At 60.2% G+C, this 51,456-nt stretch carries 55 protein-coding genes; 32 read left to right on the top strand and 23 right to left on the bottom strand.

The window, feature by feature from the left end; translation table 11 throughout:
- The first annotated feature begins 130 nt into the window (after positions 1–130).
- The gene (locus tag FY528_RS15955) at positions 131–1,090 is read left to right on the top strand and encodes a site-specific integrase (protein ID WP_149072022.1); all 960 of its coding nucleotides are present in this window, start codon (positions 131–133) and stop codon (positions 1,088–1,090) included.
- 480 nt (positions 1,091–1,570) lie between these two features.
- Complete coding sequence (locus tag FY528_RS21300) at positions 1,571–1,732, top strand: hypothetical protein (RefSeq protein WP_187632154.1); 162 nt, start codon at positions 1,571–1,573, stop codon at positions 1,730–1,732.
- A 118-nt stretch (positions 1,733–1,850) separates the two neighbouring features.
- Here the strand turns inward: FY528_RS21300 and FY528_RS15950 are convergent, their stop codons facing one another.
- The 9 genes from FY528_RS15950 to FY528_RS15910 form a co-directional block, all read right to left on the bottom strand.
- Positions 1,851–2,789, bottom strand: coding sequence for a hypothetical protein (locus FY528_RS15950; RefSeq protein WP_149072021.1), 939 nt, complete (start codon positions 2,787–2,789; stop codon positions 1,851–1,853).
- 13 nt (positions 2,790–2,802) lie between these two features.
- Positions 2,803–4,440, bottom strand: a complete 1,638-nt coding sequence (locus tag FY528_RS15945; RefSeq protein ID WP_149072020.1) for an AAA family ATPase — start codon at positions 4,438–4,440, stop codon at positions 2,803–2,805.
- Positions 4,430–6,118, bottom strand: coding sequence for a restriction endonuclease subunit S (locus FY528_RS15940; RefSeq protein ID WP_149072019.1), 1,689 nt, complete (start codon positions 6,116–6,118; stop codon positions 4,430–4,432). Before FY528_RS15940 ends, FY528_RS15945 begins: the two co-directional genes overlap by 11 nt.
- Positions 6,105–7,490, bottom strand: a complete 1,386-nt coding sequence (locus tag FY528_RS15935; RefSeq protein ID WP_187632153.1) for a class I SAM-dependent DNA methyltransferase — start codon at positions 7,488–7,490, stop codon at positions 6,105–6,107. Before FY528_RS15935 ends, FY528_RS15940 begins: the two co-directional genes overlap by 14 nt.
- A 506-nt stretch (positions 7,491–7,996) precedes the next feature.
- Entirely contained in the window at positions 7,997–9,364 is a 1,368-nt protein-coding gene (locus FY528_RS15930; RefSeq protein ID WP_149072017.1) for a Fic/DOC family protein, read from the bottom strand.
- Positions 9,364–9,636: an antitoxin VbhA family protein gene (locus FY528_RS15925; protein WP_149072016.1), complete on the bottom strand. Its 273-nt coding sequence runs from the start codon at positions 9,634–9,636 to the stop codon at positions 9,364–9,366. Before FY528_RS15925 ends, FY528_RS15930 begins: the two co-directional genes overlap by 1 nt.
- An 80-nt stretch (positions 9,637–9,716) precedes the next feature.
- Entirely contained in the window at positions 9,717–11,972 is a 2,256-nt protein-coding gene (locus FY528_RS15920) for a TraM recognition domain-containing protein (protein WP_149072015.1), read from the bottom strand.
- A 26-nt stretch (positions 11,973–11,998) separates the two neighbouring features.
- The gene (locus FY528_RS15915) at positions 11,999–13,033 is read right to left on the bottom strand and encodes a DUF5712 family protein (RefSeq protein WP_149072014.1); all 1,035 of its coding nucleotides are present in this window, start codon (positions 13,031–13,033) and stop codon (positions 11,999–12,001) included.
- A gap of 7 nt (positions 13,034–13,040) precedes the next feature.
- On the bottom strand, positions 13,041–13,598 hold the full coding sequence (locus FY528_RS15910) for a BfmA/BtgA family mobilization protein (protein ID WP_149072013.1): 558 nt from the start codon (positions 13,596–13,598) through the stop codon (positions 13,041–13,043).
- Positions 13,599–14,465: 867 nt separating this feature from the next.
- Between FY528_RS15910 and FY528_RS15905 the strand changes: the two genes are divergently transcribed.
- From FY528_RS15905 to FY528_RS15895, 3 genes are all read left to right on the top strand, one after another.
- A complete protein-coding gene (locus FY528_RS15905) occupies positions 14,466–15,233 on the top strand; it encodes a ParA family protein (protein ID WP_187632152.1) in 768 nt (255 codons plus the stop codon).
- Positions 15,233–15,718, top strand: a complete 486-nt coding sequence (locus tag FY528_RS15900; protein WP_149072011.1) for a hypothetical protein — start codon at positions 15,233–15,235, stop codon at positions 15,716–15,718. The genes FY528_RS15905 and FY528_RS15900 overlap by 1 nt, the downstream gene beginning before the upstream one ends.
- A 902-nt stretch (positions 15,719–16,620) precedes the next feature.
- Positions 16,621–17,571, top strand: a complete 951-nt coding sequence (locus FY528_RS15895) for a replication initiation protein (protein ID WP_149072010.1) — start codon at positions 16,621–16,623, stop codon at positions 17,569–17,571.
- A gap of 6 nt (positions 17,572–17,577) precedes the next feature.
- On the opposite strand, the gene FY528_RS15890 is transcribed toward FY528_RS15895, so the two are convergent.
- The 8 genes from FY528_RS15890 to FY528_RS15855 form a co-directional block, all read right to left on the bottom strand.
- The gene (locus FY528_RS15890; RefSeq protein ID WP_129919105.1) at positions 17,578–17,874 is read right to left on the bottom strand and encodes a hypothetical protein; all 297 of its coding nucleotides are present in this window, start codon (positions 17,872–17,874) and stop codon (positions 17,578–17,580) included.
- Between the two features lie 131 nt (positions 17,875–18,005).
- Complete coding sequence (locus FY528_RS15885) at positions 18,006–18,284, bottom strand: hypothetical protein (protein WP_149072009.1); 279 nt, start codon at positions 18,282–18,284, stop codon at positions 18,006–18,008.
- Between the two features lie 77 nt (positions 18,285–18,361).
- Complete coding sequence (locus FY528_RS15880) at positions 18,362–18,964, bottom strand: hypothetical protein (protein ID WP_149072008.1); 603 nt, start codon at positions 18,962–18,964, stop codon at positions 18,362–18,364.
- Between the two features lie 192 nt (positions 18,965–19,156).
- Positions 19,157–19,681: a hypothetical protein gene (locus FY528_RS15875; RefSeq protein ID WP_149072007.1), complete on the bottom strand. Its 525-nt coding sequence runs from the start codon at positions 19,679–19,681 to the stop codon at positions 19,157–19,159.
- 89 nt (positions 19,682–19,770) lie between these two features.
- A complete protein-coding gene (locus FY528_RS15870; RefSeq protein WP_149072006.1) occupies positions 19,771–20,169 on the bottom strand; it encodes a hypothetical protein in 399 nt (132 codons plus the stop codon).
- A gap of 44 nt (positions 20,170–20,213) precedes the next feature.
- Positions 20,214–20,525 carry a hypothetical protein gene (locus tag FY528_RS15865; RefSeq protein ID WP_149072005.1) on the bottom strand — a complete coding sequence of 104 codons (312 nt, stop codon included), beginning with the start codon at positions 20,523–20,525 and terminating at the stop codon, positions 20,214–20,216.
- A gap of 35 nt (positions 20,526–20,560) precedes the next feature.
- On the bottom strand, positions 20,561–20,851 hold the full coding sequence (locus FY528_RS15860) for a hypothetical protein (protein ID WP_129919116.1): 291 nt from the start codon (positions 20,849–20,851) through the stop codon (positions 20,561–20,563).
- A gap of 79 nt (positions 20,852–20,930) precedes the next feature.
- Complete coding sequence (locus tag FY528_RS15855) at positions 20,931–21,935, bottom strand: ArdC family protein (protein ID WP_187632151.1); 1,005 nt, start codon at positions 21,933–21,935, stop codon at positions 20,931–20,933.
- A gap of 393 nt (positions 21,936–22,328) precedes the next feature.
- Between FY528_RS15855 and FY528_RS15850 the strand changes: the two genes are divergently transcribed.
- The 20 genes from FY528_RS15850 (at position 22,329) to FY528_RS15755 (ending at position 43,924) form a co-directional block, all read left to right on the top strand.
- The gene (locus FY528_RS15850; RefSeq protein WP_149072003.1) at positions 22,329–23,192 is read left to right on the top strand and encodes a transporter; all 864 of its coding nucleotides are present in this window, start codon (positions 22,329–22,331) and stop codon (positions 23,190–23,192) included.
- 302 nt (positions 23,193–23,494) lie between these two features.
- Entirely contained in the window at positions 23,495–23,878 is a 384-nt protein-coding gene (locus tag FY528_RS15845; RefSeq protein WP_149072002.1) for a hypothetical protein, read from the top strand.
- A gap of 60 nt (positions 23,879–23,938) precedes the next feature.
- A complete protein-coding gene (locus tag FY528_RS15840) occupies positions 23,939–24,262 on the top strand; it encodes a DUF6660 family protein (protein ID WP_129919119.1) in 324 nt (107 codons plus the stop codon).
- Positions 24,263–24,423: 161 nt separating this feature from the next.
- Positions 24,424–28,905 (top strand): CusA/CzcA family heavy metal efflux RND transporter, encoded by a 4,482-nt coding sequence (locus FY528_RS15835; RefSeq protein WP_149072001.1) that lies wholly within the window; start codon positions 24,424–24,426, stop codon positions 28,903–28,905.
- 32 nt (positions 28,906–28,937) lie between these two features.
- Complete coding sequence (locus FY528_RS15830) at positions 28,938–30,146, top strand: efflux RND transporter periplasmic adaptor subunit (protein ID WP_149072000.1); 1,209 nt, start codon at positions 28,938–28,940, stop codon at positions 30,144–30,146.
- A gap of 45 nt (positions 30,147–30,191) precedes the next feature.
- Positions 30,192–30,797: a hypothetical protein gene (locus FY528_RS15825; protein WP_129919122.1), complete on the top strand. Its 606-nt coding sequence runs from the start codon at positions 30,192–30,194 to the stop codon at positions 30,795–30,797.
- Positions 30,798–30,847: 50 nt separating this feature from the next.
- Positions 30,848–33,109 carry a heavy metal translocating P-type ATPase gene (locus FY528_RS15820; protein ID WP_149071999.1) on the top strand — a complete coding sequence of 754 codons (2,262 nt, stop codon included), beginning with the start codon at positions 30,848–30,850 and terminating at the stop codon, positions 33,107–33,109.
- Positions 33,106–34,002 carry a cation diffusion facilitator family transporter gene (locus FY528_RS15815; protein WP_149071998.1) on the top strand — a complete coding sequence of 299 codons (897 nt, stop codon included), beginning with the start codon at positions 33,106–33,108 and terminating at the stop codon, positions 34,000–34,002. The genes FY528_RS15820 and FY528_RS15815 overlap by 4 nt, the downstream gene beginning before the upstream one ends.
- Before the next feature lie 45 nt (positions 34,003–34,047).
- On the top strand, positions 34,048–34,899 hold the full coding sequence (locus tag FY528_RS15810; protein WP_149071997.1) for a cation efflux transmembrane domain-containing protein: 852 nt from the start codon (positions 34,048–34,050) through the stop codon (positions 34,897–34,899).
- 36 nt (positions 34,900–34,935) lie between these two features.
- Positions 34,936–36,348 carry a dihydrolipoyl dehydrogenase gene (gene lpdA, locus FY528_RS15805; RefSeq protein ID WP_149071996.1) on the top strand — a complete coding sequence of 471 codons (1,413 nt, stop codon included), beginning with the start codon at positions 34,936–34,938 and terminating at the stop codon, positions 36,346–36,348.
- Positions 36,349–36,357: 9 nt separating this feature from the next.
- Complete coding sequence (locus tag FY528_RS15800; RefSeq protein WP_262384022.1) at positions 36,358–37,182, top strand: ZIP family metal transporter; 825 nt, start codon at positions 36,358–36,360, stop codon at positions 37,180–37,182.
- 23 nt (positions 37,183–37,205) lie between these two features.
- A complete protein-coding gene (locus FY528_RS15795) occupies positions 37,206–37,475 on the top strand; it encodes a hypothetical protein (RefSeq protein ID WP_149071995.1) in 270 nt (89 codons plus the stop codon).
- Positions 37,476–37,553: 78 nt separating this feature from the next.
- Entirely contained in the window at positions 37,554–38,222 is a 669-nt protein-coding gene (locus FY528_RS15790; protein ID WP_129919128.1) for a DUF305 domain-containing protein, read from the top strand.
- 4 nt (positions 38,223–38,226) lie between these two features.
- A complete protein-coding gene (locus tag FY528_RS15785) occupies positions 38,227–38,955 on the top strand; it encodes an SDR family NAD(P)-dependent oxidoreductase (RefSeq protein ID WP_129919129.1) in 729 nt (242 codons plus the stop codon).
- Between the two features lie 52 nt (positions 38,956–39,007).
- Positions 39,008–40,207, top strand: a complete 1,200-nt coding sequence (locus FY528_RS15780) for a family 1 glycosylhydrolase (protein WP_149071994.1) — start codon at positions 39,008–39,010, stop codon at positions 40,205–40,207.
- Between the two features lie 47 nt (positions 40,208–40,254).
- Complete coding sequence (locus FY528_RS15775; RefSeq protein ID WP_129919131.1) at positions 40,255–40,953, top strand: DUF1345 domain-containing protein; 699 nt, start codon at positions 40,255–40,257, stop codon at positions 40,951–40,953.
- A 63-nt stretch (positions 40,954–41,016) separates the two neighbouring features.
- Positions 41,017–41,952: a bestrophin family protein gene (locus FY528_RS15770; protein WP_149071993.1), complete on the top strand. Its 936-nt coding sequence runs from the start codon at positions 41,017–41,019 to the stop codon at positions 41,950–41,952.
- Between the two features lie 175 nt (positions 41,953–42,127).
- Positions 42,128–42,394: a hypothetical protein gene (locus FY528_RS15765; protein WP_149071992.1), complete on the top strand. Its 267-nt coding sequence runs from the start codon at positions 42,128–42,130 to the stop codon at positions 42,392–42,394.
- Positions 42,395–42,487: 93 nt separating this feature from the next.
- The gene (locus FY528_RS15760) at positions 42,488–43,174 is read left to right on the top strand and encodes a DUF305 domain-containing protein (RefSeq protein WP_149071991.1); all 687 of its coding nucleotides are present in this window, start codon (positions 42,488–42,490) and stop codon (positions 43,172–43,174) included.
- 486 nt (positions 43,175–43,660) lie between these two features.
- On the top strand, positions 43,661–43,924 hold the full coding sequence (locus FY528_RS15755; RefSeq protein WP_149071990.1) for a hypothetical protein: 264 nt from the start codon (positions 43,661–43,663) through the stop codon (positions 43,922–43,924).
- 104 nt (positions 43,925–44,028) lie between these two features.
- Here the strand turns inward: FY528_RS15755 and FY528_RS15750 are convergent, their stop codons facing one another.
- Positions 44,029–44,475 (bottom strand): hypothetical protein, encoded by a 447-nt coding sequence (locus FY528_RS15750; protein ID WP_149071989.1) that lies wholly within the window; start codon positions 44,473–44,475, stop codon positions 44,029–44,031.
- A gap of 142 nt (positions 44,476–44,617) precedes the next feature.
- Between FY528_RS15750 and FY528_RS15745 the strand changes: the two genes are divergently transcribed.
- On the top strand, positions 44,618–45,571 hold the full coding sequence (locus FY528_RS15745; protein ID WP_149071988.1) for a murein L,D-transpeptidase catalytic domain family protein: 954 nt from the start codon (positions 44,618–44,620) through the stop codon (positions 45,569–45,571).
- On the opposite strand, the gene FY528_RS21835 is transcribed toward FY528_RS15745, so the two are convergent.
- Positions 45,466–45,801 (bottom strand): lipid A-modifier LpxR family protein, encoded by a 336-nt coding sequence (locus FY528_RS21835; protein ID WP_187632150.1) that lies wholly within the window; start codon positions 45,799–45,801, stop codon positions 45,466–45,468. The genes FY528_RS15745 and FY528_RS21835 overlap by 106 nt on opposite strands.
- Before the next feature lie 159 nt (positions 45,802–45,960).
- Between FY528_RS21835 and FY528_RS15735 the strand changes: the two genes are divergently transcribed.
- From FY528_RS15735 to arsB, 5 genes are all read left to right on the top strand, one after another.
- Positions 45,961–46,311 carry an ArsR/SmtB family transcription factor gene (locus FY528_RS15735; RefSeq protein WP_149071987.1) on the top strand — a complete coding sequence of 117 codons (351 nt, stop codon included), beginning with the start codon at positions 45,961–45,963 and terminating at the stop codon, positions 46,309–46,311.
- A 40-nt stretch (positions 46,312–46,351) separates the two neighbouring features.
- Complete coding sequence (locus FY528_RS15730) at positions 46,352–46,810, top strand: DUF6428 family protein (RefSeq protein WP_149071986.1); 459 nt, start codon at positions 46,352–46,354, stop codon at positions 46,808–46,810.
- Positions 46,811–46,888: 78 nt separating this feature from the next.
- Positions 46,889–47,662, top strand: coding sequence for a metallophosphoesterase family protein (locus FY528_RS15725; protein ID WP_149071985.1), 774 nt, complete (start codon positions 46,889–46,891; stop codon positions 47,660–47,662).
- A gap of 12 nt (positions 47,663–47,674) precedes the next feature.
- Complete coding sequence (locus FY528_RS15720) at positions 47,675–48,169, top strand: GNAT family N-acetyltransferase (protein ID WP_149071984.1); 495 nt, start codon at positions 47,675–47,677, stop codon at positions 48,167–48,169.
- Positions 48,170–48,182: 13 nt separating this feature from the next.
- Complete coding sequence (arsB, locus tag FY528_RS15715; RefSeq protein ID WP_149071983.1) at positions 48,183–49,289, top strand: ACR3 family arsenite efflux transporter; 1,107 nt, start codon at positions 48,183–48,185, stop codon at positions 49,287–49,289.
- Positions 49,290–49,410: 121 nt separating this feature from the next.
- Here arsB and FY528_RS15710 read toward each other — a convergent pair whose 3' ends face one another.
- From FY528_RS15710 to FY528_RS15695, 4 genes are read right to left on the bottom strand one after another with little or no spacing between them, the layout of a single operon-like run.
- A complete protein-coding gene (locus tag FY528_RS15710; RefSeq protein ID WP_149071982.1) occupies positions 49,411–49,623 on the bottom strand; it encodes a hypothetical protein in 213 nt (70 codons plus the stop codon).
- 38 nt (positions 49,624–49,661) lie between these two features.
- On the bottom strand, positions 49,662–49,910 hold the full coding sequence (locus FY528_RS15705) for a GDCCVxC domain-containing (seleno)protein (RefSeq protein ID WP_149071981.1): 249 nt from the start codon (positions 49,908–49,910) through the stop codon (positions 49,662–49,664).
- Positions 49,907–50,554: a mercuric transport protein MerTP gene (merTP, locus tag FY528_RS15700; protein WP_149071980.1), complete on the bottom strand. Its 648-nt coding sequence runs from the start codon at positions 50,552–50,554 to the stop codon at positions 49,907–49,909. Before merTP ends, FY528_RS15705 begins: the two co-directional genes overlap by 4 nt.
- Positions 50,551–50,925 carry an ArsR/SmtB family transcription factor gene (locus FY528_RS15695; RefSeq protein ID WP_149071979.1) on the bottom strand — a complete coding sequence of 125 codons (375 nt, stop codon included), beginning with the start codon at positions 50,923–50,925 and terminating at the stop codon, positions 50,551–50,553. Before FY528_RS15695 ends, merTP begins: the two co-directional genes overlap by 4 nt.
- 189 nt (positions 50,926–51,114) lie before the next feature.
- Here FY528_RS15695 and FY528_RS15690 point away from each other — a divergent pair, with 189 nt between their 5' ends.
- Positions 51,115–51,447, top strand: a complete 333-nt coding sequence (locus FY528_RS15690) for a YnfA family protein (RefSeq protein ID WP_149071978.1) — start codon at positions 51,115–51,117, stop codon at positions 51,445–51,447.
- Positions 51,448–51,456 lie beyond the last annotated feature (9 nt).

Here is a 51,456-nt window from a genome sequence, read left to right as displayed (position 1 = left end):
TGATTGCCGTGTGCAATAAGCTCCTCAAACAAGCCTTTGCCATTGTCAAATCCGGTGTGCCCTATCAAGCAGATTTTTCTTCTTCTCTGGCCTGCAAGGCTTGACTTTTAACACAGTTCATATACGCCACATGGAAAAGCCCGACGCGGTCACCCTGCATGCCGTCGGTCACGGCCTCGCCCACCACACCGGCGCGGCCGCCCGCTACGTCGAGGCCGGCCTGTCCGGGGCAGCCAATACGGCGCGCGCGTACGCCGCCGACTTGAAGCGATTCGGGGCCTGGTGCGCCGGCCATGGCTTCGAGGCCTTGCCCGCCTCGGTGGATGCGCTCGTGGGCTTCGTCACTAGTCTAGCCGAAGCCGGCAAGAAAGTGGCCACCATTGAGCGGCACTACGCCGCCATCAGCAAGGCCCACGCCGTGCGCGGCGTCGCTTCACCCACGGACGACAAGCAGTTCAAGATTTTTATGGACGGCGTGCGGCGCGTGCACGGCGTGCGCCAGAAGCAGGCCCCGGCGTTTTCGCTGGCCCAGCTCAAGCGGCTGGTGCGGGGCCTGGATACCAAAACCGTCGCCGGCCTGCGCGACCGGGCACTGTTGCTGCTGGGCTTCACGGGGGCGTTTCGCCGCTCCGAGCTCACGGCCCTTAACGTACAGGACCTGCGCTTTACCGACGACTGCCTCATCGTCTCGCTGGGCAAGAGCAAAACCAACCAGTTGGGTGACTACGAGGAAAAGGCCATCTTTTACTCTCCGGAGCCGGCCGTGTGCCCTATCCGCTCCCTGCGGGCCTGGCTGGAGCAACTGGAACGCATTGAAGGGCCGGTGTTCGTCATGCTGCGCAAAGGGAGCCGGATTACGGCGAATCGGCTTTCCGACCAAACCGTGAACCTGCTGGTGCAGCGTTACCTGGGGCCAAAGTATTCCGCACATTCCTTGCGGGCCTCCTTTGTGACCGTGGCCAAGCTTAACGGGGCCGATGACAGCGAAATCATGAATCAGACTAAGCACAAGACGAGTGAAATGATTCGCCGTTACACCCGTCTTGATAATGTGCAGCAGCACAATGCGGCTCAGAAGTTGGGGTTGTGAGTCTTTCTAAATACCTGCCTATAAGATGTCACGAAGAGTTTGTAACGTTTGCTAAACGAACACCCTCTTTACGTAAATGCGCAGTTGACGTCCTGCGAATGCTCGTTTACAAGATGTAAAATGGCATTGAACAACATTGGCAGCATTAGTATGTGCTCCTACTTTGCTGGCTACTCGTATTTAGTTACTGATAAAATGATAGTTCGAGTCCGTCTCTGTTACCTAAATGGTCGTTTCCTGAATATAAAACACCTTTTACTTTATGCGTAGGACAGTTTATAGGACAAATACTGTCGTACTCATAAGGCGACCACTTAAAACCCCTTCTGCAATTTGTAGAGGTTTTTTGTTTGTTATAGATAAAGCAACATAAAGTCCACTCCTAAAAGCTTATCTTTCGTGTTATCGACGGCTCGCTGGCTTTCGCCACGACCATTCCACTAGCTCATGCCTGATGTATAGGATGACAACACCGTGACGGTGAAGGCCATCTTCAAAAACGAACTGTTTGACCGCAACGGCCTGACGCTTCACGCTACTGGTGGGGCTGGCGGGTCGTTCACCGTGGCCCGGAAGGATATTCACTCCATCTGGGAGGTAAGGGAATTCTACGGAGTAGTGCCGGTGCGGCTGCTCTCATAATTGAATGAGCTTTATCTCTTGCTGTATAGACAGCTTCGCTCCTACAGCAAACTGGATTTCAAAGCAAGCTTTTCTGACAATATGTTGTTCTGCACTAAGATATCCTTGTAAGTGTTAATTATTTTGATAGAGTGTTTTTAGGAAAAACTCTCTCAAGCCAATTTTCTTCATCTTTATAATATCTAATACAGTCAATAGCTACTGCAGAAAATTCATGATTAGCATCTAAGAATTCTGTTATAAATTCCTGTTTTAACCGCCGTACTTCATCTATGTCTTTATCAACGAATAGTGCCTTTTTCATTTTATCATATATGAAGTCCTTGCAGTATTTCCACTTCTTTTTTCTAAACTCAATCAAATCGTGCTCATCTAGGTGATAGACAGCAATAGAAGTTAAGACACGACACTTTATCCATTTCCTTTCCTCGGTGGAATCATCATAAATAGTATACGCATTCCCGAACTGGTCAAAGGAAATAAATTCTGCATCACCCAGTTTGCACGGGTCGAGCAGGCAATTAATTTCATTTTCTATACCATCTGCATTTATTGCTACTGAACTGCCTTTTTTCAAAGGAAAAAAGTCGGATTTGCCTTTAGCTCTATTCTTCAAGTTAGCTAAAGCAATACTTGTGTCATGTCTAGATTGATTTCTAAAGCATGAACATACTCTGAAATTTTTTGACTCAAAAGCCAAAAACCACCAACCTCTAGTGCTTTCTTCTTCTAATTGTTCAAACTCATTTTCTGATAGATATTCTTGAAATTGAGTTTTAAAAGATTTGTTGGCGTCCTTTCCCTTAGGGCGAAAGTGGTCAATATCGATATCGTCAGTAATTCGAGATTCCGAATACCAACATTTTCTAAATAAAGTACTGCCTAATGGCAATATAGCCCGTACAAAATCCGGCCTTTTCCACAATGGATTGGTTAGATTTTTAAAGAATATCCTTCGTTCTTCCTGTGTTTTTATCTGGAGGTCAGCAAGAGTATTGTTTGCCTTACTCTGCCATCCAGCAGGTATGACAAGTCTGTTAAGGTCTACGTATCTCATGTAAATAGTTAGACTATATTTCTTCGCCTTTAAATAGGTTATTTAATATGTCCAATGCTAATTTATTTTGCTCTTCAATCTCTTCCTGATTTTTTGGAAGCCCGAGCCCTCTTTCACGCTTAACTTTGGTTAAGGTCATTTCAAACTTTTGAAATAACGGGTCTTTATAGACACTATTATAGCCTATCTTATCCAAGATATGCTTTAGCTCAGTAAGCCTAGCTTTGTCAGTATTATTAAGTGGTTCTCCAAAATACTCTTTGCTGCGGAGGGTGCGTTCCTCATCTATTTCTTCCTGGGTTGGAATATCCAAAGTTGTAGGCAAGTGGAATATTTCTGTTAATATTCCTCCTACGCCCATACCTCTAGGGTGCCTCGTTGGAATCAGCGAAACCGTTCTGCCTTCCTCATCAGCTTTGAAAATACGTACTTCTTCCTTACATAAGCTGCCTATGGTGAATGGGTCGTGAGACGTCATAATCACTTGGCTAGTACTATGTTTAAGCGCAACCTTGGAAATAAATTCCATGTACTGCCACCTCCAAAGCGGATTAAGATGGGTATCCGGTTCGTCTAATAAATAGAGACTTTCATCATACTGTGTAAAGCGCATTAGGCCTAAAACTGTCAGTAGCTGCTGCTCTCCCTCGCTCAGGTCTTTAAATGTGATGTTTCCCGCATAATTCTTTCTGATTCTAATCCGTACCTCTCTGTACAAATCAGACGCATTTATACTCTCGAGTATATTAAAGAACTTGATGTTATCCCATTTCTTGGTGCTGACTAACTCTTTGATTTTTTCAATATCTGAAATGTATAAAATCATTCTATCCTCACGGGTTTCACGCCACAGGTCTACTCTGTGAGGCCTTGAGTCTCTTAGAGGAGCAGTAGAAATTTTATACAAATCATTTAGGAAGCTCTTTACTATCCCTTTACTGCCCCAGAATTTAGGGTCGCCGCCTTTAGTTCTTCTCCAGCTAGGCCTTTTTAGTATAAAGAGAATTGTTTCGAGATTCTCGATATTTAAATTTGATTTTAAAAAATCGTAAATATCTTGTTCTAAATTGAACGCGTAAAAAGAGAGCAGGACGAAATGACTGTGATGCAGTTGGACATAAAAAAACCTTCTATCTCCTAGCTCTCGGTCATCGTCACTGTTCACCAATGACAGGGCAAACTCTTTACTGGGTTTGTGCAATATCTCCTCAAGCCTATTGCTGTTGCCCAAGCCGGAATAGTAAGTAAAAACATGCTTAGGCAGATACTTGTCTTTATCGCCTCTCAGTGTGCTCAAAGGCAACGTACCTCTTGCATTCGGATTGGAGAAAATTTTATCTGCTATATCATCAGAATCATCGGAAATAAAACCTGCTGGTTCTATTTCCCAAGCTGAGTATCTTTGGGATGTACTATCATTCAAATGGCCTTTAATTACTATATTCTTGCCCTTTATTTCATAGTAAATACAGAAATCGAATTCCGGCTCTAAATTATAATCAATATTTTTGAAAATGATGACGATTGCTTCAATGAAATTTGATTTTCCGGTTGCATTTTGGCCTATAATGACCGTTTTCTCCTCAGTGAAAGTAGAATCAAAGTTGTTTAAGTTTTTGTATCCGCTGATATGAATGCGCTTAATTTTCATTTTCAATCAATTTTAAGGTAATTACTGATTCATCATCAGACCTACTTATTTTTATTTCAGTCTTTTTACCTTCAATTTCTCTGAAGAAATTTTCGTAGCCATCCGTTTCCCAATGCTCATAATATTCCGATTGCTGCCAAGCTTCTTCAACGGTCAGCGCCCCATCTGGGGATTCCCGAAGTAAATCTATGATGGAGCGTTTATCCTTCATGATTAATTTAAATGATTTGTTTCGAGCTCGTATTTTAATGTTATTCTTTTTGGCAGTTGCTTCCAATCCTATTTTATCTTCAGCCAGTGATTCTAGAACTTTATTAAATCCCTCACCACCATTATCGAATTCGGTCTTTTTATTTGAAAAGTCAAAGGCCTGATTTAATAACGAGCGGTTTAGTTGTTCAACATCATGTATAGCAGCGCTATGACTTAATGCTGTATTATCAGCAAGGGTAATTATACCCTCGATAAGTCTAATAATAGCGACTTGTTCTTCCATAGATGGGACAGGGACTAGAAAGTCACCAAGCTTTTCGGCATTGATGTTAGCCTGACTTGCGCTACCGACCATGATTGATTGGTTGTAGTCCTTCGCAAATGGCGAATTGAGGCAATAAGAAAGAAAATATGGATTGATGGCCGAAATAGGCTGAATCCGAATAATATACCCCGCAAAAATTGCCTCTATATCGGCGTCGAAGACAGCCGTTTTTCCGACAAGTTCGGGGCTGTTCGTCCTGTTGAAAAGGATGTCTCCTTTTTGCAGCCGGAACTTTTCGATGTCTTCAGTATCAGACGAATACTTGAGCTTCTCAAATGTTACTCGTCCGTCTTTGATGTTGCCCATGCCAAGCACAGGTGTTGTCCCTTGAGTATAGGACTTGCTCGACGTGCCGTACTGAATTCTTGACGCCAAGTCCTTGATTCTGGCGAACCACCAAGTAGATGGAATGTGCCAGCTCGGGTGCTGGTCACTGGTGCGCTGCAGTTCGGTTTCTGGCAATCCAAGTGTTTGACCAGAAGGCTTGGCTGCCTTGTGCTTGGCCCGCCAGTTAGCGGTGAGGCTTCCGGACAAGGCTGCGGCGATGACCGACTGCTTGAAAGCTTCTATCGAACTAGCAACGTTGGTCTCATCATAGGCAAACGCTACGTTAGCCACATTCAGAGCGTCTTTTGTTAGCGAATGCTGCTGCTTTAAAAGCAAAGCGCCCTGCGCTAGTTTTTGGTCAAGTGCTTGTACAATTTCAGCCTGCTTTTCGAGCGTTGTATAAGGCACCTCCAAATCAAAAAACAAATCTGCATCTACGTGAGGGATGCCAGAGCCGGAAGTATTCTGATTAATGAACTCGAACTTGCTCTTTAAGAAGTAATACAGGTAGTCTTGCGTTACGCCCACAAGCTTTAGGCACATTAGAGTAGAGCCAATAGCGCCTTCACGGCCCCTAAAGACTAGGCCACTCCTGGAGCCATCCCACACCACAAGCAGGTCCTGGTCGGTCGCTGTAGGGGCTAGGTCCTTATGTGTGTACTGCGTTGCTTCGCCAGTTTCCAGCGAACTGATGTCTAGATAAGGGACGGACCCTGCAAATGGCTTCTTGCTGAGCGTGGCAGGCTTGCTGCCTTTTTGCACGACGACAAGTTCGCGCAGCGGTATGGGATAGAACAGGCTAGGAGTTTTCATCTAGGATGTTCTTCAGGTGGTAGAGTCCCTCCAGCTGCTGCTGAAAGTTTACAATAAGCTTATCGACGTAGAAGGAGGGCGCTTCCAAGGAAGACTGGGTGTTCATTTTCACGAAAGATATGTCGTAGTCCCGTTCCTTCACCTCGGCCAGCGTGTGTTTTGTGAAACGCTCACTCTCCTTGCGTTCAGAAAGTCCATCCGGGTCTTGTCCGTAGGCCTCTACAAAATCGGCGAAGTGCTTCTGGTATTCAAGAGGGCGTGATGTTTTGCGCACCTCCTCCACGCTGGTCCTTGCGTCATACACCCAAACATTTTTGGTCTTTTTGCCTTTCTGTAAGAAGACGACGCACGCCTTCACACCCGTCGCGTACGGGTTGAACGTTCCCCGAGGCAGTTTTAAGATGGTATGGACATTACACAGCCCTTTGCCTATGTAATGTTTCCATAGTTCCCGAGCCTTTGCATCAGTTAGAATGCTGTCAGGCAATACCATTGCCGCGCGTCCTTGCTTTTTCAGGACTTCGTGAATGTGCTGAACGAAGTTGATTTGTATGTTACTCGTAGCTACAATGAAGTCCCGTTGTTTAGGTACGCCAATGCTTCCCCTAGTACCGAAAGGGGGATTTGTTATGATGCAATCGAAGGCCTCTGTGGCAACGTGGTCGGTGTATATGGAATCTCCTAGGATTAGGTTGGCCTCGATTCCGTGTAGGAACATGTTCATAAGGCCCAGTCGGTACGGTCGTACAACCAACTCCTGTCCATGGTATGCATCCTTCTGCACGTAGCGCCGCTCACCCGCGGTTAGCTTTTTCTTCTGGTTCTGGAACCACTCTGCAGCTACCGTTAGAAACCCTGATGTCCCACAGGCAACATCAGCTACCTTGAATTTTTTGGTGGCTAGTACATCAGGTTTGATGACATCCACAATTGCTTGGATGAGTGGGCGCGGCGTGAAAAACTGACCTGCACCCTTCTTCCCTTCATTCGCCGTTCTTTCCAGCAAACCCTCAAAAGCCTCACCTTGTACGTCCTTACCTAACTTCGTCCAACCTATTTCCTCTATCCCTTCAACAATCTTTTTAAGATTAGTTGCATTCTTGATTTTGGATATGGGTTCTTGAAATATTTGACCTAATAGGCCTGGTTCTTTACGTAGAGTATCCAGCGCTCTGTTATAATAATCAGTCAAGGCATCACCATCCAAAGCCAGCATATCACGCCAACGGCAATGAACCGGCACTTTAATGGACCCTTCGTCGGCCATTTTTAGAAAAAGCAAATACGTCAATTGCTCTACATAATCGGCGTAGTCCATGCCATCATGACGGAGTATATGGCAGAAATTCCAGAGCTTATTAGTAATATCCACAGGTGCTGTCAGTTACTTTCCGGCAGGGCACTACCTGCTTTTTGCTAGATTATGCTTGCCTTTCGGCCGGAGGCCAAAGGTAGGGTTTGCTACTGTACTTAGCTTAGGTGTTTGTCAGCCATCTGGCATCGCTTATCACAGCCCGCTTGTTTTTGGATAGTAAGGATTGCCGGGTCGGCTTAAGCTGGGCAGCACTCCTATATAGTCGATGCGGGCGCGGCAGGCGGCACTGATGTACTGGTTGCTGCGCACGGCGTGGGTTGGCGGAGCGTTAAGGACTTTTCCAAAGCCAGCTGCTTGATTTCGTCACGCTCCGCGCTGCTGGTCACGGCCTGTTCAAACGCCTGACGCTACCAACGGCTGAGCAAGGCTGGCGAACCTTTAATGGGTGAAGCATTTGAGAAACTACTGTTTTCTGAATGGTAATTCCACTTTTGTATAAGACCTGAAAACACGTCTTTTCAGGCTTTTTCCTACGTATGTTTTTCGAACCTTGTCTTTGAGGCCTATCGCTCTATGCTTTTAACATCGCGGCCATATGCTTCTACTTTAGCGGTGCTGCGTTCGTATTCTTTAGGGGCCTTCTCCATTATACCCACCGCGCTTTTCAATTCTTCTAGGTGTCGGCTACCTTTCAGCGCTGGAATCTTATCGGCGGCAGCAATTGACTTGCCCACGTTCTCTCGGTTCAGTCCACCAATGAAAGGCGTGCGGGCCACATGCCGGGCCACCTCCTGCAAACGGGCCGCGTCCAGCCCCTTCCCGTGTTCACGCAGGTCCTGGGCCACTTGGTTAGCTGCATGTTTAAAAACGAACTGCGCCTCGTCGTGAGTTTTAGCCAGTATGGGCACCTTCGCGGCCGCTTCCTTTACCTCCGCTATGGCCTGCACCTGCTCGGCCGCTGCGCGAAACCGCTTGGCGTCGTTGCGGTCCTGTGAGGCATCTGACCCTTGCAGCGCGGGATGCTTGCTAATTCTATCTGCCGCCTGCTGAAACTGCGCCAAATGAACCTGTATAGCTGCCGGATTCAGGTTAGTCACTTCAACCCCCTTCCCTACCGCGACACCCTTCTCGTAATTACCGGCCCCGGGCATGTTGGCCACAATGTCCATCACCCGGTAGCCCGTAACTACCAGCTCGCGCCGGGCATCCATAGCCTTCATCTCCGGGGATAAGGCTGCCAGTGGCCGCGCCTGGCTGGGGTCGCGCAGTTTCTCCGCTTCAATGCCCGGCGCCGGGCTAATCACCTGGTCAAACATGGCTTTCAGCGCCTGCAGGTTCTTTTCTACTTCCTGGGGCGCGTGCGGGCGGACCATAGCCAGGTCACGGGCCCGGTTCAACGTGGCGGGGTCGATGCGGGCAAAGTCAACCTGGTAGCCGGCTTCCTTGCCCAGCTGCACAAACGTGGCCTGCAGCGTACGCCCGTTCCCGTCCCGAAAGGCGTGGGTGTGGTTATACTGGTCGAGGTAGTAGGCGGCACGTTCGGCAAACTTCTCTTCCGACAGTCCCTTCAGGTAATTCTCCTTACCCAGCTGCTCACCGATGGCGTTCAGGCGCGGCTCAATTTCCTTGAAGGGCGCGTAGGTCATCGTTTCCTTGAAGCCCGTGACGTAGGTGGGCTTGTGCCCCTGAAACTCCCGGTCGGCCCGGGTTTCGCCGGCCCACTGGTAGACGCCCTCAAACAGCTTCTGGTGCACCTGCTTGAGGTGGGCGTGGTCGTAGCGCCCACCGGGGATGCCGCCCTGCACATTGAGCCGCTGCAGGCGCAGCAGGGAAGAGTCGGTTTCGGCCTGGGCCAGCTGCTGGGGGTCAGTTATGCCCAGTCGGTTTATCCGCACTCCGTTCTCGTCACTGAATCGGTCGCCGGCTACCATCAGCGCGCTGGGTTAGACTCGGAGGTAGCTAAACCGTTGCCCGGCCGGTAGCGGGCCAGCAGCATGGCGTCGGTGAGCTCAATGGCTTCCTCGATGCTTATCTCCCCGTCCACGTGCCGCTGCATGATGGTCAGGGCCTCCGGGCTGGGCGCGGGGCCGTTGCTCATCAGGATGGCGATGGAGTTGTTGGCGTGCCGCTCGCGCTCCTGACGGGCGGTCAACTGCTCAGTAGTTAGGCCGGCCGGAGCGGGCGTGAAAAAGCTTTTCATCATGGGAATCGGGGTATGGATACTCGGGTACTTACTCAACAGCAAAAAGGGCCTAAACGTCGCTTTTTACAGGGTTTTCAAGGCTAATCCACCTCATTTTTTGTGCCTCCTGCTAAGGTGTTTACATGCAGGGCCAGCGTTTCTTTTACCTGCTGGCTGACCCGCCGGTAATTCTCCTGCACCACGACCGAGAGCGTGGCGGCGCTATTCTTTTCGTCGCTGCCGAAGGTGGCCACCGGGTGCAGCGGAAACCGCTCCTGGGTAGCGTCGGTCCGGGAGATGACTCCCTGGAAGAAGGTGCGCTCGGTTTCCACGGTCTGCCCGATAAACTCGCCCTGCTGCAGGCCGATGGCATCCTGCACGCGCACCAGGCTGCGCTCCTGGTAGCTGGTGCTCAGGTTGGAGCTGTGGCTGCCGTGGCCTCCTCCCCCGCCCTGGCTCTTACCGGTGCTGGTGCTGTGCATCTGCTTGTCCTCGCGGCCCACGAGCTCGGAGATGAACTTGGCCGTGTCCAGCGAGTTGACCTTGCCGAAAAACTGGTTGTTGAGGTTGCTGACCATAACCTTCATCTTGTCAGGTCCATAGGCATCGGTCATTTGAGCCAAATCCTGGGTCATGTAGATGGTGGCCACCTTGTTGCTGCGGGCCGTGGCCGGCAGCAGCTCCAACCCCGGCACGTACACCGTGGCGGCCTCGTCGAGGAACACGTAGCTGCGGTGCTTGTGCTGCTGGTTCATGAGCTTGATGGCCACCGTGATGATGCAGCTGACCACCGGCGAGAAGGTTTCCTTGAGCGTGGGGTCGTTGCCGATGCACAGCAGCGCCGGCTGCTTGGGGTCGTTCAGGTTGAGCGAGAACCCCTCCCCTTTTTCCTCGTCGGGCGTGAGCACCCACACGATTTCCGGGGAGTTGATGCGGTTGAGAATCACCTGCAGCGTGCCCACGACGGCCGCGACCTGCTTCTCGGCCCGCTGCTCCACGGCCGTCACGATGCTGCGCACCATGCCGGCGCACTCGGGGTCGGTTTCCAGCATGCTCAGCACGTGCTTGAAGTCCTTGTGGACGGCCGTGGCCACCACGTGGGGAATGGTGCAGTAGCGGGGAAAGTGCTTTTTGTAAAACCAGATGATGCCCGTCAGGTAGGCCACGGCGCTGATGTCGAAAAACTCCATCTTGCGGATGCTGGCCGGGTTGAGGTTGTTGATGATGGCCCGCGAATACTCCTCGGCAAAAGCCACCACCGGCATGTCCTCGGCCCGCAGCGGGTTCACCCGCTCGCTGCGGGTCAGGTCGCGGAAGTTGATGACGTGCAGCACCACTGCCGGCTCGGGTTCCCCGCTGGGCAGCAGCCGCGGCGGACTCTGCCGGCGCCCGGCCAGCTCCAGGGCCTTCTGGGCCACTTCGGCCAGCACCGGAAACTTGAAGTCGTAGATGAGCCCGGCAAAGTTCTTGGCCGCCAGCTGCTCGATGAGCGGCTCCCCGATGGAGAAGGTCTTGCCCGCCCCGGCGCCGCCCAGCACCAGCACGCCACGGTAGGGATTGGGTACGTTTACCCAACCGCCCCCTTCCGTGGGCAGGTTAAACCCGTCCGGCGTCTCCAGCTTCTTGCGCTCCACGCTCAGCCCAAACTCCGGGCTCTTGGTGGCGGCCCGCAGCAGACCCACCACGAAGCCGCTGGCCAGCGCCACGGTCACCGCGACGGGGTAGCCCACCCGGATAAAGCCCGGCTGGTAGCTGGTCATGGTGAGCAGTACGTATGCACTCAGCAGAAACAGCCCCGCGCAGCTGGCCACGACGACGCGCACGGCCTGAGGCCGCAGCGGCTTGCGCCGGGCCTGCCCCGGTTTGCGCTCCGGCGCCGACTGTAGAAATACCAGCGCCAGGGCCACGAGCAGCAGCAGCCCCCGCAGGTACCCGCCGGCCGCGTCGTAGAACCGACCGGCCTTCACTAGTACCTTCTGTTGAAATCCCTGCCCGGCGGTGGCCACGCGCAGGGCCGCTGTCCCACCCGTGCGCACGACCTGGTCGCCAGCCTGACTCGTGGCGGTGGCCAGCTCGGCAGCCGGCTTGCCCACCACGGGCGCCGCTTGCCGCCGCAGCCGCGTGCGCCGTGCTTCGGCCCGCTGCCGGTTGAGTACGGCCAGCCGGGCCGCCAGGCGCTGCCCGTGAGTCAGCCGGGGAGCTTGGGCGGCGTGGTCTTGCGCGGCGCGGGCCGCGGCCAGCTCCGCGGGGTGCAGCAGCACGTACCACTCGCCGGCCAGCAGACCCGCCAGCAGTAGGGCCAGGATGAGCAAGACGGACTGCGAAGCGGCCGCGGGCCGGGGTGGTTGGTTTAGCATGGGGGGGGAAATAGGATGGGGTGGGTTTACATCTCGATATCCAGCTCGGCGCTGCGGCGCCCCGGCTTCTCGGCTACATGCTCGGTGCGCTCGTCCCGGGTAGCTTGGGCGTTGCGCACCAGGTGTTGCACCGCGTGCAGGGCCGTCACCGCCTGGCGCTGCGGGGCCGGGGCCTGCTCCCGCCCGGTGCGCAGCAGCTGCAGGGCGTTGTCGATGGGCCGGCCGTCGCGGGCACGCTCCTCCACCCGGCGCAGCATCCGGTAAAACGTCTTGTCAAACTGCCGGGCCTGGGCAATGGCCTGCACCTGGTCCGGCGCCAGGTGCTGCTCCCGGGGCACCAGCTGGTTGATGGCAGCCACGCGCCCGGCAATCTTATCCAGCCGGCCGGCATCGTAAGCCGGGTCGCGTGGCCGGGCTGCCTGGGGCCGCAGCTTCTCGTGCGCCTGGGCCTCGTAGCCAAACTGCTGCTCAAACTGCCGGCCGGCCGCCGCTTGCCAGCGCATCAGGTCAAACCGCTGCCGGCGCCCGCCGGGGTTGAGGGTCAGCTTTTGCTCCCGGTCGCGGGCGCTGACAATGATGTGCACGTGCGTCTGCAGGCCCGCGCGCTTGGCGCCGGCCTTGGCCGTGCCCGCCACCACCTCGGGGTCCGTTCCCCGGTGGGTGCGGTCCTGGTGGAGGATGGCTCCCCATACCAGGCTTTGGCTGTCCAGCTGCCGCCCCCCGGGCAGCCGGAAGTTCTGTGCGTACTGGTCCATAACCTGCCGGGTGTACGCCTTAAGCTTGTCGGGGTCGTTGCCGATGTGGGCCAGCTCCTGCTCGCTGGGACTCAGCACCAGCGAGTAAAATTTAGCCTCCGCAGCCCGCAGCCCTTTCACGTTGGAGTCGATGCGTTGCAGCAGCTGCGCGGTGCCGAGCTCGTCCGAATCGGCATTGAAAAACGTTGCTTCCTGCCCCTCCCCTACTGCTTCGTGCTGCAGATAATTCAGCGTTTGCGCGCAGCTGCCGGTATTGGTATACGCCGCTTTGCCGTGCGTTTTGGGGTTGATAAGTTTGACGTACATCGGCCTTTTAACCTGCTTTAAGTCCACTGGAAGCAGCTCCATTTTCTCCCGATTGCCCCGGCTCTACCTGGCTTTCTACTGGCGACTGGTGCTTTCCCGGGCCCTGTTTGCGGGCGGTCTGCAGCGCTTCTTTTACCTGCCTGTCTACCGCTTCTTCGTTGCGCTGACGTAGCAGTTGCAGGGCCTGTTGCTGCCGTTGCAGCTGCGCTTCACTGAGCGTTTCCAGCTGCGCGTTGAGGTTGCCCACCAGGATTTCATTTAGGCGCAGCACCCGCTCCAGCGTGATGCGGGTGCGCAGCATCTCCTCCAGCATGGCCGTAAGCAGCGTGCGCTCCTGCTCCTGCATAAACCCGAATACCCGGTCCCCGAGCTTCTTTATCTGCTGCATGATGAGCTGCCCTTCGCGGGCTTCCGTCTCACGCGGGTCCAGACCCCGGGTGGCAAAGTATTCCACCGCCGCGCTGGCGTATACGCCCAGACTAGTACCGACTTCCGCCGCGGCTGCTTCGGCCTTCCGGTGGGCATTGTTGTCCAAGGTGACCCGTTTGCGTAGCTCCGTACTCATCGTGCTGTTTTCAGTTTAGCAGCCTCGTGGGCCATTTTTTAATCTTTAAATCAGGCACTTAACTCTCCATGGGTCATAAATCAGCTCTGCTGATTTATAAATAACTCAAGACTAATGCGTTAGCCGTGGGAGTGGGTTGTTCTTCTTGCTAAGCCTATTCTACACTTAGTAAAAAGTTAGTCAGAAGTTAGTACGCAGCTTTCCGCTTTGGTGTTAGAAGCAGCCGCCTTTTTCTTCACTGCCCGCTATACCTCCTCCTTTGCTGGGTTCCAGCTGAGCCCATCTTTCCCGGAATACAGTGCTGCAATACCCCACTAGCAGGCCCCAAGTAGACTCGCACCTTGTTTCCCAGCGATTGCCGCCTACAACCCAGCAATGGCGTTTTCGTGATACAGATTACCACTGTAGTTCTACAATTCTGTTTTTCTGTTGCTAGCAGCCATCAGCGTCTGCTGGGCACGCTCTGGCTATCCTGTATTTCTGCTTTTCTGTAGTTCTGCGTTTGCGGCCTCCCCAGCCTTCTGTTGACAGCCAGCTGATTCTGTTTTTATACAATTCTGTTGTTCTGCATTTCTGTTTCAACAATACAGGCAGGTCTATTGGATGCTCGTGCAGAACTGCAATCCTATAACTCTGCAGTTCTGCAAAAGTGCGTTTCTGCTTAAGTGGTTTTTTGCTTTTCTGTTGTTTTGTACTTCTGTGTTTAAACTGTACGACAGAAGTGTTTTTCTGTTTACCTGCGTAAAAACATTTCTGCGTTTCAGCAGGAGTGATGTTCTGTTTTTCTGCTTTTCTATTACATTTGACTTGCTATCCCGCTGGCTCTGGTGGCCGGCACCTCCTCACGCCTTCAACCCCGCACCGATTATGTCCAAGGTTATCAGTTTTGCCACCCAGAAGGGGGGCTCCGGTAAATCCACATTGGCGCTCGTGCTCGCCGCCCCGCTGGCGACCGAGTACGGCCTGCGCATCGCCGTCCTGGATTGCGATTACCAGCAGAGCATCGTCAAGACCCGCGAGCAGGTGGACGCCGCCAACTTTGCCCGGCTGCGCGAAACCAACCCCGACGCCCAGTATCCCTACGACGTGTACCCCTGGCAGCTGAACCGGATTTTCGACTTCATCGATAACCCCGAGCACAACTACGACCTTATTATCATCGACGTGCCGGGCCGGGCCGACGGCGACGACGTGTTCAACGCCCTGACGGCTTGCGACGCGGTGATTGTGCCCCTGGTGTCGGATTACCTGGACCGGGCCTCCACGGCCGAGTTCATGACCATTCTGGAGGCCATCAAGAAAGCGGCCGACGACGCGCAGATTGATTTCCAGTACTACGGCCTGCCCACCAAGCGCGTGGCGGGGCAGCGGGAAGAGAAGGAGATGGACGACTACATCGACGGACTGGGCCTCTCACGCTTTAACTCCTACCTGGGCCACCGCAAGGCCTACACCCGGGCTTCGACGCTCTACAGCCTGCTCAACCCGGCCTGGTCGCGCTATGCCGGCGGCACCAAGGACACCAACGACGAAATCCGCCGGGTGTGCGAGGAGCTCATTGAGCGCCTGGGCCTGCCTGACCGCCGCGCCACGGCGGCCATTTCCGTATCCACCGCTTCAACCTCCGCGAAATAATGGGCTTCGAGAAACCACAAATCACCCCACGCCGTCGCATCGAAGTGCCCGAAGAAGCCCGCCAGCAGGCCCGGGCCGGCATGGGAGGGGAGGCCACCCGCACGGCCACGACACCGCCGGCGGCCGTTGAACCCATCGCGGCGCCTGCCGCGGTAGCAACTCCTACAGCTCCGGCCCCGGCGCCCGCCCCCGTGGAGGCACCCGTGCCACCCGTTGCGGCTTCGGGAGCTCCGGCAGCTGCGCCTGTACGCGCTTCAACACGGAGCCGTAAGGCCGCCGCGGCAGTTGCCCCCGCACCGGAGGGCGAAGTGCCGCTGCACACGGTTCAAATCGCTAAATCCGTGGTGCAGGAGATTAAGATGAGCCTGCTGCTGGCTACGCCCGGCCCGGACACGCCTACCACCATCAAGAATTACCTGGAAGCCGCTCACCGGCACTACGACGCACACCTGCGTAAAACCGGTAAGCTGCCGCCCGCTAAGTAGTGGTGTCAAAGTAGCAGAAGCATCAAAAGCAGCCTCTTCGGGGGCTGCTTTTCGTTTTGGGCGGTAGGGGAGGGGAGGGGCTAGCGGCGGCTGGAACCGTAGCTCGAAAGCCTGTTTATCTCTCACATTTTATAAGCGGGGCTCCCGTAGCGTCGCTTAAACTTGGTTGGTCGATATGCCCTTGTTCAGAGGCGGAATATGCTATGACCTCGCTCAAAAGGCCTGGAATGGCCTTCCGGAAAGCAAAACCGAGGCTTTACTGTGGTTTCTGACCCGAGGTTTCGCTTATAAAACGTGCTAGTTTGCTCTTGGAGACACCTAAGCGACTTATAAAACGTGGTAATTCGTTGTTAGTTAGAAGTTAGTATAAAGTTAGCGAATACGCTTTACACGTTGGAAAAAGTTGAAATGGCTTATAAAAAGTGGTGCAAGGCCCTGGGCTGCTTGAGATTCAGTGGCAGCTGCAGTCACTTATAAAAAGTGGTTTTAAGTAGGTAACGTACATAAGGCACTTAGAAAAGTGCAATCCCTGTGTTCGATTGCTCAGTCTGCTTTTTTTGTTGTTTTCTTGTTTGTTCTGGCCCCAGGTTTGAACCACTACCTTGAAAGCTATTTCGGATGCGCATCAACAACCTTTGTGAGTTTATTTGTTAGTCCTTGTCTATTTGTAGGGGCCACAAGTGCCTGATAATCAATAGTATATAATGGTATAAAACCACGTTTTATAAGCGAAAAACCACTTTTTATACCTTTTATTACCACGTTTTATAAGTGAACTCTCACGTTTTATAAGTCCCTGGACCACGTTTTATAAGCGAAAAACCACGCCCAACTACCACTGTGGTTTTTTATCTGCTGACGGCTTACATTTGCTCTATTCCCGCCGCCTTATGTCCTAGTTTATGAAGCCTGAAGATACCGCCGTTGTAGTTGTCGAACCCGCTCCCGTTCCCGTCGTCCGCCAGCACAACGCCATTACCCAGGCACGCTACGACTACACGGCCTGTCAGCTGGATATCTTCTTTTACCTGCTCTCCCGGCTGCGCCGGGATGACACGGCCGACCAGGAGTACACCATCTACGTGAAGGACGTGGAGGCTCTGACCGGGCGGCAGTGGAACTACCAGCAGCTGCGCGAAGCGACGGCCGACATGGGCTCGCGCATGTTCGAGGTGGAAAACGAGCGGACCTACCAGCAGCTGTGGATGTTTCAGCGGGTGGAGTACATCAAAGGCAAGGGCTGCCTGCAGATTCAGCTGGCGGCGCCCATCCGGCCCTTTCTGTTTAACCTCAAGGAAAACTTTACCTCCTACCAGCTGCACTCGGCCCTGAAGCTGAGCAGCAAGTATGCCAAGCGCATCTATCAGCTCGTGAGCCAGTGGAAGGACAAGACGAGCACGCGCACCTACCCGCTGGACGAGTTCAAGCAGATGCTGCACCTGAAGGACCCCAAGGGCAAGGAGCCGGAGTTGTTTCAGAACATCAGCCAGCTCAAGGCCCGGGTGCTCGACATTGCCGTGCGCCAGGTCAGCGAGCACACCGACCTGAAGATTGACTATGAGCTGGTGAAGAAGGGGCGGGCCTACGACGCCGTGCGCTTCACCATTGCCCGCCAGCAGCCCCAGCAGCTGCCTATTCCCTTCGAGCAGCCTTCAGAAGATGCCCGGGCCAACGCGGCCCGGCAAAGCCTGGAAACACTGGGCATCACCCAGCCCCAGCTGGTGGCCACCATCCTGGGTGACCCCAAACACCTGGACCAACTCTTCAAGTTTACTTATCAGCTCAAAACCGACAAGGTAAAGGCGACGAAGAATCCCGGCGGGCTGTTTTTGAAAATCTGCGGCCTGCGATAATCAGCCCTATTCTTTCACATGCTGGTTGTCGGTACCAGCTGCTTCGGTCCGTACCACGGCAAATAACTCCTCTTCGGACACATTGAGTACCCGGGCCAGTTGCTGTAGTTCACCCACCGTGCAGGTGCTGGGGCTGCGCTTGCGGGTGTCGTAGGTACGGGCCGATACTCCCCACGCTTCCACGATGCGCTTGCGGGTGCCGGCCACTTCCAGCAACTCCGCCAAGGTACCGGGGTGGTGCACCCGGGGCGGGCTGGTCAGTGGCTCAATAAAAGCGACCGTTGGGGCAGCAACTTTGGACATCAGAAAAAGCTAAAAAAGGCACAGAATAAAGCGCGTAAGGTATAGGCTTTACGTCGAACCTGAAAAACCAGCTTACCGGTTTTTAGAAAATCGGGCCGGCGATGCATTCTCACATGCCTTGTTACCGGCCTTTACCATTGACCCGAGGGCTCACCCCAGAGCAGCAACCGGTGACGGCCGCCGCACTGGGCCGCTTCCGTGGCCAGGGCCTGCTCTTCCCAGCGTCCGCACTCGGCAACGGCCAGCGCCAGCCACTGCCGCAGCTGCTCTGCGGCCGTGCACCGGCCGATGTAGTGCTCGGCGGATTGCTGACGAGCCAGGGTGATGGCGGGGTGCTGCAAGATGCAGCGCAACTCGGCGCGCAGTGCCTCGACTTCCGGGGTCCCGGGCAACTGGGATGATGCAGGCATGAGAGAACGGGTAAAGTGATGCCAGGCGCGCGCTCAGCCGCCCCGGATTCTGCCGGAGCGGCCGGGCGCGGGCGGCGTTAGCGCATCAGGTTGGACTTCATCAGCAGCACCGGGCCGGCCACCACGTCCACGGGGGCATACTGGTCGAGCGGGTAAGTCTCAAACCAGGCGGCCGTGGCCAGCGGGTTGATGGGCCGGCGGCGGTCTTTGCCCTCGTCATCAAAAACGAGGATATACCCCTCGTAGGGTCCGTGCTGCGGGCAATGCACGTCGATGTAGTTTGCTTCCAGCGCCGCGCACAACTGGGCTAGCGGGAAGGTTTTGCGGCCTTTCTCTGGGCGCACCTCGCGCACGCTGCCATCCACGCCCAGCAGCATGGCCGCGCCCTCGGCGGGGAGCATCGCGGCGTGCTGGCTCCGGAAGTATTCCCCCAGCGCCTCCCGGGAAGGGTATTCCAGCGCGCCCACCACCTGCAGCGGACTGCGGTCGTAGGTTGTGGTGGGGAAGAGGTTGCCGGTAGTGCCACACAAGGCCACAATCTGGGTGGGCTGGCCGGCGTGGGTGCGCAGAAACAAGCGGGGAGGGAGGGGGAAATTAACTCCTCCCGGCTTTACCAGTTCCGTGTTATGCAGGCTAAAGAGCAGGGACTGCGGGCGCGTTGGAACAGGGGCTTTTTCCATGATACAGAGCTGATTTGTTGCTAATTGCTTCTGTATAGTAAACGACTTAACGCAGCCTCAAGTTCTCTTTTTGCGCTAAATTAAATATCTTTTTGCTCTTTTAATCACACCTTCTTTGCCCCACTGCCCAGCCCTCTCAAGGCCCCCAGGTGCAACGGGATGGCTCAGCTGTTGCGCCCGAAATAACAGCACTTAGCTCACGGCAAACATGGTTGCCTGCCGGGCCATCAGCGGCAGAGGCATGAGCTCGGCCTGGGCAATGGCCTGCTCGACCGCGTGGCGGTCCGGAAAACGCGTAAGCTGCCGGCGGGCCGCCTGCCGCACCAGTTCCACAAACTGCGGCGCGGCGGGCAGTTGCCGGAAAGCCAGCAGTTGGTTGGTGCGCGCATCGAGCAGCACAAAGGTGAGGGTAGTGGGCTCGTCGTGCTCAGGCCAGGCCGCCCGCTCGGCCGGGTCGGCCATGTGGTGCCAGTTCAGGGTCACATCGAACACCCGGTTTGCGGCCGGAAACCGGGTAATGATAAATGGCACCCCCGGCGCGGCTTCGCAGATGCCGTACTCGAAGCGGCCGCGCCAGCGCTGCACATCGGCCGGCTTGGGGTTGAGGATGTAATAGACCACGTTGAAGAAGGTGGGCGTCAAATCCGCGCGGGCTTTTTCCTGGCCATTGACCTGGTTGTGCACCGGGTAGGGCTCCCCTAATTTGAATACGTACACGGGCTGGCCGAATTAATAGGTTTTATAAGCCAAAAGAAACGGTTTTCTGCTGCCCGAGCCAAATCAGCCGCCTTCGCAGGGGCCCGCCTTCAGGACGGGCCGGCAGCCGGTGGTACCCCTGGAATTGCCAGGCGCCGGTGCGGGTTCCGGCTGGTTGCGGGCGTCTGCCCCAGCGAGGGCTCAAACCAGTCCCGGTAGGCAGTCGTCAGCCGGTCGGCCACGATGGCCAGGCGCGCGGTTTCGCCCGCGCGCAGCACCCAGATGTGGGCACTGCCGCAACCGACCTCGTAGCCGGTGCCCAGCAATTTCTTCACTGCCCCCGCCAGTCCGCGCAAATCGGTGGTGTGGGTGTGGGCCTGCACGTGCCGGCGCAGGGAATCCAGGCGGCGCTTTTCGGCGGCGTCAGCGGGTTTCTGCTCAATGGCCAGGTAGGCCTGCTGGGGCGGGAAGGGATTAGCTAAGGGAGCGGATTTCAGGGACTGAGTCATATGGGTAGGGTAGGGGTGAAGGGCAGCCAAAGCGCCGGCGCTGCTCAGCGCGCATTCAGGTAGCGAATGTCCCGAAAGCCGGCCAGCAGTCGGGCCGTGGCAAAAGCCTGGGCAAACCGGCCGCGGTGGTAGTCGGCGCGCAGCTGCCCGACGTGGGTGAATTCGTAAGTCAGGCCGGTCGGGCCCAAGGGCTGCAGGAACTGGTCGGCCTCCTCGGCACTGAAGCCGCTCAGGTCGCGGCCGTCACTGAGCAGCACCTGCGCACCGGGCCGCTGACCTGGGCCGCGCTCATAAACCTCGTAAACCAGGCCTACCGCCTGCTCGCGGGGGTAGAGCACGGCGTCGCCAACGGTCAAATTGTGGGAATCGTCATCTTGATGGGGTAAGTGGATTAAAGCAGCAGCAGCACAAACTGCCCGCCCTGCTGCTCGCGCGTGGCGCGGACGGCCTCGCGGGCGATGGGACGCAGGGCCTTTACCAAGGCTTCCAGCACCTGGAAATCCTCCACCGTGGCCACGCCCAGCGGTAGGCGCTCGGCTACTTCCAGCGTCAGGCCTTCGAGGTTGAGGCCGTAGCCGCGCTGCTGCATGTCGGCTTCTACGTCGGTCAGCGCTTCGGCCACCCGGGCACGGTACCGGTTCCATTCAGGGTCCCCGAAAACGGGGGCTTCGCTTGCATTCATGGGGCAGTGGGGAAGGTAATGGGAGCATCAGGGACCAGCCGGATGGGCGGCCGCCGGTAGCGGCCGCCCGCGGCAGTACTCAGGCCACGGCCAGCCAGCTGAGCTCCGCTTCCCGGTATTGCCGGCTGATTTCGTCTTCTTCGTGGGCAAATTCCAGCACGCGGGCAGGAGCAGGGGCGGGCACGGCTTCCTCTGCCTCCGGCACGCCCAGAATCAGCTTGGCGGCGCGCTGGGCCTTGCTGGCCGCCTGCAACACCAGTTTTTTGTCGTTTTTGAGCCGCTCCAGCCACGTCTGGATATAGGCCACGGCATTGGCTTCGGTCTGCTCGGTGTTGAGGCCGGCGGCCGCGCACAGAAACGACGCGCCCATCTCCGCCGTCAGTTCCTCGCGGGCGTAGCTGGCCGAAAGCTTGCCCTCGCCGGCCGTCAGGTCCGGGCGGTCCAGCCGGGAAGCGTGGCCGGTGCTGTGGGTCAACTCGTGAAACAGGGTGGCGTAGTAGCCTTCGCCCGTGGTGAAGGTATCCCGCGCGGGCATGTTGACCAGGTCCAGCGCCGGGGCGTAGTAGGCGCGCTGGTGCCGGTGCTCGATGGCGGGGCGCCCTTCCCAGCTGCCCACGATGGCTTCGGCCGCCTCAATGGGCGTGTGGGCGTGGCGCTCCACGGCGGGCAGGTCGAACTCGATGCCCTCAATGTCCTCTACCGAAAACACGGTGTAATATTTCAGAAAGGGTAATTTCTCTTCCTTGCCGGTCTGCTCGTTCTCGCGCACCGACACGTTGTAGTAGACAACCGGGTGGCCCTTGGCACCCTTGCGCACGTTGCCGCCCAAAGCCAGCGCCTGCTTGAAGGTCAGAAAGAAAGGCAGGGCCCCGCTAAAGTGCAGCAGAAAGGCGTTGATGCCCGAGTAAGCCGCACCGGTCGCGTAGTTGCGGGGCAGCCCATATACCGCGCTCCACGGCTTGCGCCACGGAATTACGCCGCCTTCCAGCGCCGCCACAATCCGGTCGGTCACAATCTGGTACACATCGGGGCGGGGAGTAGCGGCGGCAGCTTTACGGGTGGCGGGCTTGCGGGTCTTTTTCATACTAAAGCGCTGTTTTTGTGAGCGTTCGTTATACATATTAAACGAAAATACCCGCCCCGTAGTTTACTTTTTGCTCTTTATTTTATATCTTTTTGCTATTTTTATTCACCCTTCTTTTCCTACTGCCCCCCTACGGAGCCGGGTTTTAAAAACCACTTTTTATAAGTGCAAGCCGCCCCCCAGCCTGCTGTTGGGTAGCCTAGCGGTAGAGTAGGATATTGTAAAAGGGGCCGGGAATGTGCCCAGAAGTGATGAGGCAGTTACGTACCAGTTGACGCGGCCTTACCTGAGGCCAGTGAGAAACTGAGTAAACCTTTCGTGCACGGTAGCAGTATTTAGGATAGTCTAAAAATTTATTTAGATTAGCTTAAAAACACCCTTAAATACGCCTGCATGCTTCGACTTCTTACGTTTCTGAGTGGGGTGCTCTACCTACATGGCACGCCCGCACTAGCCCAGCAACCCCTCCAACTTACTGACCGTGACTCGCTGCTGCTCAGCCGGCAACGCTACTCGCTTTTCCGTCCGGTACCGCGCGCCCGCTTGCGGCCCATGAGCACCGGCCGACCCGATGCCACCGAAAGCGCCTACTCGGTGGACGCGGGCCACTTTCAGGTGGAAACGGATGTAGTCCGCCTGGGCCAGCAACGGTTTTACGGCGAGGCCAGTCAGCAGCTGGCCTTCAACCACGCCAATATCAAGCTGGGCCTGACCCGGCAGATGGACCTGCAGGTGGTGGTGGAATCCTACACCATCCAGACCGAAGACGCCGAGCAGCCCGTGCGCCGCGCCGGCTTCGGTGACGTAACCCTGCGCCTCAAGCGCAACCTCTGGGGCAACGACGGGGGCGCCACCGCCCTGGCGCTGATGCCTTTTGTGAAACTGCCCACCGGACGCAGCTGCGGCAACCGGGCCTGGGAAGGCGGCCTCGTAGCCCCTTTCGCGTGGCAGCTGCCCCGCGACTGGTCGTTTGGCTCTCAACTGCAGGCTTCCTGGAACCGCGACCCGGAAGCGCAGGCACATTACCTGGAGTTAGCCCCTACCGTGACGGTGGGCCACGACCTGTACCGCACCCTCGGCGGCTTTCTCGAAGTGGCCGCCGCCTGGGACACGCGGGCGCCGGCCTGGACGGCCACGCTCAACGGTGGTCCCATCTGGCGGGTGACCGACAACGTGCAACTGGACCTGGGGGTGAACCTGGCCCTTACCCAGGCCACGGAGACCAGCTATTTCCTGGGCTTGAGTTTTCGGCGCTGAGATGTAAATCAGCCCCTGTATCAAGGCAGTACTATGCAAGGGGCCGCAAGCTGTTCCAGGTAACGTCGGGCCTCTGGATGTTCTCCCCGCGTTCAGCGGTCTGTCTTGACGCAGGCCTCCAAGCTGGTATTGCCCACCCATATAACTTTATTAGCCCGCCGCTCGTGCTGGTCACTATGCATCTAGGCCGCTTTTCCGTTTTTCTTCCCGCTTATTTTCGGCTGGCCGCGCTAGCCCTGCCGATGCTGGCAGCACCTCGGCTCCCAGCTGCTCTGCCCGCGGACGAACCAAGCCGCACCCCTGTGGTCGAGGCTGCCGTGCGGCAAACGCTTCTGGTCTATCGCCGCGCACGGCAAGCGGGTGACTCGGCGGCAGCCGTGGCGGCGTTTACGCCATCGGGCTGGATAGTGAATCAGGCGGAGCGGCCCGTACGCGCCCGCTTTGTGCGGCTGGCCGGCTGCCGCGGCTGGTGCCGCCCGGCCCCGCTGCCGCAGGATTACCAGGTGAGTGTTCTGCCGGACTCGGCCCGCGCGCTGGCCGTGGAAACTTATTGCCTGTCTGAGCCCGTTTCGGCGGCAGCGCGTCGCCGGCGCCGGCGCTGTTACACCGTTATTTCCGTACTTACCTGCCAGCAGGGGCAGTGGCTGATTCACTCGCAGACCTTATCCTGCCGGCGGCCTGATTAGCCCGGTACGTATCCTTATTGGCGCACATTCCGTAGGTTTGCACCGTCCCGTCTTTCCGACATGCGTTTCTTTTCCGTGTTCTTTGCGTTTTACCTGGCCTTGCTGGCTTGTCTGCCCTGCGCAGACACGGCCCCGGTGCGGGTCAGCGGCACGGAAACGTACGTCGCGGCCACGGAACACGAATCCGAGGCCCACTCCCGCCTGGACTGGTGCTCGCCTTTGTGCCAGTGCCAGTGCTGCTCGGGCACCTCGCTGCCCACGGCTACGGTTGTTGCCCTGACGGCTAAACCACCCTTCTTTATCCCGCCGGGCCGGTTTGCCCGGCTCGCGCCCCCCGCCCCCCGGGAGCGGGCGGGCAGCATCTGGCAGCCCCCCCAAGCCTAGTTTCCTGTTTTTCCGGTTCCGTCGCGGGACCGGGCACGCTACTGTGCCCGGTCCCGTTGGCGCATGCGCACGTGTTGTGCCCTGCCGGCCCCGCCGCCGTTGAGCTTCTTGCGCTCCGGCCGCCTTCTTCTCAGGATTTCTAGTCTTACCCCCAAGCCAGCATGCTCAACCGGCTGATTTATTTTTCCATTCACAACAAGCTCATCATCGGGCTGCTGACCCTGGCGCTCATGGCCTGGGGCGGCTACTCGCTCTACCGCCTCCCCATCGACGCGGTGCCCGATATCACCAACAACCAGGTCGTCGTCTACACGGTGGCCCCTTCGCTGGCCGCCAACGACATCGAGCGGCTGGTGTCTTTCCCCATTGAACAAAGCGTGGCCACGATTCCGGGCGAGGACAACGTGCGCTCCTTCTCCCGCTTCGGCCTTTCGGTCGTGACCATCGTCTTCGAGGATGGCATTGACATTTACTGGGCCCGCCAGCAGGTGGCCGAGCGCTTGCGCGAAGCCGAAAGCCAGATTCCGGCCGGCGTCGGCCGGCCCGAGCTGGCCCCCGTTTCCACCGGCCTGGGCGAAATCTACCAGTACCTGGTGCGGGCCAAGCCCGGCTACGAAAAGAAGTACGACGCCCGCGAGCTGCGCACGATTCAGGACTGGATTGTGCGGCGCCAGCTGCTGGGCACCGAAGGCGTGGCCGACGTGGCCAGCTTCGGCGGCTTGCTCAAGCAATACGAAGTTTCCCTGGACCCGGAGCGGCTGCGCTCCCTCAACATTACCGTGGACGAAGTCTACCAGGCCGTCTCGCGCAACAACCAGAACACCGGCGGGGCCTACCTGGATAAGAACCCGACGGCGTACGCCATCCGCACCGAGGGGCTGGTCACCAACCCCCAGGACATCGGCAACATCGTCGTGAAAAGCACGACTTCCGGGCTGCCCATTCTGGTGCGTGACGTGGCCAACATCCGTCTGGGCTCGGCCGTCCGCTATGGCGCCATGACCCGCAACAACGAAGGCGAAGTGACCGGCGGCATCGTGCTCATGCTCAAGGGGGCCAACGCCAACGAGGTCATCAAGGCCGTCAAGGAGCGCATGGAAACCGTGCGCAAGTCCCTGCCCGAAGGCGTCACCGTGGACGTGTACCTGGACCGCTCCGACCTGGTGGGGCGGGCGATTCACACCGTCACCAAAAACCTGATTGAGGGTGCCCTCATCGTGATTTTCGTGCTGGTGCTCTTCCTGGGCAATCTGCGCGCGGGCCTGGTGGTGGCCTCCGTGATTCCGCTGGCCATGCTCTTTGCCATTGCCATGATGCAGCTCTTCGGCGTGTCGGGCAACCTGCTCTCGCTCGGGGCCATTGACTTTGGCCTGGTCGTGGACGGGGCCGTCATTATCGTGGAGGCCATCATCCATCGCCTGCATTCGGGTCACGCCGGCGCGGGCCACACCAAGAGCGGCCTGCTCAGCCAGCGGCAGATGGACGATGAGACGTACCACGCCGCCGCCGGCATCCGCGACTCGGCCGGCTTCCCGGAGGTCATCATCCTGATTGTGTACCTGCCCTTGCTGGCTTTGTCCGGTATTGAAGGCAAGATGTTTAAGCCCATGGCCCAGACCGTGGCCTTTGCCATCGTGGGCGCCCTGATTCTCTCGCTCACCTACGTGCCGATGATGGCCGCGCTGGGCTTGAGCCGCAACACGACGCCCAAGCGCACCTTCTCCGATAAGATGATGAGCTGGCTCGAAGCCCGCTACCGCCCCATGATTAGCTGGGCCCTGCGTAGCAAGGCCATCGTGCTGGGTACGGCCGTGGCCCTGCTGGTGGGCACCATCCTGCTGTTCCGCACGCTGGGCGGCGAGTTCATTCCCCAACTCTCCGAGGGCGACTTCGCCATCGAGATGCGGGTGCTCACGGGCTCGTCGCTGAGTTACACCATTGAAAAAGCCAACCAAGCCGGGGGCATTCTGAAAAAGCAATTCCCCGAAGTCAAGGAAGTGGTGGCCAAGATTGGCGCCGCCGAAATTCCCACCGACCCCATGCCGGTGGAAGCGGCCGACGTGATGGTCACGCTTAAAGACCCCAAGGAGTGGACGTCGGCCACGTCGCAAGCGGAGCTGGCCGAGAAGATGGCCCACGCCCTGAGCGTGATTCCGGGCGTCACCTTCGGTTTTCAGCAGCCCATCCAGATGCGCTTTAATGAGCTTATTTCCGGCGCCAAGCAGGACGTGGTGCTTAAAATCTACGGCGAGGACCTAGACCAGCTGGCCGACTACGCCGCCCGCACGGCCGCGCTCGTGCGGCAGGTGCAGGGGGCCGAGGACGTGTACGTGGAGCAGGTGACCGGCCTGCCGCAAATCGTCGTCAAGCTTGACCGCAACAAGCTGGCCCAGTTCGGCCTGAACGTGGAAGACGTGAACCGCACGGTGCAGACGGCCTTTGCCGGGCAGAGCGCCGGGCAGGTATTTGAGCAGGAGCGCCGCTTTGACCTCGTGCTGCGCCTGCCCCCGGCCCTGCGCAAGGACATTGAGAGTGTACGCCAGCTGTTTGTGGCCACGCCGCGCGGCGAGCAGATTCCCCTGGAGCAGGTAGCGGACGTGAGCCTGGTGGAAGGCCCCAACCAGATTCAGCGCGACGACGCCAAGCGCCGCATCACCGTGGCCTTCAACGTGCGGGGCCGCGACGTGGAAAGCGTGGTGGAAGAGTTGCAGGGCAAGGTGGACCAGCAGCTCAAGCTCGCCCCGGGTTACTACACGACGTACGGCGGGCAGTTTGAGAACCTGCGCGAAGCCTCCCAGCGCCTGAGCATCGCCGTGCCGGTGGCCCTGCTGCTGATTTTTGCGCTGCTCTTCTTCACCTTCCGCTCCCTGCTGCAGGCCACGATGATTTTCACGGCCATTCCGCTCTCGGCCATCGGCGGGGTGCTCTCGCTCTGGCTGCGCGGCATGCCGTTCAGCATCTCGGCCGGGGTAGGCTTTATTGCCCTGTTTGGGGTAGCCGTACTCAACGGCGTAGTGCTCATCGGCTACTTCAATCAGCTCAAGAAAGAGGGCGTGACCGACTTGACCGAGCGCATTCTGCAGGGCACGGCCACCCGCCTGCGACCCGTGCTGATGACGGCCACCGTCGCCTCGCTGGGCTTTCTGCCCATGGCCCTGGCCACTTCGGCCGGGGCCGAAGTGCAGCGCCCCCTGGCCACCGTCGTCATCGGCGGCCTGGTGACGGCCACGCTACTCACGCTGCTAGTGCTGCCGATTCTGTATGCTTTGGTGGAAAGCCGGGTGAAGAAATCGGCCGATGACGAGCAGGACTTGCACGAGGAGGCGCCGACCACGGTGCCGGGTGCTGCGCCAACCACCCCGCTGGTAGCCGGGGCCATAGCCCTGCTGTTGCTCGCTTTCCCGCTTACGGGCCAAGCCCAGCAACCGCAACTGACGGTCGGCGGCACCCCGTTCACGGCCCAGCAGGCCGTCACCCAGGCCCTGCAGGCCAACGGCACGGTGCAGGTCGCCCAACGCTCGCTCGAAGCCCAGCAGGCCCTGCGCCGCACGGCCACCGACCTGGGCCGCACCACCCTTGGCGTTACCTACGGGCAGTACAACACCTACCGCAACGACAACCAGTTCAACGTCAGCCAAACCTTCTCCTTGCCGGGCGTGTACCGCAGCCAGGCCCGGCTGCTGGACGCGCAGGTAGGGGGGCAGCAGTTGCAGCTGGCCCAGGTGCAGGCCGACCTGCGGCGGCAGGTGCGCCTGAGCTACGAGCAGGCCGTCTACGCCCGCCACCGCCTCAAGGTGCTGCGCGGCCAGGACAGCCTGTACTCTGAGTTTTTGCGAGCCGCCAACCTGCGCTTTAAAACCGGCGAAGTGGCCCGGCTCGAACCGGCCACGGCCCTGGTGCAGCAGGGCGAAACCCGCGCCCTGATTCGGCAGGCCCGCACGGGCTACCAGGTGGCCCAGCGCCAGCTACAGGCCCTGCTGCAACAGGCGCAGGTAGTGGACGTGGCAGATAGTCTGCTGCGTCCCCTGGAACCCGTGGTGCTGCCGGCGGCGGGCGACACGACCCGCCTGGCCCAAAACCCGGATGCCCAGGTCTTGCGCCAGCTGATTGCCCAGCGCCAGGCGGCCACGCGCGCCGAGCAGGCCCAAGGGCTGCCCAACGTCACGCTGGGCTATTTCAATCAGTCGCTCATCGGCCCGCAGACCATCGGTGGGGTAGGAGGGGATGAGCGTTACTATTCCGGCAGCAACCGGTTCCAGGGAGTCCAGGGCTCGGTGGGCATTCCCATCCTGCGCGGCCCCCAGAAAAGCCGGGTGCAGGCCGCTAAGCTCCAGGAGCAGGTGGCCACCGCCTCGTACCGGCGGCAGCTGGCCGAACTGGCCGGTCGGCAAGACGAGTTGGTGGCCCGCCACGCCGAGCAGCAGCAGCGCCTGAACTTCTACCAGCAAACGGCCCTGCCCCAGGCCAACGTGATTGTGCAACTGAGCACCCGGGCCTTCAAGGCCGGCGAAACCGGCTACAGCGAGTACCTGCTCAACCTGGAGCGGGCCCTGAATCTGCGTACGGCTTACCTGGAAGTGCTGTTGGAGCACAACCAAACGGTTATCGAGCTGGACTACCTGCTCAACAGCACGGCCCAGTAACGTCTCTTTTCTCCTGACTTGTGAATTTCCCCATGAATAAAATTGCATTCCTGACGCTGCTGGGCCTGACCCTGGCCGGCTGCGGCACCGATAAAAAAGAGAATACCCCCAGCGAAGCGGCTACCGAAACGCCCGCCGTAGCCACAACGAATGACAAGCCCGTGGCCGAAGGCGCGGAGGAAGAAGAGCCCACCCAAACCACCCTATCGCCCGAGGAGCAGCGTTCGGCCGGCATCCGCCTGGGCAAGGTGGAGGACCGCGTGCTCAGCGGGGGCCTGAAAGTGAACGGCACGCTCGACGCGCCGCCCGAAAACGCGGTGACTGTCAGCGCCCTGCTCGGCGGCATCGTCGAGCGCACCACCCTGCTGCAGGGCTCCCGGGTGCAGGCAGGGCAGGTGCTGGCCACCATCCGCAACCCCGAGTTTCTGGAGTTGCAGCAGAACTACCTGGAAACCAGCAGTCAGCTGGAGTACGCCCGCTCCGAGTACGAGCGCCAGGAAGAGCTGTACAAACAGGAAGTGGCTCCGCAGAAAAACTACCAGCGGGCCCGGGCCGAATACAAGGCCCTGCAGGCGCAGGTAGCAGCCCAGGCTGCGCGCCTGCGCCTAGCCGGGCTACCCGTGGGCGGCAAGCTCACGACCTCCGCCCCGGTGAAAGCCCCGCGCGGCGGCTTCCTGAAGGCCGTCAACGTGAGTGCGGGCCAGAGCGTGACGGCGACCGACGTGCTGTTTGAAATCATCGACCCCGGCCACCTGGACGTGGTGCTCAACGTGTTCGAGAAAGACGTACCGCAGTTGCGCACCGGCCAGACCGTGCGCTACTCGCTGGCCAACGACTCGGTGGGCGCCGACCACCAGGCCAAAATCTACCTGATTGGCCGCACCGTGGGCGAGGACCGCACCGTGCGGGTGTACGCCCACCTGCGCCACGAGGACGCCAGCCGCCTGCCCGGCACCTACGTGCGGGCCATCATCGAAACCAACTCGGCCACCGTGCCGGCCTTGCCCGACAAGGCGCTGGTGCAGTTTGGTGGCAAGAGCTTCATTTTCGTGGCCGATGGCCAGGCGGGTGAAAAGCAGGAAACCCGCTACCGCATGGTGCCCGTGGAAGCCGGCGTCAGCGAAAACGGCTACACGCAGGTCACATTGCCCGCCGGCACGAGTGCCACGACGGCGAGCATCGTCACGGAGGGGGCCTACTCGCTGCTGGCCAAATTGAAGAATGCGGAGGAGGAAGAATAGCCCCCTACCCCTGACCAGTTAACGTTCCGCTTCGTACCGCTGCTTATGCTAAACCTGCTCACCGGTTGCCTGCTGCTTAGCCTGCTCCACGCCGCGATTCCCAACCACTGGGCGCCGGTGCTGGCCGTGGCGCGGGCCGAGCGCTGGCCGCTGCGGCGGGCAGTGGGCGTGACGCTGGTTGCTGGCCTGGCCCACGTGCTAAGCACGGTGCTGCTGGGTTTGGGGCTGGGGTTGCTGGGCTGGCGCCTGTCGGCGCAGTTTTCGCAGTTCGCTGGCGTAGCGGCCCCCGCCCTGCTCGTGCTCATCGGCATGCTCTACGCCTTGTCGGGGCCGGGCCACACCCACCCGGACCCGGCCGCCGTCAGGCCCCGCGGCCGGGTGGTGCTGGGCTTGGCGGCGACCATGTTTCTGGCGCCCTGCCTGGAAATTCAAACGTTCTTTCTGGCCGCCGGCACCCGGGGGCCCATGGCCCTGGCCCTGCTCATGGCCACCTACCTGGTGGTGTCAGTGGGGGCCATGAGCGCGCTGGTAGCGGCGGCCTACACCGGCCTGCGCCGCCTGAACCTCGCGGGCCTGGCCCGGCATGAGCGGCGCTTTACCGGGGCCGTGCTCGTCGCAGTGGGCGTGGCCGGCTTCTTCGTGGACTGGTAAGTTCCCCGCCCCGCCCACCTTATTTTTCAACCTGATGCTTCTCTTGTCTTATGCCTGACCCAACCTCCCCCAACACCGACGAAGAGCTCAACACCGCCAAGCAGGTGCAGCTCGAAAACGTGGGCGCGCTCAACCGCGACCAGCTCACGCCTGAAGCAGCTACTGCGCCCGAGGGCCACGACGTGCCCGGCCACGACCATGCGGAGCACGACCATAGCGGCCACCACCACCCCGCCGGCAAAAAGGTCGTGGACCTGGGTGCAGCCGCCGACGAGCACGCCGGGCACGACCACGGCAGCGGCGACGACCACGACCACGGCCCGGCCGGCGACAACCCCTACCTGTGGCCCGGCGTGAGCTTCGCCCTGCTGCTGGCCGGTATTGCCCTCGACTACTACAAAGTCGGGTTTTTCACCGGCTACGTGCGTCTGGTATGGTACGGCATCGCCTTTCTGCTGGTGGGTTGGAAAGTGATTCGCTCGGCCGTGCAGAGCATCCCTTCGGGCAACGTGTTCAACGAGTTTCTGCTCATGAGCATTGCCACGCTCGGGGCTTTCGCCATTGGCGAATACCCGGAGGGCGTGGCCGTGATGCTGTTCTACACCGTGGGCGAGTTGTTCCAGGACGCGGCCGTGAACCGGGCCAAGCGCAGCATCAAGGCCCTGCTGGAGATTCAGGCCACCGAAGTCACGGTTATCCGCAACGGGCAGAGCGTGGTGCTTGACCCCAAGGAAGTGGTGGTGGGCGACACCATCGAGGTGAAGCCGGGCGAGAAGGTAGCCTTGGACGGCACGCTGGCGAAGGGACCGGCATCCTTTAACACCGCGGCCCTCACCGGCGAGTCGGTGCCCCAGACCAAGCAGACCGGCGAGCCGGTGCTGGCCGGCATGGTCAACCTGGAAAGCCTGATTCAGGTGGCCGTGACGGCCAATTACAAGGACACCAAGCTGGCCAAGATTCTGGCCATGGTGCAGGACGCGGTGGGCCGCAAGGCCAAAACCCAGCAGTTCATTACCAAGTTCGCCAAAATTTACACGCCCATTGTGGTGCTCCTGGCGGTGCTGCTGGTGGCCGTGCCCGCTGTCGTCGTGGACGATTACGTGTTCCGCGACTGGCTCTACCGGGCCTTGGTGTTCCTGGTGATTTCCTGCCCCTGCGCGCTGGTTATCAGCATTCCGCTCGGCTACTTCGGCGGCATCGGGGCGGCTTCCAAAGCGGGCATTCTCTTCAAGGGCTCCAACTTCCTGGACGTGATGCGCGAGTTGGACACCGTCGTGATGGACAAGACGGGCACGCTGACGCAGGGCGTGTTTGCCGTGCAGCAGGTGCAGCCCGTGGGAGTGGAGCAAGCCCAGTTGCTGCGCCTGGTGGGAGCCTTGGAAACCAAGTCCACCCACCCCATTGCCAAAGCAGTGGTGGGGCACGTGGGCCCGGCCGCCACGGGCGTGACCGTGGAAAACGTAGAAGAAATCAGCGGCCACGGCCTGCGCGGCCGCGTGGACGGGCACGACGTGCTGGCTGGCAACACCAAGCTGCTGACCAAATTTAACGTGGCGTACCCGGCCGAAGTCGACCAGATTCAGGACAGCATTGTGGTGGCGGCCGTGGACGGCCAGTACGCCGGCTACCTCACCGTGGCCGACGCCCCCAAAGAGGATGCCGCCCGCACGGTGCAGGAGCTACGGGCCGACGGCATCACTAAAATCGTGATGCTCTCGGGCGACAAGGACAGCATCGTGCAGCGCGTAGCCCGGGAACTGGGCATTGACGAGGCCCACGGCGGGCTGCTGCCCGAGGACAAGGCGCGCTACGTGCAGCAGTACAAAGATGCCGGCCGCAAGCTCGCCTTCGTGGGCGACGGGGTGAACGACGCGCCCGTGGTGGCCCTGGCCGACGTGGGCATTGCCATGGGCGGCCTGGGCTCGGATGCCACCATTGAAACGGCCGACGTGGTCATTCAAACCGACCACCCCAGCAAGATTGCCACCGCCCGCCGCATTGCCCGCGCCACCCACCGCGTGGTGTGGCAGAACATCTGGCTGGCCTTTATCGTGAAGGGCATCGTGCTGGCGCTGGGCGCCGGCGGTCTGGCCACCATGTGGGAAGCCGTATTTGCCGACGTAGGGGTGGCCCTGCTCGCCATTTTGAACGCCGTGCGCATTCAGCGCATGGACTACGCCACCCCCGGCACTACGAAAGCGGTAGCCCCAGCTCCGAGCACAGGGGCAGGCCCCGGGCAGGCATCGGTGGTGGAAAGCATGCCGCAGCAATTGCGCCAGGGCCCGCATCACCACAACGACCCCGCCGCATGAGTGGCGCCCACGGCATGAGCGGCAGCGCCGCCGCGCGCAACAAGCGCCCGCTGACCATCGTCTTCTTTACGACTCTGACTTACCTGATTGCCGAAGTCATCGGCGGCTGGTGGACGGGCAGCCTGGCCCTGCTGGCCGATGCCGGCCACATGCTCACCGACGTGGCCGGGGTGGGGCTGGCCCTGCTGGCCATCCGCTTCGGCGAGAAGCCCGCCACGCCGCAACGCACGTTCGGCTACTACCGCTTTGAGATTCTGGCGGCCCTCACCAACGCGGTGGTGCTGATTCTGATTTCGATTTACATCCTCTACGAGGCCTATTTCCGGTTTTTGAATCCGCCCCAAGTGGAAAGCGGCACCATGATGTGGGTAGCCGGCGTGGGCATGCTGGTCAACCTCTACGGGGTGTACCTGCTGCGCAAGAGTTCCGGGGAAAGCCTGAACATGAAGGGGGCCTACTTCGAGGTGCTCAGCGACCTACTCACCTCTGTGGGGGTGATAGTGGCCGGCCTCATCATGCTCACCACCAAGTGGTACTACGCCGACCCGCTGCTCTCGGCCGGCATCGGCCTGTTCATTCTGCCGCGCACCTGGGCCCTGCTCAAGGAATCGGTGAACGTGCTGCTGGAGGGCACGCCCGCCGACGTGAACCTGGAGACGTTGCGGCAGGGCCTGCTGCAGGTGCCCGGCGTGGCGGCCGTGCACGACCTGCACGCCTGGGTGCTCACCTCCGGCGTGAATGCCCTGAGTGTGCACGTGGTGCTGACCGACGAGGCCCGGCACGAGGACGTGCTGACCCGCGCCCAGGACTACGTGACCACCAAGCATCCCATTCAGCACGCCACCATTCAGGTGGAGCGCGGCGACTTTGCCCAGCACGAAACCCATCTGTAGTGACTCTCGGGTCACTATTGCGTGGCGATAACACCTTCACTCGCTATGTCCTTCACTTTCGTTGAGTTGCAGCCGAACCAGCGTACTCCACTGCCAGCGTGGGTAACGGCTGCGGCTCTGGCGTTGCTGGTTTTTAGCAAGTGGGCCGTTGGGGTGCAAGCAGCCTCGCACGCACTGCTGGCCGATGCCCTGGCATCCGCGGCCCAGCTAGGGCTTCTTCTGATGAGCCGCACCGGCCGGTGGCCAGTTGCTGACTCTTCACAGGGGCTGGCCGCCCGGCAACGCGTGTGGACAACCGTCGGCGCCGGGGCATTGGTTACCGCAGCATTCGGCGCCGCCTGGTACTGCATTCGGGTGATGAACGTTCCGCACCCGCCGCCGACCATTGTATCAGCGTGCGTGGCCGGGGTAGCCATCGTGCTGGAAAAAGGCGCGTACCGGCAGCTGTTTGGCCCCCCTAACTTGGGTGAGTTCCGGGCGTGGTATCACCCCAGCAATGCGTTGCCGTCCAACCTCGCGCTCGTCGGCATCAGCCTGTCCATTCTGGGCGGCCCTGGCTACGAATGGGCCGATGACTGGGCGGCCCTGGGCATTTGCGCGCTGCTCGTGGGCAATGCCTACCGCCTATTGCAGCCAGCCTCGGTTGCCGGGCCAACGGTACGCCGGCAAGAATGGAAAGCCCGGCTGCAGTGCTGTACTCAGACGATTCCGGGCATCACCCTCGCCGAGGCCCATCTTGAGCCGTCCGAAACCGGTTCCGTTCTGCATGTATGGGTACGCGTATCCAGCCCCCTGACGGTTGCGCAAGAGCACGCCATAGCCCAACAGGTGCAGACTGTTCTGGCACCCGTCCAACCGCCTTCATCAACGCTGCTCGTGCGCATAGTCCCTTCGTAAGCCTGCACAACCACTCTCCCCCTTTTCTCCACAACCATGACCTCCTACGACGTAATTATTATCGGCTCCGGCCCCGGCGGCTACATCGCCGCCGTGCGCTGCGGGCAGCTGGGCCTGAAAACGGCCATCATCGAAAAGTATCACACCCTGGGCGGCACCTGCCTCAACGTGGGCTGCATCCCCAGCAAGGCCGTGCTCGAATCCACCGAACTCTACCAGAAAGCCACCCACCAGTTCGCCGAGCACGGCATCGACGCCGACAACCTGCGCGCCGACCTGCCGCGCATGATGGCGCGCAAGGACCAGGTGGTAAAGAAGGTGTGCGACGGGGTGGTGTTTCTGATGAAGAAAAACAAGGTGGACATCCTGCACGGGATAGCTTCCTTCGTGAATGCCACCACTGTGCAGGTCGCGCCAGCGGATGGGGGCGGTGGGGAAGCACAGCAGCTTACGGCAAAAAACATCATCATCGCCACCGGCTCCAAGCCCAGCACCCTGCCCTTCATCACCCTGGACAAGGAGCGCATCATTACCAGCACCGAGGCCCTGGCCCTGCGCGAGCTGCCCAAGCATTTGATTATTGTGGGGGGCGGGGTTATCGGCCTGGAGCTGGGCTCGGTGTACGCCCGCCTGGGCAGCAAGGTCTCAGTGGTCGAGTACACCGATGCCATCATCCCGACCATGGACCGCACCATGGGCAAGGAGCTGCTGCGCTCCCTGAAAAAGCAGGGCCTGGCATTTTACCTCTCGCATAGGGTGACGGCCGTGGAGCGGACCGGCGACACGGTCACGCTCACGGCCCAGGGCGGCCCGAGCGCCGAGCTCAAGCTGGAAGGCGACTACTGCCTGGTGTCGGTGGGCCGCCGGCCCTACACCGAGGGGCTGAACCTGGCCGCGGCCGGCGTGGAGCTGGACGAGAAGGGCCGGGTGAAAGTCAACGAGGACCTGCAGACGACGGTGCCCGGCATCTGGGCCATCGGCGATGTGGTGCGCGGGGCCATGCTGGCCCACAAGGCCTCCGACGAGGGCGTGTATGTAGCCGAGCTCATTGCCGGGAAGGCCCCGGAGGTGAACTACCTGCTCATTCCGGGCGTGGTCTACACCTGGCCCGAAGTGGCCAGCGTGGGCTACACCGAAGAGCAGCTCAAAGAGCAGGGCAAAGCCTACAAAGTGGGGACTTTCCCCTACTCGGCCTCCGGCCGGGCGCTGGCCGGGGCCGACACCGAAGGGGTGGTGAAGGTGCTCACCGACGCGCAGACCGACGAGATTCTGGGCGTGCACATGATTGGCGCGCGCACGGCCGACATCATCGCCGAAGCTGTGGGCATCATGCACTTCCGCGGCGCGGCCGAGGACGTGGGCCTGATGTCGCACGCCCACCCCACCTACGCCGAAGCCTTCAAGGAAGCCTGTCTCAACGCGGCCGGTATCGGGGCCCTGAATATGTAATGACTCACCATGACACTGCTGCTTTCCGTTGCCCCGCCCGTCACCCCCTCCTGGACCCAGGTGCTGCTCTACGCGCTGGTGCCCGCCGCCGTGATGGTGGTGGGCGCCGTGGTGGCGATTCTGCGCCCACCCGGGGCGGCCATCCGCAGTGCCATTCTGCACTTTGCCGCCGGCGTGGTGTTTTCCGTGGTGGCCGTCGAGTTGCTACCCGACATCGTGGCCCGGCACCGGCTGCTGGAAGTCGGCTTGGGCTTCGCCATTGGGGTCGGGGTGATGCTGGCCCTGCGTTCCTTTACCCGCAAGGCAGCCGAAAAGGAAAAAGCCCTGCCCACGCCGGCCCTGCCGCCCGGGGTGCAGTGGGCTTCCCAAACCGCGCCGGACGAGGTAGCCAGTTCCGGCACGCTGCCGATGGGCCTGCTCACCGGGGTCGGCATTGACATTCTCATCGACGGGCTGCTGCTGGGCATCGGCTTTGCCGCCGGGGCAGAAGAAGGTATGCTGCTGGCCATTGCCCTCACCATTGAAGTATTGTCGCTGGGCTTGGCCACGGCCGTGGAGCTGCGCCAGGATGGACAGGGCAAAGCCCGCACCGTGGGCATCGTGGCCGCACTTTCGGCCCTGCTGGTCGTGGGGGCCGGCGTGGGCATTACCGTGCTCAAGGGGGCCTCCGACAACGTGATGGAGTTGGTGCTCTCCTTTGGCCTGGCCGCGCTGCTGTTTCTGGTGACGGAAGAGCTGCTGACCGAGGCCCACGAGGAGCCGGAGTCGCCCTGGCTGACCTCGGCCTTCTTCCTGGGTTTTCTCCTGTTTCTACTTCTGGGCATGCTCGTGTAGCCGGCCCTTTTTACTTGCCTACTATGGATTCGCACAAGCTTCTTATCGAACTCACCCTGGTGCCGGCGGGCCGGCATATTGCCTTTTCTAAAGAAATGTTGGAAAAGGTGCACGTGTACCGCCGGGTAGGGACAGCCGGGGACGCCTGGCAGCAAGTGGCCACCAACGCCCGTTCGCCTTTTATCGACACGGAAGCGTTTCCGGCCGGCACCACGCTGGAGTACCACGTGCAGCACTTCAATCAGCAGGATGCCTTTGAGGGGCACAGCAACATCGTGCGCACGACCCTGTAGCCCTGGGGCCCGCATTTTTCACATTTCCGTCACTCCTTGGCTCGGGCCCAGGCGGTGATAAGCTACTTCGCTCGCTGCATGATACCTCGTTTCGTTGTGGGTGTGCTCACGTTGCTGCTGCTGGGCGCGTGCCGGGAGTCGACGCCGGAAACGCCGGTGCACACGGCCGACACGCACCAGCGCCATCCGGCCCCGGCCCAACCCGAACTCAGCTCCGCACCAGCCGTGGCCGCCCGGGCGCAGCAGCGCCTGCGCACGGTGGCCCGCTCAGGCAACATCGACCACGACGTGGCCTCGCTGCTGCTGGAGCATCACCGCGGGGCCCAGCAGCTGGTTGCCGTGGAACAGGCCACGGGACGGGATGCGGACTTGCGGGCGCTGGCCGATTCGCTGCGCCGGGAGTGGCAGCAGGAAAGTCTGGCGCTGGGCCGGCTCGCGAGCCGCACCCACGACAAGGCCTCCGAAGAAAACACCCGCTTCTACCAGGAATTTTCCCGCGACGTACAGGCGGCCTGCGATTCGGCGGCCCGGTACTCCCGCCCGCCGACGGGCAACCCGGACGCCGACTTTGCCGCGGCCCTCTCCGCCCACCTGCGCACCGGCCTGCTGCTGGTGCAGGAGGGCATCGCCCACGGCAGCGACCCGCCCCTGATTGCCCTGGCCCACCGCTTTCACCACGACCAGCTCCGGCACCTGCGGCAGGTGCAGGCCTGGACTTCCGCTCACGCTTCTCCCACCAAGCACTGACCCCATGCGCTTTACCGACAAAATATGCCTCGTCACCGGCGGCGGCTCCGGCATCGGCCGGGCGGCCTGCCTGCAGCTGGCAACTGAAGGCGGCACCGTCGTGGTCCTGGACCGCGACGAAACCACGGCCCAGCAGACCGTGGCCCTGATTGAAAAAGGCGGCGGTCAGGCCCGGGCCATCCGGGTTGATTTGGGCCTGGTGGCCGAGATAGAAGCGGCCATGGGTACCGTAGTAGCCGCCTACGGCCGGGTGGATGTGCTGGTCAACAACGCGGCCATGATGACCTTCAAGCCCCTCACCGAACTGGCGGTAGCGGAGTGGGACCTGGTTATGGCCGTGAATTTGCGGGCCGTTTTCCTGCTCAGCAAACTGTGCCTGCCCCACATGCAGGGCGGGGCCATTGTCAACATCAGTTCGGTGCACGCGCAGGAAACCACGGCCAACGTGATTCCCTACGCGGCCAGCAAAGGCGCCCTGGAGGCCTTCACCCGGGGCATGAGCCAGGAATATCCGGCCGCTCACGTGCGCACCAACTGCGTGGCCCCCGGAGCCGTGGACACGCCCATGCTGTGGAACAACCCGAACGTGAAAAGCGGCAAGGAGAAGATTGAGGGCGAGGTTGGCCACCCCGCAGACATTGCCGGCGCCATCTGCTACCTGGCCTCGGCCGATGCCCATTACATCAACGGTACTACCCTGGTCGTGGACGGTGGCCGGCTCAGCATCCTGTAACCGCCTCCCCGCACGCACTTTTCCATTTCCGTTTAATCTGACCCCCAAGCCCATGAGCGCCTTCATGTTTGCCACCGGCATCGAAAACAGCTACCCCACCATCCGGCTGCCCGACGGGACGATGCAGCGGGTGGACGAGCTGGAGAAAACCGGCCATTACGAGCGCTGGCGCGAAGACTTCGCCCTGGTCAAGGAAATGGGCATTGAGTTTCTGCGCTACGGCCCGCCCTACTACCGGGTGCACACCGGGCCGGGCCTCTACGACTGGGCCTTTACCGACGAGACCTTCGGCGCCCTGCGCGAGCTGGGCATCACGCCCCTGGTGGACTTGCTGCACTTCGGCCTGCCCGACTGGCTGGGCAACTTCCAGAACCCGGAGTTCCCGGAGCACTTCGCTGCCTACGCCGGGGCGTTTGCCGCCCGGTTCCCGGACCTGCAGTTCTACACCCCCATCAACGAAATCTTTGTCACCACCATGTTTTCGGCCCAGTACGGCTGGTGGAACGAGTGCCTGGCCAGCGACCAGGCTTTCGTGACGGCCCTCAAGCACGTGTGCCGGGCGGGTGTGCTGGCCATGCAGGCCATCCTGGCCGTGCAGCCGGGAGCCACCTTCATCCAGAGCGAGTCGGCCGAGTACTTCCACCCCGAAACGCCGGCTGCCCGCCCCCTGGCTAACTTTCTCAATCAGAAGCGCTTCCTGAGCCTGGATTTAACCTACGGCTACCCCGTGAGCGTGGTCATGTACGAATTCCTGCTCAAAAACGGCATGACGGACGCCGAGTACCACTGGTTTGACGACCAGCACATCAAGGCCAAGTGCATCATGGGCACGGACTACTACCGCAACAACGAGCGCATGGTGCGCGAAGACGGCAGTACCTACCCCGCCGGCGACGTGTTCGGCTACTACGTCATCGCCAGGCAGTACTACGACCGCTACCGCATGCCGCTGATGCACACCGAAACCAACCTGTGGGAGCCCGACGCCGTGAACTGGCTGTGGCGGCAGTGGGCCAATGCCTACCGCCTCAAGCAGGACGGCATTCCGCTGGTGGGTTTCACGTGGTATTCGCTGCTCGACCAGGTGGACTGGGACACGGCCCTGCGCGAAAACAACGGGCGCGTCAACCCGCTAGGCCTCTACGACCTCGACCGCAAGCAGCGGCCCGTGGGCCGGGCCTACCAGCGCCTGATTGCCCAGTGGAAAGACGTGCTGGTGGACGAGAGCTACGGCGTGCACATCAACTACTAACTCACTTCTTTCATTGACCGGCACGTTGGCCGGCGGATTCTTTTGTCATGCCTTTTGCCCGGTTTTTTGCCCACCGTCACCTGCAGCACCACTTACTCAACCTCACGGCGCCCCAGCGCCTGCTGCTGGCCGCGGGGGGCGCGGGCACGGGGTGGGCGCTGCTGCCCGGCACCCTGCTGCCGGCCACCCGGCTGGTGGCCACCTGGAACCTGTTCTGTCTGTGCATCCTGGCCCTGCTCTGGGCCGGTACCCGCCGGGCCGATGCCGCCCACATTCGCCGCATGGCCAACCGCCAGGACCCCGGGCGGACGTGGACCTTCGTGGCGGTGCTGGTCGGCAGCGCGGCCTCGCTGCTGGCCGTGGTGATGCTGCTGAGCAACCTGCCCAACCTGAGCCGGCGGGAGGTCGCCTATCACGTGCTGCTTTCGGCCGGAGCCGTAGTAGGGGCCTGGCTGCTGGTGCATTCGGTGTTTGCCCTGCGCTATGCTCACGTGTACTTCAGCGAGGATACCTCCACCGACCCACCCGATAACCTGGGCGGACTGGACTTTCCAGGCGCCCCCCCGTCCTCCTACTGGGACTTCGCCTATTTCGCCTTTGTCGTGGGCTCCACCGCTCAGACGGCCGATGTGGACGTCTCCTCTACCCGCATGCGGCGCCTGGTCATGCTGCACGGGCTGCTGGCCTTTGCCTTCAACACCAGCATCGTGGCGTTGACCATCAACCTGCTGGCTGGCATCCTGTAGTCAGCCCTATCGCCGGCGCTTTGGTTAACCGCCCGCTCCTTTATCCGCTCATATTCGGCTTGCATGTACGTTCAAAAACACATTCACTGGCGCGTTATCTGGGACTACTCCTGGAAAGACCTGTTGATTTTCTTTGTCTATGACTTAAGCCTGGCCGTCCTGCACGGGCCCCTGAAGATGACCTGGCTGGACGTGCCCTGGCAGCTGGTAAGCATCCTGGGCGTGGCCGTGTCGTTCTACGTGGGCTTTAAAAACAGCAGCTCCTACAACCGTTTCAACGAGGCCCGGCAGCTGTGGGGCGGCATTGTCAACCGCAGCCGTAGCTGGGCCATGCTGGTGCTGGCCAACACCCAGCCCGCGCGCAGCACCCTGACGCCTGAACAGGTTAGCGCCCAGCACCGGCTGGTGAAACGACAGATTGCCTGGGTAAATGCCCTGCGCCTGCACCTGCGCCGCCAGCCCCAGCGCTGGGACGAGGACGTCGCCCCCTTCCTGGACCCGGCCGAATCCGCCTACCTGCGCGCGACGGCCAACCCACCGGCCCAGTTGCTGCTGCTGCAAACCCAGGCCCTGCGCGACGCGGAAGGGCTTTTCGACCCGCTGCAGCACCGCACACTGGTGGAAGACCTGCGGGAGATGACCAACCTGCAGGGCGGCTGCGAGCGGATTAAGAACACGCCCTTTCCGCGTCAGTATGCCTTTTCCAGCATCGTCTTCGTCTGGCTCTTCGTGGCCCTGCTGCCGCTGGGCGTCCAGGGCGAGTTCGAGAAGCTCGGCCACGGCCACTACTGGCTCACGGTACCCTTTTCCATGCTGGTGTCCTGGGTGTTCGTGACCATCGAGCTGGTGGGCCACATCAGCGAGAACCCGTTTGAGAACAAGATGAACGACGTGCCCATGACGGCGCTCTGCCGCACCATCGAAATCGACTTGCGCCAGATGCTGGGCGAAACGAACCTGCCCGCACCCATGCAGCCCCACAACGGTGTGCTATACTAAGGCTGGGGGAGCCGGCGGCGGGGATAAATAAAGGTGTTGGCCTAAAGCATGACATCAAACCGTTTTAAACCCCGGGCCATGACGTTCCCTTGGGTACATGGTCCCGCCTTCCTCAACGCTACTTCCGCTACTGCGTAAGCGCATTTACATTTTCCTCCACTTAATCCTTACCCTCATGGCTGACCATCCCGAAGAGCACCAGAAAATCATTGAAGCCCACGAAAAGGCCGCTCACTACTTTGAGCACGCCCTGCAAAATCACCGTGCCGCCGCCGAGCACCTCAAAAAAGGCGACCACGAGAAGGCCGCCCACCACGGCTATACCGCCTACGGCTTTGCCTCCCATGCGCAGAAGCATGCCGAAGAGGCCGCTTTGCACCACTCGCATGAGCACGGCCACAACGAGCCGCTGCATGCCCATGAACAGGGCAGCCAGCAATAACGGAGCGCGAAACCGCCCGCCTCAGAAAAGAGGCGGGCGGTTTTAGTTTTTAGCCATTGCTATCGACGTCTCAACCACTAGGAATTTTTGTTTATGGCGCGTCTCTGCCCCGCTTCGCTTCCATTCGTTTGCTTACTTTCCGCGCTGGTGCTGAGCGGCTGCGACCCAAAACCGACCCCGCAGGCCACAAAACCCACGCCTCTGCCGCCCCCGCCGCATGGGGACGCCCGCGAGCCGGTAACCCACTCCGACCCACCCGGAGAGCCAGCCACCGTGCGTGGCATCGTGGCGGCACTGCGCGACGAGGTACTCAACAACAACTCGGTTGAAAACCCCGACCACGTCTTCATCCATCTGCTAGAAGTGTACCACCACAGTGGCTTGGACCTGGCGCAGGCGCAACTGCGGCGCGGCAAAGAGGCGGCACTGCGCCTGGCAGCTGATACGTTGCGTCACCGCAGCCAGCGTAATTTAAAACAGCTCGAAGCCCTGCACTTAAATCAGCACAGCCCGGGGGCCGACTTCCGCGCGACTTCTCCGGCCCAGGTGCGGGCCTTGCAGCAGGCTTTGCAACGGGTCCGGCGCATACTGGCTACCCCGGTGAAAGCGGGCAATCCAGACCAGGAGTTTGCAGCCCTTACGGCCTTGTATTACCAAAGTGGGCTGCTCCTGGCCCGGACCGAGTTGCGCTACGGCCGGGAAGCCAGGCAAAAAGCCCTGGCCAAGCAATGGTCGCAGGCGCAGCAGCGCGAGTTGCGGGCGCTAAATGCCTGGAAATAGATGAGAGCTCAACAGTAAAAGAGAACGGGTCGTAGCAATACGCGGCGCGGTATTACGCAGAGAAATTTAAGATAGGCCAGCGAGCGACTTTCCACAGCGGGGCATGCAACGCAAATAGGTAGTCTCGTGTTAAGGCCGCATGTGTGAACACCATAAGCCTGCTCTGAAACTCCAACGCCTGGGCATCTACCTGGTGGTGGGTGTTTTGGTTTTATTAAGCCAGCTGTACGGCCAGTAAGACGGTCAGGAATCGGTTCGGCAACGCATCTTTCATTACCCATTGCTGTGACCGTACGCTTACCTTTACTTCACTGTTTCTGATGCGCTTAGTGGGCATGCCGATGCTCACAACACCCCTTGCGGCCGCAACGTAACGTGCGTGTGCTGCGCCGCTCTTAGCCCTACCGGCCGATACGTTACTCGTCCTGACCCGCCGCCCTTCGCTACCGCGCCGCTCACTGGGCCGCGCCGCCAGCCGGTCAGCGGGTGCTGGTTCGCGCGGGACTGTTCACTGCCGGGGTGTTGACTTCGCGCCGCGTAGCGGTGGTCAACTCGGACAAAGAAGTGCGCGAAGAGTTGGGCGAGCACGTGGTGCCAGTTCGCCCTACCATTGACGACGAGCTACGCCACGTGCCAGTGGCCCTGGACCTTGGTTTAGTTGGGGCGAAAGGCCAGCACAGCACCGTCAATCAGGCCTTGCTGTTTGCCCTTATCTATACCATCAGCAATACGCTGACCAGTAATGCATAAAACCTGACACACGTGAAATGTTGGTCAAGGTCCTGCCCTACTACCAGGCTGGTGCAGCCAGCTTGACCGTTGTACTCGTATTACGCTGACTAGCCGGGTAGGGGCTAGCGGCGCGTTAGAACAATAAACTTCTGGCCCGGCAGCAACCCCATAAAGCGGGCCGTCACGGCTTGCCGGGGCGCATCACCCCGGCTCACCTTCAAGGCGGGCCACAATCCGAACCAACTGTTGCTCCATACCATCTCGGTCTGGGTAACCGACGCCAGCGCTTGGGCGTGCGCCTTTATCTGGGCATAGGCCGACGGCGTCAGCCGGGCCGTAACCTGGTAGAGGCTAAAGGACGGCTTTTCGAAGGTGGCGGTCAACTGAAAGCCGGCTCCCTTCAGAATGAGAAACTTGCGCCCCAGCCGGTCAGGCTCTTGGCGGGTAGCGTGCACAAAGGGCTTAAGGCGACTGGCCACCACCACCTCCGGCATGTCCTTGGCCAACAGCAGTTCTACCAGCAAGTCAAAAAGCTGGACGGGTGATTTCTCGATGGGGGATTTGCTCATGGGAAGGGTGTGGGGAGGCGGCGTGCGCAAGCTACGTACTTGCTCGTTTCCGGAAACCCGCAACTGGGCCGGGCACGGCCGCACAGTGGTGCGCTTTTTGAATTAGGGCACTGGGATATACTTCCCGGTTAACCCGACTGCTATGGAAAAGCTTAGCGTTGTTCATCGCCTGCGGCGGCGCGACGGACCCCGGCCCGCTGCCCGCTGGGCTCTGCCCTTCCTGTTGGCGTTGTTTCTGGCTACGCCGCTGGCTGGCCCCGTCCTGACGTCCGTGGCGCGACCGGAGCATCCGCTACCCCGGCCACGGCCGGCACCTACCCTGATTCTGACTTCCGGGCATGTGGCTGGGTTTGACGCGCAGTTGCGGGCGCGCTACGCCAGCCTGGGGGCTGAGCAGCAGGGCCTGCGCTTCGCCGTGTTTGAGCAGGCGTTGACCGGCTTTCTGAACCTGCGTCAGCAGGGCAAGGTACCCGCCCGGCAGCAGCGCCTAGCCGTGATTGATTTTGACTTGCCCTCCACTGAGAAGCGCCTGTGGGTGCTGGACCTAGTCGCCAATCAGGTGCTGTACCGCTCGCTGGTGGCGCACGGCACCAACTCCGGCCAGCTCGAAGCTACCCGGTTTTCCAACCTTAACGGGAGCAATGCCAGCAGCCTGGGCTTCTACGTAACCGGCCAGGAGTACGTCGGTAAGCACGGCCGTTCCCTGCGCCTGAACGGCCTGGACCCGGGTTTTAACGACCAGGCCGCGGCCCGTGCCATCGTGGTGCACGGTGCCGACTACGTTAGCGAGGCCTTTATCAGGCAAAATGGCCGCCTCGGCCGCAGCCAGGGCTGCCCGGCCCTTCCTCTGGAATTGTATGAGCCGATTATCGATACGCTCAAGGGCGGGGCGGGCCTGTTCGTGCACAAGTCCGGGGCGGGCTACTCCTCTGTCTATCTCAACGAGCAGCAGGCCAGTGCGGTGCTGCCCGGGGTTGCCCACGTTTGGAATCAGAAGGCCACCAGTATTCCAAGTGTGTTCCAGCGGTGGGTGCGCGACCCGGTAAACTCGGGCGAAATCCACGTCGGTAAAGCTTCCAGCCGCAGGCCGGCGTAGCCTAGCCCCACGGTCCCAGTACTGGTGACCACAATAGTTCGGCGGATGGCGGAGGCGGGCAGCACGTAGGGATTGCGATGGTTTAGCAAGCCGCCTTGCAGCGTGGCATTGTAGCCCACCAGGCGGCCCTCGGCCTGCACCTCGCCGTAAGCCTGCAGCCTGGGCTGCCCCGCGCGACCAGCTTTACTGTTTACCCCCAGCGAGCCAAAGGTGGCCGTCCGCTGGCCCAAGCGCAGCGTGGCGCCGGCGCCTGCATCCGGCTAAGGCTGATTAGTGCACCTCCTCATATGATAGGGGAGGAGAAAGAAGCTACTGCAAAAAAACATTGCCTGTCGTAAACAGGCGTCATAGTATGTCGTATATTTGCGACATACTTCATAGCCTTCCCGTTGACCTACGCCAAAACCACCGCCTTCACCCAGGAGCAACAGCAGCTGGCCCGCGTGGCCAAAGCCCTGGCGCACCCGGCTCGGGTGGCCATCATCCAGTTCCTGGCATCCAAGCAGACCTGTATCTCCGGCGACATCGCCGCCGAGTTGCCGCTCTCGCGCACCACCGTTTCGCAGCACCTGCAGGAGCTCAAGGCGCTGGACCTGATTCGCGGTGAAATCGACGGCCTCACGGTCTGCTACTGCCTTAATACCGAGCTTTTGCAACGGGTGCACCAGCAATTTACGGCCTTCTTTCTGGAAGCAACCACTGGGTCAGCCTGCGGCCCGGACGATGCCTGCGCCTGCTAAGCCCATCCAACATTTACCACCTCATTTACCCAAGCAAGCCATGAAAATCTCTGAAATCAAGCAGGCCCTGGCCGAAGTAGAAGCCGTCAATTTCCGCCTGCCCACCGGCGAGTACCTGCCCGCGCACTTCCACGTGACCGAAGTGGGCCTGGTGAGCAAACACTTCATCGACTGCGGCGGCGTCGAGCGCCGGGAAACCGTGGCCAACTTCCAGCTTTGGGAAGCCGGCGACTATGACCACCGCCTGGCCCCGCAGAAATTCCTGCACATCCTGGACCTGTCGCAGCGCATTCTGGGCAGCGAAGACTTGGAGATTGAAGTGGAGTACCAGCAGGCCACCATCGGCAAGTTCGGGCTGACGCGCGACGGCAACGACTTCGTGCTGACCCAAAAGCAGACCGCCTGCCTTGCCCAGCATGCCTGCGGCATTCCAGACGCCGCCTTCGCCCTGCCCCAGCTGCAGGTAGCGGGCTGCGCTCCCGGCGGCGGGTGCTGCTAAGCACCCAGCACGGCGCTGCTCTCCTGGGTGGCGCCGTTTTGCTGATTTCACCTTTCACTTCCTGACCTTCCCATTCCGATGACGATTGCCTTTTTCTCCGACGTACACGGCAACCTGCCGGCGCTGGAAGCGGTGCTGGCCGATATGGAGCAGCGCCGGCCCGACATGATTTTCTGCCTGGGTGATTTGGTGGGCTACGCGCCCTGGCCCAACGAAGTCGTGAACGAGGTGCGGCGGCGGGGCATCCCGACGCTGGCCGGCAACTACGACCAAGGCATCGGGCTGGCCAGCGAGAATTGCGGCTGCGCCTATAAAACCGACACCGAAAAAGACCTGGGCGCGCAAAGCATTGCCTTTACCAACCAGGTGGTGAGGAAAGACGAGCGGCGCTACTTGCGCTACCTGCCCAAGCACATGCGCCTGGACTTTCAGGAAGAGCCCTGCACGCTGAGCCTGCTGATGGTGCACGGCTCGCCGCGAAAAATCAACGAGTACCTGTTCGAGGACCGGCCGGAGGCAAGCTTTTTACGCATCCTGCAGGAAGCGCAAGCCGATATTATGCTGTTTGGCCATACCCACAAGCCGTATCACCGCACGTTTGCCTACGAGCATGAGGGCGAGACCCGCTACCGGCACGCGCTCAACATCGGCTCGGTGGGCAAGCCGAAAGACGGCGACCCGCGGGCGGCCTACCAGCTGCTGCACCTCGACGAGAACACGAAGCTCACCGACCCGGCCAGCGTGCGCTCAGAGTTGGTGCGGGTGGCCTACGACGTGGAGAAAGCCGCGCAGGCGGTGGAGGCTTCGCCGCTGCCAAATGAGTACGCCGACATGCTGCGCAAGGCTTACTAAACGGAAATAGACATGACCCTTCAACCACTTCTGGAAGCCCACTGGCCGGCGGTTAAGACCATTTACGAAGCAGGCATGGCCACGGGCAATGCCACGTTTGAAACGCAGGCGCCCGCTTGGGAGGCTTGGGATAAGGCCCACCTGGGCCACAGCCGGCTGGTGGCGGTGGACGAGGCCCGCACGGTGCTGGGCTGGGCGGCGCTCTCGCCGGTGTCCAGCCGCTGCGTGTACGGCGGGGTGGCCGAAATCAGCATCTACATCGCGGCCTTAGCGCGGGGCCAGGGCGTGGGCCGGCAACTGCTGCAGGCCCTGATTGCCGACTCGGAAGCCCACGGCATCTGGACGCTGCAGGCCGGCACGTTTGAGGAAAACAAAGCCAGCATCGGCCTACACACGCAGGCGGGGTTCCGGGTGATTGGGCACCGCGAACGAATCGGCCAGCACCACGGCGTGTGGCGCAACACGGTGCAGATGGAACGGCGCAGCCCGACCGTCGGGGTCGCTTAACTCAACTATTTCGATGACGACGTTGAATCAATCCCTGCCCGCCGCGCCGGCGCCGGCCGCACTGGCGGAAAAGAAACTCTCCGGCCTGGACCGGGGGCTCACGCTCTGGATATTCCTGGCCATGGCGCTGGGCGTGGCCCTGGGTTATCTGGTGCCGGGCATCAACGGGGCCATCAACTACTTTTCGGTTGGCACGGTGAACGTGCCGCTGGCCCTGGGCCTCATCCTGATGATGTACCCGCCGCTGGCGAAGGTAAAGTACGAGCAACTGCCCACGGTGTTTAAGAACACGCGCATCATCGGGCTGTCCTTGTTTCTGAACTGGATACTGGGTCCCCTGCTCATGTTCTTTCTGGCCATCTGGCTGCTGCCCGATAAGCCGGAGTACATGATGGGCCTGATTCTCATCGGCCTTGCCCGCTGCATTGCCATGGTGCTGGTGTGGAACGACCTGGCCGACGGCTCCCGCGAGTACGCGGCTGGGCTGGTGGCGCTGAATTCCATCTTTCAGGTGCTGTTTTACTCGGTGCTGGCCTGGCTGTTCATCACGGTGCTGCCGCCGTATTTTGGGTTGAGAGGGTACGCGGTAAACATTGGCATTGGGGACATTGCGCAGAGCGTGCTGGTCTACCTAGGCATTCCGTTTGCGGCGGGCTTTCTCTCGCGCCTGGTGCTGCGGCGCCTGAAAGGCAACGAATGGTATGAAACGGTCTTTATCCCGGCCATCAGCCCGATTACGCTGGTGGCGCTGCTGCTCACCATCGTGGTGATGTTCAGTTTGAAGGGGGAAGCCATTGTGCACGTGCCGCTGGACGTGCTGCGCATTGCCCTGCCGCTGGCCCTGTACTTCGGCATCATGTTCGTGCTCAGCTTCGCAGCCGGCAAGTACCTGGGAGCCGACTACGCCGAGAATGCCAGCATTGCTTTTACGGCGACGGGCAACAACTTCGAGCTGGCCATTGCGGTGGCCATCGGGGTGTTTGGGCTCAACTCGGGCCAGGCGTTTGCGGGCGTGATTGGGCCGCTCATTGAGGTGCCGGCGCTGATTGCGCTGGTGAACGTGGCCTTCTGGTTCCGCCGCCGCTGGTACAAGGGCAAAACGGTGGCGACGGCCGCGTAATTGCTGCGTGGCGGGCCAGCAACTTTTCACGAATTATGGTAAATGAAAAAGCGCCTGACTACGGGAGTCCGGCGCTTTTTCGGACTTTAAGCGGCCGCTTGTGCGCCGCTAGAAAGCATGCTTACTTTTTGGCTGCTTCCGGGACTGCCGTCGTTACGATGGCAGCCGCAGTGGGCTTCCTGGCGCAGCAGCTGGCGCCGGGCTTCTCGTCTTTGGAGCACTGCATGGTGGTTTCCTTGGGTGCTTTTTTGTTCTTTTTGCCGGGTTTGCCGTCGTTGGCGGAAACGCTGCCAATAGTGGCCAGCAGGGTCAGGGCAAGCAGGAGGTTTTTCATGAAACAAGAAAGGTAAAAGGGTGAATAAGGGAAGGTAGCTAGCAGCAGCCACAAGCGCCTTTGCCCTGCTCCTGAATGGGTGGGCAAGGGACCGTGCCGTAGGAGCAGAACACGCAGCAGTCGCCGGCCAGGGGCTTGAGCACGGTGTGGCAGCTGGTGCACTCGTAAAACCACTGACAGGCATCGGTGGGCATCCGTTCGGCTTGCGCGTGCTGGCAGACCGGGCAGGTGAGCACCGAGGTCAGCGTAACCGGTGGCTTGGGGGTATCAGGCGTCAGGGGAATCATAGCCGGGCCGATTTACGGAATGGGGTAGGGTTCAGCACTGGGTAGCCGGTGCCGTTAATGGCCTGCTCCACCTGGGCCGCGGGCGTCACGGCAGCATTGAAGCGAACCAGAGCCGTGCCTTTATCATAGGACACCTGCACGCTTTGCACGCCCGGCAGCTGTTGCACGTCGTGCTCGACGTGGCGGGCGCAGGCCTCGCAGGTCATGCCCCCGATGCGGTAGGAGCTCGTCTGCCACACCGGGGCGGCTCGGGTGGCCGCCACCGGCTTGGGCACCGCCGACGGGTACAACCGGGCCCCGTAGTAGGGAAAGGCCAGCAGCAGCCCGGCCAGGGCCGTGGTGGTGGCTAAAAAGCCGCGCGACTGCATCAGCGAAGGCTGGGCCGGCACGGGGCAGCCGCAATCATCGGCCGCCGCGGCCACCCGAGGCCGAAGCTGCTGATACCAGGCAAAGCCCAGCACCCCCACGGTCAGGGCCACCAAATAGGGACGCAGGGGCTCCAGCCAGGCAAACGCGGTGGCCACGCCGCTCAGGCCGCCCACAATGGCCAGCAAGGGCGTGATGCAGCACAGGGAGGCCGCCAAGGCAGCCAGCAGGCCTGCTCCGGCGAGGGGCTTGGTGGGGGAGGAAGGTGTGGCTTTCATTGGGCGGGGATGGGCTCAGCAGCTGTGGACGCGGGCAGCAGCGACTGCACCAAGGGCCGCTGGGCGGGGGTTAGCGAGTAAAACACGGTTTGACCCACTTTGCGGGCCTGAATCATGCCCCCGTCCTTGAGCTTGCGCAAGTGCTGAGAAATGGCCGACACGTTCATCTGGAGCACGTCGGCCAAGTCGCACACGCACAGCTGCTGCTCCTGGGCCAGCAGAAACAGCATCTTCAGGCGCACTTCGTTACCAGCTAGGCTCAGCACCGCGGCGAGCGCGGCCAGGGCCGGCGCTACGGCCGTCAGGCGCTGTTGGCACGCTTTAATATGGGCAGTGTCAGCAAAGACCCGGATGCAGGAGGAAGCAGTCATGAGAGGAATTTTAGCGAAGGTAGTGCTTTCGTATTTAAGCAAACGCTAAAACACAAGTTAGTGGCTTTGCTTTGCTGGTATAAATACCCCGGAACCGATGAACCAGCCAGATATGCAAAAGCCAGCCTCCTGTTAAGGAACTGGCTTTTTTGTTGAACTTGCATCCCTATTTTCTCCATCCTATTCACCATGGTTGCCATTTTTAAAGCCCTCGGGCTATTTGCGCTCGCCGGCCTGTTTGAGATTGGCGGGGGCTACTTGGTGTGGCAGTGGCTGCGCTCGGGCAAGCCCCTATGGTGGGGCATCGTGGGTTCCATCCTGCTGGTCCTCTACGGCATCGTGGCCACTTGGCAAGTCACTTCGTTCGGCAAAACCTACGCCGTGTACGGAGCTATTTTCATCGTCATGTCCATTGCTTGGGCCTGGTACTTCGACGGCTTCAAGCCCGACCGCCTGGACTTGATTGGTGGGCTGGTCGTCATGGCCGGCGTCAGTATCATTCTGTTCTGGCCCCGTAAGTAGCCGCTAATG

Origin of the sequence: Hymenobacter lutimineralis (genome assembly GCF_008271285.1) — a bacterium.
Taxonomy (GTDB): Bacteria; Bacteroidota; Bacteroidia; order Cytophagales; family Hymenobacteraceae; genus Hymenobacter; species Hymenobacter lutimineralis.
Note: the sequence above shows the minus strand (reverse complement) of the source record. Positions and strands in the feature narration are given on the sequence as shown.

Coding starts and splice junctions, on each gene's coding strand:
- FY528_RS15955 (WP_149072022.1), top strand. CDS start 131: ATGGAAAAGCCCGACGCGGTCACCCTGCATGCCGTCGGTCACGGCCTC.
- FY528_RS15950 (WP_149072021.1), bottom strand. CDS start 2,789: ATGAGATACGTAGACCTTAACAGACTTGTCATACCTGCTGGATGGCAG.
- FY528_RS15945 (WP_149072020.1), bottom strand. CDS start 4,440: ATGAAAATTAAGCGCATTCATATCAGCGGATACAAAAACTTAAACAAC.
- FY528_RS15940 (WP_149072019.1), bottom strand. CDS start 6,118: ATGAAAACTCCTAGCCTGTTCTATCCCATACCGCTGCGCGAACTTGTC.
- FY528_RS15930 (WP_149072017.1), bottom strand. CDS start 9,364: ATGGTAGCCGGCGACCGATTCAGTGACGAGAACGGAGTGCGGATAAAC.
- FY528_RS15925 (WP_149072016.1), bottom strand. CDS start 9,636: ATGATGAAAAGCTTTTTCACGCCCGCTCCGGCCGGCCTAACTACTGAG.
- FY528_RS15920 (WP_149072015.1), bottom strand. CDS start 11,972: ATGCTAAACCAACCACCCCGGCCCGCGGCCGCTTCGCAGTCCGTCTTG.
- FY528_RS15915 (WP_149072014.1), bottom strand. CDS start 13,033: ATGTACGTCAAACTTATCAACCCCAAAACGCACGGCAAAGCGGCGTAT.
- FY528_RS15910 (WP_149072013.1), bottom strand. CDS start 13,598: ATGAGTACGGAGCTACGCAAACGGGTCACCTTGGACAACAATGCCCAC.
- FY528_RS15905 (WP_187632152.1), top strand. CDS start 14,466: ATGTCCAAGGTTATCAGTTTTGCCACCCAGAAGGGGGGCTCCGGTAAA.
- FY528_RS15900 (WP_149072011.1), top strand. CDS start 15,233: ATGGGCTTCGAGAAACCACAAATCACCCCACGCCGTCGCATCGAAGTG.
- FY528_RS15895 (WP_149072010.1), top strand. CDS start 16,621: ATGAAGCCTGAAGATACCGCCGTTGTAGTTGTCGAACCCGCTCCCGTT.
- FY528_RS15890 (WP_129919105.1), bottom strand. CDS start 17,874: ATGTCCAAAGTTGCTGCCCCAACGGTCGCTTTTATTGAGCCACTGACC.
- FY528_RS15885 (WP_149072009.1), bottom strand. CDS start 18,284: ATGCCTGCATCATCCCAGTTGCCCGGGACCCCGGAAGTCGAGGCACTG.
- FY528_RS15880 (WP_149072008.1), bottom strand. CDS start 18,964: ATGGAAAAAGCCCCTGTTCCAACGCGCCCGCAGTCCCTGCTCTTTAGC.
- FY528_RS15870 (WP_149072006.1), bottom strand. CDS start 20,169: ATGACTCAGTCCCTGAAATCCGCTCCCTTAGCTAATCCCTTCCCGCCC.
- FY528_RS15860 (WP_129919116.1), bottom strand. CDS start 20,851: ATGAATGCAAGCGAAGCCCCCGTTTTCGGGGACCCTGAATGGAACCGG.
- FY528_RS15855 (WP_187632151.1), bottom strand. CDS start 21,935: ATGAAAAAGACCCGCAAGCCCGCCACCCGTAAAGCTGCCGCCGCTACT.
- FY528_RS15850 (WP_149072003.1), top strand. CDS start 22,329: ATGCTTCGACTTCTTACGTTTCTGAGTGGGGTGCTCTACCTACATGGC.
- FY528_RS15840 (WP_129919119.1), top strand. CDS start 23,939: ATGCGTTTCTTTTCCGTGTTCTTTGCGTTTTACCTGGCCTTGCTGGCT.
- FY528_RS15835 (WP_149072001.1), top strand. CDS start 24,424: ATGCTCAACCGGCTGATTTATTTTTCCATTCACAACAAGCTCATCATC.
- FY528_RS15830 (WP_149072000.1), top strand. CDS start 28,938: ATGAATAAAATTGCATTCCTGACGCTGCTGGGCCTGACCCTGGCCGGC.
- FY528_RS15825 (WP_129919122.1), top strand. CDS start 30,192: ATGCTAAACCTGCTCACCGGTTGCCTGCTGCTTAGCCTGCTCCACGCC.
- FY528_RS15820 (WP_149071999.1), top strand. CDS start 30,848: ATGCCTGACCCAACCTCCCCCAACACCGACGAAGAGCTCAACACCGCC.
- FY528_RS15815 (WP_149071998.1), top strand. CDS start 33,106: ATGAGTGGCGCCCACGGCATGAGCGGCAGCGCCGCCGCGCGCAACAAG.
- FY528_RS15810 (WP_149071997.1), top strand. CDS start 34,048: ATGTCCTTCACTTTCGTTGAGTTGCAGCCGAACCAGCGTACTCCACTG.
- lpdA (WP_149071996.1), top strand. CDS start 34,936: ATGACCTCCTACGACGTAATTATTATCGGCTCCGGCCCCGGCGGCTAC.
- FY528_RS15800 (WP_262384022.1), top strand. CDS start 36,358: ATGACACTGCTGCTTTCCGTTGCCCCGCCCGTCACCCCCTCCTGGACC.
- FY528_RS15795 (WP_149071995.1), top strand. CDS start 37,206: ATGGATTCGCACAAGCTTCTTATCGAACTCACCCTGGTGCCGGCGGGC.
- FY528_RS15790 (WP_129919128.1), top strand. CDS start 37,554: ATGATACCTCGTTTCGTTGTGGGTGTGCTCACGTTGCTGCTGCTGGGC.
- FY528_RS15785 (WP_129919129.1), top strand. CDS start 38,227: ATGCGCTTTACCGACAAAATATGCCTCGTCACCGGCGGCGGCTCCGGC.
- FY528_RS15780 (WP_149071994.1), top strand. CDS start 39,008: ATGAGCGCCTTCATGTTTGCCACCGGCATCGAAAACAGCTACCCCACC.
- FY528_RS15775 (WP_129919131.1), top strand. CDS start 40,255: ATGCCTTTTGCCCGGTTTTTTGCCCACCGTCACCTGCAGCACCACTTA.
- FY528_RS15770 (WP_149071993.1), top strand. CDS start 41,017: ATGTACGTTCAAAAACACATTCACTGGCGCGTTATCTGGGACTACTCC.
- FY528_RS15765 (WP_149071992.1), top strand. CDS start 42,128: ATGGCTGACCATCCCGAAGAGCACCAGAAAATCATTGAAGCCCACGAA.
- FY528_RS15760 (WP_149071991.1), top strand. CDS start 42,488: ATGGCGCGTCTCTGCCCCGCTTCGCTTCCATTCGTTTGCTTACTTTCC.
- FY528_RS15750 (WP_149071989.1), bottom strand. CDS start 44,475: ATGAGCAAATCCCCCATCGAGAAATCACCCGTCCAGCTTTTTGACTTG.
- FY528_RS15745 (WP_149071988.1), top strand. CDS start 44,618: ATGGAAAAGCTTAGCGTTGTTCATCGCCTGCGGCGGCGCGACGGACCC.
- FY528_RS15730 (WP_149071986.1), top strand. CDS start 46,352: ATGAAAATCTCTGAAATCAAGCAGGCCCTGGCCGAAGTAGAAGCCGTC.
- FY528_RS15725 (WP_149071985.1), top strand. CDS start 46,889: ATGACGATTGCCTTTTTCTCCGACGTACACGGCAACCTGCCGGCGCTG.
- FY528_RS15720 (WP_149071984.1), top strand. CDS start 47,675: ATGACCCTTCAACCACTTCTGGAAGCCCACTGGCCGGCGGTTAAGACC.
- arsB (WP_149071983.1), top strand. CDS start 48,183: ATGACGACGTTGAATCAATCCCTGCCCGCCGCGCCGGCGCCGGCCGCA.
- FY528_RS15710 (WP_149071982.1), bottom strand. CDS start 49,623: ATGAAAAACCTCCTGCTTGCCCTGACCCTGCTGGCCACTATTGGCAGC.
- FY528_RS15705 (WP_149071981.1), bottom strand. CDS start 49,910: ATGATTCCCCTGACGCCTGATACCCCCAAGCCACCGGTTACGCTGACC.
- merTP (WP_149071980.1), bottom strand. CDS start 50,554: ATGAAAGCCACACCTTCCTCCCCCACCAAGCCCCTCGCCGGAGCAGGC.
- FY528_RS15695 (WP_149071979.1), bottom strand. CDS start 50,925: ATGACTGCTTCCTCCTGCATCCGGGTCTTTGCTGACACTGCCCATATT.
- FY528_RS15690 (WP_149071978.1), top strand. CDS start 51,115: ATGGTTGCCATTTTTAAAGCCCTCGGGCTATTTGCGCTCGCCGGCCTG.